Genomic DNA, 57671 nt, shown 5'->3' with positions numbered 1-57671 from the left:
GTTAGCTAGAATGGGAGCAGATGTAACAGGTGTAGATCTGTCCGATAAAGCTGTAGAAAAAGGGAGTGAATTAGCTCAGCAATTAGGGCTAGATGTACGTTTTATTTGCAGTGATGTGTATCAACTTCCAGAGGTGTTAGAGGAGCAGTTTGATATCGTATATACCAGTTATGGAGTGATAGGTTGGTTACCAGATATGAATAAATGGGCTGAAGTAGTATCTAAGTTTGTCAAACCAGGAGGTAAATTTGTATTCGTAGAGTTTCATCCTTTTATTTGGATGTATGACTACGATTTTACTAAGATTGAGTACTCTTATTTTAATATAGAGTCTATTGTAGAGACAGAGACAGGTACCTACGCAGATAAGACTGCTGATGCCGAGTTTGGTAGTGTAAGTTGGAATCACAGTATTGCTGATGTTGTGCAGGGATTGGTTAATAATCAATTGCAAATAAAGGCCTTCGAAGAACATAACTATTCTCCTTACCCTTGTTTTAATCAGGTGGTAGAGATAGCACCTAAGAAGTATCAGATTAAACCTTTTGGAGATAAAGCTCCTTTAGTATATGCTATCGTAGCAGTAAAGTAAGCATGACTCGGCTTATATATATATGAGATAACAGAGTATAATCCGTGCCTATAGTTGAGTCTATATATAGCGTATATTATAGTATAGAGTGAATAGAATATGAGGTGTATATCTATATCCATAGTGAGGCGGTAATGCGTTTGTTTTTTGGGATTAGGATATTTTGAGTAAATTTGCCTTACTACATTAAGTTTATCTTCTATCTTAATGACTTCATTTTTAGAAAAGTGTGTAGGTACTACTACAGTGATTGCTTTTCGTTTTTCCTAAGAATACAAGTATCAGTAACAACAGTTTTGCTCTTGTTGAGATTATCAATAAGAGTGAGTAATACCATATTTTATACATGAACATACCACCATTCTATATATTTACAGGAGGCCCAGGTAGCGGAAAAACGACGTTACTTCATGCCTTAGAAGCTCAAGGATATACCGTAATGCCTGAAGTGGGGAGGGCTATTATCCAGCGCGAACAAGCTTTGGGGAGTGATGTACTGCCTTGGGAGAATAAACAATTATTTTATGAAGCGATGCTATCTCAGTCTGTTTATGATTACGAACATTGTATAACGGATGAGGTTATATTATGGGACAGAGGGATACTCGATAGCATAGGCTATGCCGTATTAGAAGGATTAGATATAAGTGAGGCACAGCATAATATCGCCTCCAGTCTTCCCTATATGCCAACTGTCTTTATCTTACCTCCGTGGGGAGAAATCTATACGCAAGACAAAGAGCGCAAACAGGATATGGAGGTAGCTAGGGCAACTTATGAGACAATGAAAACAACGTATCAACGATATGGTTATACTCTAATAGAGGTGCCTAAAGGGACAGTAGATGAACGCGTAACCTTCGTAATGAATCAATTAAAGAAAGAAGAAAATGAAAGAAATAATAGAGACTGATAGAGTAATAATTCGCCCTTTAGAAGAAGGAGATGTAGAGGGGATATTGGCTTTAGACGGAGATATCCGAGTGTTAGAGTTCTTAGGTAAGAAACCGATAGGGAGTAAAGAAGAGGCGCTCGGCGTAATCAGATTTATTCGTCAACAGTACGAAGACTTTGGCATCGGAAGATGGGCTGTGATAGAGAAAGAAACGAATACTTTTATCGGGTGGACAGGCTTTAAGTATTTAAAAGACGGACCTAGTGGAGTCGCAGAATACTTAGATTTAGGATACCGCTTTATCTACGAGGCATGGGGTAAGGGATATGCTACTGAGACTGCGAAAGCATGCTTAGTATATGCAGACAAACATTTGACAACGTTACCGATACATGCTAGTTCTGAAGTAGGTAATGATGGCTCTAGACATGTGTTAGAAAAAGTAGGTTTTAAAGTAGTCGATACATTTTTAGATGAAGGTGTGCCAAATTTTTGGTATATTAGACTTAAGAAATAAAAGGCTATAACGAAGAAACGCTATGAATATGTTAATTAGATTATTCGAGCAATACGGGTATTTATCACCAATGTGTAAAGAGGCTTTGGAGAAAAATACTCAGATATTTTATAAGAGAAAAGGGGAGTACCTACTAAAAAAAGGACAACTGTCAGGTAGTCTTTATGTTTTAGAAGAAGGCTTTGTGCGTGGATTCTATATGCATAATGATCAAGAGATAGATGTATGGTTTGCTTTTGAACAAACCATCATGGGGTCTACTTATCAGATGTATAAGAGCAAAGCTTCTCTTGAGTTTATACAATGTATGGAAGACTGTGTGGTACATGCGATTCCAAACCAAGTTATATTTCGTTTTTTTAAAGAATATCCTGAGTTAAACTTGATTTTAAGACGCTCTACAGAAGACTATTGTTTACAGTTAGAAGATAGAGCTTTTCAACTACAGACCATGTCTGCTACAGAGCGATACCACAGATTATTAAAAGATCTAGGGAGTGATGTGAATAGAATCCCTTTAGGAAATATCGCATCTTATCTAGGGATCTCCCAAGAAACACTGAGTAGAATCAGAAGAATTTGACATATATCAAAAAAGTAGCCCTCTGTTGAGGGCTATTTTTGTGGCGTAAATAAATGATATATGAAGAATTTTATCTTTTTAGCAGTAGCTATTGTGTGTGAAGTAATAGGTACAAGTGCTTTAAAAGCATCAGAACAATTTTCTAAATTAGGAGCTAGTGTATTGACTGTATTGATGTATGCGGCTGCATTTTATTGTTTAAGTCAGACTCTTCGCACTATTCCTGTTGGGATAGCGTATGCGATATGGTCAGGAGTAGGTATCGTTTTAGTAACTTTGATAGCGATAGTACTGTATAACCAAAAACCAGATGTACCTGCTGTATTAGGGCTGGGATTGATTATAGCGGGGGTAGTTGTAATCAACGTATTCTCTAAAATGAGTGCACATTAAATAACAGATAGAAGAATGAGTGATATTAATTTTAAAGAGCTGAGTTATCTACGAGAAGGAAACAAGGTACAACAGCGAATAGCTGAGGTACTAGAACAAGGATTAGTAATGGATAAGTTACGTAAGTTTGATCCAGTATTAATCGGTACTTTTCCGATAGATATTGCCGTTGAAGGGAGTGATTTAGATATTGCTTGTTGTTATCAGAATAAAGAGGAGTTTATACAAACCGTACAACTTTTGTTTTTGTTTATAGAAGACTATACTTTGACAGAAGTAGAGATAGGAGGTCTACCTACTGTAGTAGTCAACTTTACGTTAGAAGAATTTCCTGTAGAGTTATTCGCTCAACCTAGACCTGTAGAAGAACAAAATGGTTATCGACATATGCTCATTGAATATGCCATCTTAAAGGAGAAAGGTGATAGCTTCAAGCAAGAAGTAATAAAGCTGAAAAAAGCAGGGATAAAAACAGAGCCTGCTTTTGCCCAGTTATTAGGGTTAACTGGCAATCCTTATGATAGCTTATTACTTTATGGTAATAAGGAGTTAGATAGATATGAATAAAGGAATTGTGGGGTTGATTTATTAGTATATAGTACCTTTTTAAACATAAAATTACCCACTATAGGTACTAACACTTATAGTGGGTAATCGTTAACAAACATCTCATGTAAACATCTTAGACAACTAATAATAAAGATGTTCTAGTAACTAAACAATACTTGAGAAAGTAATAAGAATGTGTTAGAAAGCGTATTGTTTAGAGAAGTCTTTACCATCTCCTGATAAAGTTAGTTCTTCATTAACCAATACTTTTCCTCCTTTTTCTATTTTATAATTGATTGGTAAACTCTCTCCATAGTTAATAATTTGTACACTATTAGCAAAAGCGTTGATAGGCTCAGTAGTTTCGATTACATACGTTTTAGTACCAGCACCGAAGTCGTTCTTCGCTAGACTAATAGCAGACTCACCTGTTCTAACTTTACCGTTTACTTTCCATACATCTGTCTTTCCGCTAAGTGTTCCTCCAGCATAAGTTAGAGAAACGAAATCATTCTCACCAACATTAGTTAAGGATACTGTGACTTTGTAAGTATTCTTTTCTAAAGCTGGGCTGTCAGTGCTATTATCATCACTACTACAAGCTGTAGTAGCTAAGCCTAATGTTAAAACGGCTAATACACTTAAAAAAGCAGTTCTTAATTTTGAGTTTTTCATGTTTTTTGTTTTGTTTTATATGTGAGTTACAAATATCAGTAGATTGGCTTTTTATGACAATCACAGAATACCATGAATCTGTTTCTAATGGTTTACCATTAATTTTAGAATAGTAAATGATGAATGTGTTTTTATTGTGATATTTGTACTTTAATACATGATTCTATGTTGAAAAAACTTTATCTACTTGTTTCCTTTACTTTATTCATTTCTTTTAGTTATGGTCAGCAGCTATTACCTTTAGATGAAGAAGGTTACTTCAGAGAAATAAATGAACAAATCAAGACTAGTAAGAGTGAAAAAAATCGTTTAGAGCATTATTTGCTTTTAGCAGAGTTTTATGCTCCTACAGATAGTGTGAACAGTAAGGAAGCGCTGACTAAGGTATTGTCTTCGCCTAATAAGCATTTGTTATCTAAAGGGGTGATAGCGTATTATCAAGGGATTTATGAGACTAATCAAGGGAGTAAAAGCAAAGCGAAACAATATTATGAAGAGGCGATTAAAGAGCTGAAGGAGGATAAGGAAAATGTAGATGTTTTAATTCGAAGTTGGTATAACTACGCATATGTGCAAGTAGAAGATAAGGGGTATGAAGTCTTACTAAAAATGCTGACAGAGAAGTGTATTCCATTAAGTGAAAAGGCAGGAAATAAGTTATATCTAGCTTATGCTAATACGCAAGTAGGGTTGACCTTTATGTCAGTGGGACAATTTGATAAAGCAGAAGAGTACCACTTTAAAGCTTTAGAGGTATTAAAAGAATTGCCGGAAGAGGGAACTATTCACTTGATTACTTATTTTAATTTAGTGAGTAATTATTGTTATCAGGCTAATAGCACTGCAGCTAAGATCTATTTAGATAAAGCGACTCAACTGTTAGAACAGTACCCTAATTCGAGACAGTATCCCAATTATTATTATCAATTAGCAATGTATCACACCACTAGACAGGAGTATAAACCTGCTCTAGTGAGTTTAAATAAAGGAATAGAACTCTCTAAGCAAATGAAGCAACCTAAGCTTACTCAAATGCTTTATTTCCGCGTTTATAATGTTTATTTGATGCAGAGTGATTACGAGGGAGCTAAACTTATCTTAGAGCAGATCTTAAAGGATAATATCTTGAGTAAAGAAGCTGTTAATCGCAAAATAACTTTTACACAGTTAGCAGCTGTTAATGAGGTGTTAGGCGATTATAAAGAAGCTTATCAATGGATGAAAAAATCAAGTGTATTAGGAGATAGCCTCCAACAACAAAAGCTGTTGGAAAAGATGAACGAATTAGAGATTATACACGATACTCATGATAAGGAGCAGACAATTAACCAATTAATACAAGAAAAGAAGGAAGATGCTTTGATTGCTAAAAATAGAAATATGCGTATGCTGTTTTTAGTAATAGGGCTAGTACTAAGTGTAATCATAGCCATATTAGCTTTTCGAAATTATAAAAATCAACAAAAGCTAAATCAACAGATTAGCATAAGCCATCAACAAGATTTGATAAACTTAGAGAATAAGCGAAAATATGAAGCTTCTCAGGATGTATTAAAAGGGGAAGAACAAGAAAGACAACGCATTGCTCAAGATCTGCACGACAGCATGGGAGGAATGTTAGCGAATATAAGGATGTCTATTTCTTCTACAGAGACGAGTGAGTCTAGTGGGCTATTAGCTAAAATAGATAAGTCTATCATAGAAATGAGGAGGATATCTAGAAACCTAATGCCTGAGACACTAAAGAATTTAGGATTAGAAATTGCTCTAAAAGAATTGTGTGAATCTATGACGTATGAAAAAATGAGTATTCAGTTCGAAGCATTTACTATAAGTACGACTATTCCTTTTCAGACACAATTAGCTTTGTATCGCATAGCACAGGAAGGATTGAGTAATATAATTAAATATGCTCAAGCAGATAATGTGATTGTACAGATTAGTCAAAATGAAGACTTGTTGACTCTGACAATAGAGGATGATGGAGTAGGATTTGACACTACTAAGGTAGTATATGGATTAGGGATTAAAAATATGGAAAGTAGAGTACAGTTAATCAATGGAACATTAAGTATAGACTCTCAAAAAGGACAAGGAACAACGATAAATGTAGAGTGTAATGTGTAATAAGGATATAATCACGTTAGCGATAGTAGATGATCATCCAATGATATTAGAAGGCTTAAAATCATTGTTTCAAGTAGATGCGAAATATCAATTATTCTTTTTCAGTAGTGGAGAGGCAATAGTAGATTTTATACAGAAGAATAAAGTAGATGTGGTATTACTAGATATAGTACTCAATGATGGCAGTGGATTAGATTTCTGTAAGATGATTAAACAGAAATCCCCTAATATTGTTGTGATAGGGATAAGTAATCAGGAAGAGAGAAGTATTATCTTTCGATTTTTAGAGAATGGAGGGAATGGATATATTCTGAAGAATGCTGACGCTAAAGAAATAGTCGAATGTGTAGAAAGAGCTATTAATGGAGAGTTAGCATTGAGTAAGAAAGTACAAGAGATTATGTTAACTCAATTATCTAATCCTGTAGAATTGCCTCGACTGACTAAAAGAGAGCAGCAGGTGCTACAAGCTATATCTAATGGATTGACTTCTGCAGAAATAGCGGATAAACTATTCATATCAGTAATTACAGTGGAGACTCATAGGCGAAATCTGTTACAGAAATTTAAAGCAAAGAATATGTTTGAACTTGTAAAAATAGCTACGGAGAATAAGTTAATCTGATTTATTCTCCGTAGCAGTTGTTTATTGAGTTAGTTAGATTTGTCATTTTATAAGCCTATTTTTCCTTCTACCCAGAAAGGCTGCGTAATGATATTGTTAGAAGAGACTCCTTTTGCTCGTAGTGCCTTTCTAAACTTCTGAATACTCTTTCCATTACCCATTAGGTAGAATTGACCATGAACTAGTTTATTCCAACGGTAAGTATCTATAGATTCTAAATAATCTACTGCAGGGTATACTTCTTTATCATCTGATTTTTCAATATACTCCATATGAGGTAGATGGTCATTGGCATAAGGGATAGAATGATCACTTAACTCAAGTAGACCTTCTAGTTTATGGTTATTCTTTTTCATTTCTTCTTGTAATGCCTGACAGAATCCTATACAAGTATCATCACCATAGAAGAAATGGTAATAGGTGTTCTCATCATAGATATTTAGACCTCTAGGTAAACTAGAAGTGAGTTCAGTACCTATTGTTATATTCTTGAAAAAAGTAGTGCCAGGACCTTTCGCTTTTTGATGAAATATTACATCAAAGTACCCTTCTTCTTTATTAAAAATGCTAGGAGTGTAATTGCGATATTCTGTGTCTGATATTTGCATTAATATGGCTTGTCCTATTTCGTATTTAGCATTAGAAAGGTCAGCTTCAAAACGTATTCTCAATAAGCCATTAGCTAGCTGTTCTTTTTGTGTAACTACTACAGTAACAAACATCTTACTCCATGCAGTCTTTACTATTGTACCTATTAGTTTTGGAATCTTTGGCATTTTCTTCTCTTTTAGTTTTAAGCAAAATTCATTAAAAAGAAGGAATAGGATGTAAAACTAAAATAGGAGAAGATTGGATAAAAGAGGGGAAAGTGTAGAATTAAGAATTAGGAGTTATGTACATCTCTAAATTTAGTTGACTGCTTCCTGTTTTCTATTCTCTTTTTCCTTATAAAAAAGAGCTTAATTCACAGTATAGAATTAAGCTCTTACAGTATCTCTAAATTGTAGAGGAGTCTGATAGGTTAGTTTTTTAAACATACGAGAAAAATACGTATGGTCTTCAAAGCCTAGGTTAAAGGCAATTTCTTTAACAGGTTTGTTGGTGTAATACAGTAAGCGTTTCGCTTCATCTAGTATTGATTTCTTTAACCAATAACTAACTGTTTGTCCTGTGGTTTTCTTTACACAGTCATTCAGATGTGCTGTGGTAATGCTTAATTCATTAGCAAAGTATGACGGCAGATTCAGATGTGTCTGGTGTGTGATTAGGCGTTTAAAGTTGCTTGTAATCACTGTTGGTTGTGACTGAGTCCCTAACTCTTTGTTTTGTAAGTTATGCGTTGTTTGAGAACAAATGCTATATAATGCAGTAGAGAATAGCCCATTAATGATCTGCATCTTATGTTGGCTATTGGTAGCAGTGTGCTTCTTCATTAACTCAAAAGTAGTAGCGAGCATTTGCATCTCTTCTTCTTTTATGTTTAGAAGTTGTTGGCTCTCTGGTAGAGTGTATAACAAGTCATTGATGTCATTAGGTATCCTATACTCTTGTATGCCTAAAAGATAACCCGTGAAGTCATCACTAATGTGTCTAACGTTGTGTATTTGGTAAGGTTTGACAATAAGTATGTTATTGCGTAAGGCAGTGAATGTTTCCATTTCACAGTCCATTCTCATCTCTCCATTAGTTACAATAGAAATTACATAGTAATCATCTCTATGTGTGTGGTTAATGATAGACTTTTTTTGTTCTATATGTGTATGATCCTTTATATAAATACCTCCTAACGCTTTAGGAGACTGGCTGTAAGTGATAATATCATTAGTATGAGTCATTATATTGTTATTTAATAGACTACAAATATACTGTAATTATTTAGAATCTATTTAAATAGAGGGTAAATACTTTCGTAAAGAGGTGTGAAATAAGGCAATATGTACAGGTTATGATATACAAAAAGGGCATAAACTGTCAAAAGTTTATGCCCTTTAATATTATGAAATACTATTAATTAGCAGCATTTACGATAGCGACAAAGTCATCAGCTACAAGAGCAGCTCCACCGATAAGACCACCGTCTACATCAGGTTTAGAGAAGATTTCTTGAGCATTGCTAGGTTTAACACTTCCTCCATAAAGGATAGAAGTATTCTCAGCAACAGATTTATCATACTTTCTATCAATTTCTTGACGGATAAAAGCATGTATTTCTTGAGCTTGTTCTGGAGTAGCTGTCATTCCTGTACCAATAGCCCAAACAGGTTCGTAAGCAATAACGATATTGCTCCATTGCTCTTTAGTAAGGTGGAATAACCCATCTCTTAATTGGTTAAAGATAACGTTTAAGAACTGTTTATTCTCTCTATCTTTTAGCTCTTCTCCTATACAGTAGATAACACGCATATTATGGCGTAATGCAGTATTTACTTTATCAGCTAGTACAGCATCAGTTTCATTAAAGTAATGTCTTCTTTCAGAGTGTCCAATGATCACAGTCTCTACACCAATGCTTGTAAGCATTTGAGCAGATATTTCACCTGTGAATGCTCCACCTTCAGCTTGATGCATATTTTGTGCAGCTACTTGTACATTAGTTCCTTCTAAATGTGCTACAGCACTAGCAAGGTTTACAAAAGTAGGAGCTACAATTACTTCAACTTCTTTCCCTGAAGGTAATTTTTCAATTAACTCGTCTAATAGAGTATGCGTTTCAGAATATGTCTTATGCATCTTCCAGTTACCAGCAACGATTGAATGTCTCATATTATTGAATTTTTTTAAGTAAGTCTTTTATTTGATCGAAGTTCTTTTCAGTAGCATTGTATAGTGCTATTTTTCCTTCTTTATCTACTACGATATAACGAGGGATCCAGTTTAAATCTAGTGATTTACCAAAGTCTCCTTTCATTCCTTTTCCTTCTTTAGAGTAGTAGTGAAGTCCTTCAATACCATATTTTTCAATTGCTTCTTTCCAAGATTCTTCTGTTTTATCAAGAGAAAGATTAACGAATGCTACATTTGTAAATTCTGCTTTAATCTCTTTCATAGTAGGAACCGCTTTGATACAATCAGGACACCAAGCAGCCCATACATCTATAAGGATAGCTTTTCCTTTTTGTTGATCAAGGATTTGTTGAAGTGTAATTGACTTCCCATCTAATTCAGCAAAGTCTTGTTCTAATGCTCTAGAAGCAAATGCAGTTGTATCTTTTACTTGTTCTACTTCTGGAGTTGCAGAAGTCTCCTCTTGTAATGTAGTTGAGATCTCTTCTGTAGTTGTTTCTGCTTTTTCTTTACAAGAAGTAAATACTGCAGTAGCTAGTGCTAATGTTATGAATATTTTTTTCATTGATTCTATTTCTGTTTTATTGTTTTAATTTAACTTGATTCTAGGGTCTAAATAAGCATATATCAAATCTACTAAAATAGTAATGATTACGAAAGAAGAAGAGATAATAAGTACTGCGCCCATAATGACAGGTAAGTCTAGTGTATTCAGTGCATCTACTATTTCTTTACCTAGGCCATTCCACCCAAAGATATATTCTACAAAGACTGCTCCTGCCAGCATTGAGGCAAACCATCCTGATAATGCTGTAACTACAGGATTCAGGGAGTTCTTTAAAGCGTGTTTATAGATAATCTGTGTAGTGCTTAATCCCTTAGCCTTGGCTGTGCGTATATAATCTTGATTAAGTACTTCTAATAGGGTATTTCTCATTAACTGAATTACAACAGCTAAAGGTCTAATACCAAGTACAACAGAAGGTAATATAGCATTCTTTAGCACTAAATGTCTTCCTTCTCCAAAGTCATCAACCTCATAGAGACTTCCAGTCATCGGTAGTCCTGTATAACTATGCAGTACGTACCCGAATATCCAAGCAAATAAAATAGCACTGAAGAACGAGGGGATACTCATCCCAAAAGTACTTATAATGGCTATTGTTTTGTCTAGCCATGTGTTTTTAAATAGAGCTGAAACAACACCTAGTAGTACACCAATACCAAGCGCGATACTAATAGCTAATGTTGCTAATAGAATAGTGTTTGGCAAGGTTTCTCCAAGTATAGTACTTACTTTCTTACCACTTTTTTGGAAGCTTTCTCTTAAGTATGGTGTCTTCAGCATCAAGTTGTATTGCCCTGTGCTAAATAGGACTGTTCCATTGTACTTTTGATCGGTATTAAAACTGTAATCTCCTTCTGTTTCACTATGTACAGAGATAGGAGATAAGTCATTTAAGTAAAGCAGATATTGCTTTCCTTTAGGTTGATCAAAACCATACTTTTTTTTGATAGCTAATAGTTGTTCTGAGTTTTCATTCTGGTCAAGCATCATCCTAGCTGGATCTCCAGGAAGAATATTAAATAGAAAGAAGACAACAGTAACTACACCAAACAAGGTGAAGAATGCGTATAATAATTTCTTTAAAAAATAACTTAACAAGGTCGTGTAGGCTTATTTTAAGTTTACAGATTCTCTGTCATTCCAATGTTTCTTCTCTACAATAACACCATTTTCTATTACTACTATACTTGGGTTACCACGCTCTATTGTTTTTAGTGTAGTCCCATCACATGTATAGTAGTCAAAAGGAAGTTTGTATTTACTAACTACAGATTCTATTAAGTCTTGATTCGAAGCAGTCATACCAGCTACTACATATCCTTTAACAATAGCTTTATTAGCAAAGTCTTTCATTGCTTCTAGGCCTTTTTCATCAGCTCTAGTTAGGTCATAAGAGATAAGCATTACTAATTTCGGTTCTGCCATCATCATAGATAGGTGGTCAATACCGTCTTTATCCATAGTCAAATCATGAATAGGAGGTTGGTATCCTTCAGAGATAAGTTTCTCTTCTCTTCTTAGGTATTTAGCACCTTCAGGTAATTTAGTTAACTCTTTATCAGAGAACTTGCGCTCTTCACCATTTACATCATAGTAGAACGTAATCTCATAAACTGCTTTTGGAGCGTCTTCAGGAATCTCCATTCCTTTTACGATATCAGTACCTACTTTATAAACTCTGAAGTCTTTTAAAGGTAAATGGTTTAATACCCAGTACCCCATAAAACTACATAGTACTAAAGACAGAATCATTATAATATTGTTAATCTTACCAGAGAAGATAGGTTTTATTACTTGATTATATTTCATGATAATAAGAATCAAGATAAGTAATACAATATCCTTTGTGAAAGATCCCCAAGGTGTTAGTGGAACAGCATCCCCAAAACAACCACAATCTGTTACTTTGTTAAAGAATGCAGAGTAGAAGGTAAGGAATGTGAAGAATACAATCATTAAGAACAGTAAAGTAATTGTCAATTTTCGCATATACCCTATTAATAGAGCAACTCCTAATAGTACCTCAGCAATCACAAGAGTCACTGCTAATCCTACGGCATAGGGAGCTAGGAAAGGAATATTTAATACAGCTTCAGAGAAGTATTCTTCTAGCTTATATGAAAACCCCATAGGGTCATTTAGTTTCACTAATCCAGAAAGGATAAATAGTATTCCTACAAATATTCGAGATAATTGAGCAATTATTTTCATAGTTATTTGATTGTATTAGAACAGTGATTTATTGGTTTGGTAAATCTAAGTGTATCAATGCGAATACAGAATAGTTTAGCATATCTTGATAGTTAGCAGCTATTCCTTCTGATACAATAGTTTTTCCTTTGTTATCTTCAATTTGCTTTACACGCAATAGTTTTTGTAAGATAAGGTCTGTTAATGAACTAACTCTTAAATCACGCCAAGCTTCTCCATAGTCATGGTTTTTATCTTCCATTAATTGCTTTGTTTCAGCTACTTTTTGATCGTATAAAGCAATTGCTTCTTCAGTAGATAAGTCAGGTTGATTCGCAACTCCTATCTCTAAATTGATAAGTGCCATCACACAATAATTGATAATACCAATGAACTCAGGGATTTCTCCTTCATCTATCTTTCTAACCTCATTCTCTTGAATACTTCTAAGGCGTTGTGCTTTTATAAAAATTTGATCAGTCAACGAAGGCATTCTAAGGATTCTCCATGCACATCCATAGTCTTTCATTTTCTTGGTATATAAATCTCTGCATATCGCAATTACTTGATCAAATTGAGTAGAAGTCGTATTCATTTGGATTATATTTGTGTAATATTTTTTCAAAAATACTAATAATACTAACCCTTTGAAAGAGGTAGAAGTATTTTAGCTGTTTTTAATTATATAAAACTACATAAAAAAGTAACGCATTACACACAATGACAATAAATTGTAAAGGAGAATTGATTGATTTAAGTTCTCCAAAAATAATGGGAATATTAAATATCACTCCTAATTCTTTTTTTGATGGAGGAAAGTATAAGACTGATCTAGCTTTTTTAAACCATGCAGAACAGATGATAAATCAGGGGGCTGACTTTATCGATGTAGGAGCGTATTCTAGTAAACCAAGTGCAGAGTTTGTCAGTGAAGAAGAGGAGATAGAACGTATCGTACCTATTATAGAGTTACTTCAAAAAGAGTTCCCGACTATGCACCTTTCTATTGATACCTTTAGAGCAGGTGTGGCTAGAGCTACAGTAGCTGCAGGAGCTTCTATTATAAATGATATTGCTGCAGGACATTTAGACGAACAGATGTTGGCTACTGTAGGGGAGTTACAAGTGCCTTATATTATGATGCACATGAGAGGAACTCCTCAGACGATGCAGACAATGACTACATATAATGACTTAGTAAAAGAAGTGAAAATATACTTCTCAGAACGAGTAGCAAAAGCAAGAGAATATAAGATTAATGATATTATACTAGATCCAGGCTTTGGCTTTGCTAAAACATTGGAACAAAATTATGAGCTGATGAGTAAAATGGAGTTGTTATCTTCTTTTGAATTGCCTATTTTAGTAGGTATATCTAGGAAGTCTATGATCTATAAGTTATTTGATATTACTCCTCAAGAGGCATTAAACGGAACGACAGTATTAAATACAGTAGCTTTACAAAAAGGAGCTCATATCTTAAGAGTTCACGATGTGAAAGAGGCTGTACAAACAAGAGAAATAATAAAACAATTGAGTATATGAAAAAAGTGCTACTATTAATACCTGCTTTACTATTATTAGTGAGCTGTAATAAGAAAGAAATGCAATTAAGTAGAGCTTCTTTTATTGTTGAAGAAGGAATAGACGATCATTCACCTATATACTTTGAAACAGGAGAAGAAGGAAAGAGCTTTAATTTAAATGATGCCAACAGAATTGCTGGTACGAACTATATTGTTTCTGTTCAACGTGATTTGAATGCTAAAGAAGTATTACAAGAGATAAAGAGAATTAAAGATCACAAATATGCAGAAGACAATATGCATAGAGATGAGAAGGGAGTATATCTAAGTTATGCTGATACACTACACAAGCATCTTTCTCTTTTTCCAATTAAAGACTTAGACTTTGGTTTCGTAGGACCTACTTCTCTAGATAAAGTAGTATATCTAAAAGATGCTAATAACTTCTTAGTAGAAGGTAAGTCAGTGACTAAAGACCAATTAATAGAGGCTATAAAAGATAAAGATAGTCTACAACTAGGAGTGAATAAAGACGTCACATACGAAACTTATTTACAGACCCGTATTTTCTTTGTAGAAAAAGAAGTGGTAGACCAGTTTTTAAAGACAGATTTGATTTATTAGTCGAATCGTGAAACTGTGAAATCGTTAGTTTGTGAAACCGTGAAACCGTTTTTTTGTGAAACTGTCCACTGTAAACCAATTAACTGAAAATGTTAACCGTAAACCGTAAACCGTCCACTGTAAACTGTCCACCGTTCACCGTTCACCGTTAACTAAAAACCTATTCGTGATGATAAGGTTCATTGCGCAGGATAGTGAATCCTCTATAAATCTGTTCGATAATAAATAAACGAATCATCTGATGGGAAAATGTCATTCTAGAAAGTGATATTTTCCCTTTTGCATTTTTATACACGTCCTCTGAGAAACCATAAGGTCCTCCGATAACAAATACTAAGGTCTTGATACCAGAGTTCATCTTCTTTTGTAGCTCATCAGCGAAGCTAATACTCGTAAACTCCTTTCCTTTGTCATCTAGTAAGATTAGCTGATCAGTAGGGCCTATCTTAGATAAGATTAGTTCCCCTTCTTTTTGTTTCTGTTGATCTTCAGACATATTCTTCGCATTCTTGATATCAGGAATTACCTCTAGGTCAAACTTTACATAAAAAGACAATCTCTTCATATATTCATCCATTAACGTTTGTAATGGTTTACTGTCTGTCTTTCCTATTGCAAGTAATTTGATATTCATCTGTCTGATTTATTTTTTGCAAAAGTAGTTTTTTTATAGAAAATAGCACACTGTCTAAGGTGTATTTATAGCCAATGTAATACTAGGTTGCAGATATACAACGCAATTTTAGTGATTAATGCGATCATAGTAAGGTGTGTTTAAGTTAGTTGGTGTCGTTGAATAGAATGGTGTATCTCTTTGCGCATAAAGGGTATAAATACAAAAAGAGATATATAAACCCACAGTATTAATAAGGTTATCAAAAAGGAGGTTAGAATGAGAAAGCTAATCGATGAAATATAGTTTTGTAATAGATTAATCGAGTTAAAAGAAGGAGCTATAACTAGTATTACAGGGCCTCCGAGAGCCATAGTAGCCACTCTAGTTAAATACCATTTCTTATTACTTTTTTTATTGATCTGTTTGAGTTCTATCTGCCATCTGATCCCCATACCGATAAAGCCTAAAAGAAGTATAAAAGAGGTAATTATAAATATCTCTAAATAGTAATTAGGCAGAGCTAAACCAATAGCGAAACTCAATAAAAATATAGCTAGTGAAACAATTATTTTAGGAATAGTGAAGAAACTTAATAAGACCTTATACATCTGTTTTAAGTAACTATTCGTTGTCATTATTATTTTAGAGTCCACTACGTCACTAAACCCAAATACCCCAAACTTCTTAAACTCTCTGTCTAGTGCTGTTTCAAAAGGAAGTGAACCATCCTCTCTCCATTGAGACTCTATTCCATTAGCTAAGTGATCGACTAGCTCCAGCTCGATATCATAATATTCTACATAGTGCTTCTTTACGAAAGTGTGTAGAGCTTGTATTTGGTCAGTAGTTAGAGTTTTCATAATAGTAGTTATAGGGTGTTAAACTTCTTTATAGTAGCTTCTTTTTCTAGTTTGAGCTTAGGAGATATAACATTGTATGTAATGTATATCCAGAGTCCTACGAATAAGATAAGTACACTTGATAACACAATAGACTTATTAGCTATAAACCTTCCGAAATAATACGTGATGTATAGAGCAGATAAAGGAAATGCTATTACAGATAACCTTATCCTATCCATAAACCACTTCTTTTGAGTCGCTTTATGAAGTTTTTTAATTTGAGTCGCCTCTATGATATAATAAATAAAAACAAGAGGCATTAGACTCCATATAATAACAGAGACTATATCTCTATTCTCAAATATCGTTGATAGATAATTAAGTGATGTATATATGATATAAAAGAGTGCACTCGTTAAGAGTAATTTAGGCCAATGCAGGAAGCGCAGAACTTCTTTTAGAATAATGCCAAGATAAAAATACGTAAGACTATTCTCCTTCTTCTCAATGATTGTACTAAACCCAAATACCCCAAACTTCTTAAACTCTCTGTCTAATACTGTTTCAAAAGTAAGTGAACCATCCTCTCTCCATTGAGATTCTATTCCATTGGCTAAGTGATCGACTAGCTCCAGTTCGATATCATAGTATTCTACATAGTGCTTCTTTACAAAAGTGTGTAGAGCTTGTATTTGGTCAGTAGTAAGTGTTTTCATCATGATTTTACGCTTATTTAAAGGCTTCAGTAGCTTTCACTATTAATCTGAAATCAGTCCCTTCTATAGGAGTATCAGTTTCATATGTGTATTCTAGGTTATTGTATTTAAAACGAATAGTTTTCGGAACTTCATTCTTGTTGACTATAAATTGAAAATAACCTGTATTATCAGTAGTAGTGACTATTGTATTGTTATTTAGAACCTGTATGCCAGCCACACCTTTGTTATCTTGTTTATCTATAACTGCTCCTAAAAAAACAAAGTCATTTTCTTTAAGTGCTACAATAGGATATTGCTGACCCATATCTTCTTTTTTCTTTTTGTTTAGATTAGTGCTGTATCTCATAGAGCCATTAATCATTGAGAAATTAAGAATATTCATGTCTATACTGTTAAAAGCCTTCGCTCTAGTATCATAAGAAGCATATGGATATACTAATAATTTGTCATTAGGGAGTTCTATTACTTGACTACCGAAAGTCTGTGATCTATTAGTGTTTACATTTATCCTATCTATAAATATAAGATATTCGTAGTTCTTTATTTTACCTGCTTTATAGTAATGTAACACAAAGTCTTTATACTTTAATTGAGTTTCTAAATCAGCGTGTTGTAATACTAAGAAACAAGTATGCCAACTAGCCTCATCTAATTTTAAATCTTCTCCATTAATTAATCTTTCTATTATAGGAAGTACTATCTCTTGGTTCTCCTTATCATAAGAGTAGATAGTAGAGTTTAACTCATTTTTAGCAATGCTATTTTGTTCTTTATCATACAGAGTTCTATAGTGTTGGTCTTTGTATAATACATCTACCAGTATCTTATTTATATCTTCTGATACTTGACAGTAAGATATACCAGTGAATAATAATAGGATTATAAGGTTAATTGTTTTTTTCATCACACTTCAGTTTTGCTTAGTTGTTGTTTGTAAGATTTATAAGTAATTAGTGTCCAGGTTAATGAAAAAGGAATAAATAAAGCCCCTCCAATTATAAAACCTTGAGTGAAGCCTAGTAAATCTCCTTTTTTAAGTAAATGTTGAAAGAGTAGGATACTTATGAATAACGCTACTATTAATGCATTATAAGAAGTTATCTTCTTAATTCTCTTCTTTAGATAAACAGCGTGTTCACTTACTATCGTTTTGATATAGTGTCTAAGTATAAATACTATATTCAATGAAACTAGAGCTAATAATATTGAAACTATAAAGTATAAACTATCTGAAAACACTAGAACTGTCATTTGACAAACAGCAATAATTATCCCCAATAAGATAGAGTTATTCTTTATTCTACTATCTTTTTCAATCCAGTTTTTAGAGATAAAGTAGGGTGTGTTTTTATAGAAATGATTAGGATCTGTTTTTAATAAATCCTTCCAGTTTATAAAAGTCTGTCTAAAAGCGTCTTCATATTCACTCCCCTCATTCATTAGCTCTTCTATCTCACAAGAAATATGATCCAATACTTCATCACGAGTATTTTGATACTTGATATTGTATTGAGTGATTAAGGTCTCTTCTATATGTTTTATTTGATCAATAGTAAGTGTTTTCATAATTACAATATTTTAGATGAAACACTGTTGTATTCTTGGTTATGTTTTAAGGTCAAATACATAGCTATACTTGATAAGAAAATAGCTAGTAGTAAAAATGTTAGGTTTAAGTAAACTATCGAAAAAGTACTCGTGAAACTGTAATATAAAGCTACCATACCATCTAAAACAAATAAACTAAACCAAGCAACGCCTTTGATATGTTCAGTGTAATAATCTAGTTTAAAATTCGCGTAACGATTCTTTTTATACTTGAGGTACCCCATTACTAACATAGGAAAAGCTGTTATAGCTAAAGCAAGCCCTAAGATGAATAATTGATCTTTGATAAAAAAATGAAATATAAAGGTAGTGAATACAGCCAAAACAAATAGTAGCCCAATGCTCTGCATATCTTTTACAATTAGTGAATTGACTATAAATCTAGGCGTTTTGTTGATCACCCAATTAGAAGGCTTTAGTTGACTATGCCATTTAGCTATTGTTATTTTACTCGCTTCGTGAAAATAAGCACCTTCATTCATCAGTTCTTCTATCTCACAGGCAATATGATCTAGTACCTCATCACGAGTATCTTGATACTTGATATTGTATTTAGAGATTAGAGTATCCTCTATCTGTTTTATTTGGTTAGTAGATAGTGTTGTCATGGTTTAGATAATTAATTATATTACTTTAGATTGTGATAGTTCATTCTTTTTTTTAAGTACCATAGGTCTCAGTTTATTGAGAATGATGAAAGGGATAATCAGCAAGAGTGTAAATAGAATACTTTTAGGTACCCAGATAAAAGCGCTGTTTGAATAGATAAACTGTTGAGAAGTTTTACTAAAACAAAGAATTATCATAGGTATTAAAGAGAAATAGGTTAGCTGCTTTACTAGTAAATAGTACGCATTAGAAATATATCTTTTTGTATTTCCTAGATAAGGTAATTTACAACTACTATCACTTTCTATCATGATAACTAGATTAAAAGTTACAATCGTAGCTAAATAACCAACATTAAATATTCTGTCTATAAAATACCATGTACTTGAAATATTAAATAGTAGAAGTGTACCAATAAAAATAGCTAGTAGATAGGACACTTTAGAAGTTACAAAGTACTCTTTTATACCTAAACCGATGATACGCAAGTACTCATATATTTGGGCTTTATTCATCTGAGTTTGCACTTTGCTTAATCCTTTAACCCCGAATTTATTAATCTCTATAGTCAAGGCCTCTTCAAAAGATATTTGAGTATTAGATTCACTCCATTGTTGCTCAATACCATTAGCGATATGGTCTGTCAGTTCTTCTATTACCTCTATGTATTCAACCTTGTGGTTGATTAGTTCTTGTCTAATTTTATCTAGTTCTAGTGGTTGTAGTGTTTTCATAGCATTTTCTTTTTTTAAGCAATCTGTGTACGTTGTTGTTTACTATTCTCCATAGATAACAGTATAATATTGATACAGTGGTATAGAACAATTAATGAGAGTAAGTTAAAATTCTCTACATGAAAGTCATTAACCCTAAAAGACTCAATTTTTATTCTTAATAAAAAAGTGGATACTAGTAGTATTCCTCCAGATACCATCGCTTTTAGAATCAAATAAGAAGCTCTATAGTGCTGTCTCTTTCTATTCTTAATAAGTAGAAAAACAGATAATACAAGACCTATCAAACTAATTGTAAAAAAGCTAGTAGTGTATGTAATATTATCCAATTTTAGAATGAATAGGTTTATTACAGCAAATAGAGAAGTGATAACACCTGCTATTCTCCATCTGTTATCATCTCTGCGATACCACGTATTAGAGATAAAAGAAGGGACATGTCTATACTTAAAGTCTTTTCTAGGAGTCAGCATAGGATGCCATTTATCAAATACTTGTATAAAAGCTTGTTCAAACTCGTATCCTGTATGATATAGCTCTTCTATTTCACAGAAGATATGGTCTGTCAATTCTTCTTTAAGATTGGCATAGCGCACATTATATCTTGCTATCTCAGCGATAATTAGTTGTTGTTGGTTTATAGTAAGTTTTTTCATTGTGTTTTGTCTTTGGTGGTTGCCAATTATGTCAATTTTAGATTGACAATGTTCTGCATATTGCGGATAAAGCTTTCTAGCTCTTCCATTTTAGAAGTAGTTTCTTTTACTCCAGATTCTGTGAGCTTATAGTACTTACGTACTCGTCCATCTACACGCTCTAGTTCTACATCTAAGTATCCATCAGCTTCTAGCTTGTGAAGGGCAGGATAGAGAGCACCTTCTGTCAAGCTCATTTCTCCTTCAGTTACTTCTTTTACCTTTTGCGTGATTTCATACCCATACATTCGCCCATTCTGATCGAGTAGTTTCATGATGATGGCATTGAGACTTCCTTTATAAAGTTGTTGTTGCTTTTTCATACTTAAGATTCTTATGTATAGCAAAAGTATAAAAATATCTGATACCTCCAAATCTTAGGTATATACTTTTTAGATACTTTTCATGTTTTGATGTATAAATGTTTGTTTAGTGTAAGTAATTAGCGTAAAATAGGTGTAAAGTGTTAATAGTTGAGACTGTCAGAGAATTGCCTTTTTGAGGTGGAAGGCTGCAGGAATGTTAAATAAAAGGCTTCTTTGAGTACAGTAACCTAAGTTACAGTTAACCTACAAGGGAAGTCATACCTTTACTCTTTTAAACAACAATGGACTATGTTTGGTTTTATAAATAAGTTATTAGGATTAGATAAGGGAGAGTTACTATTCGCTTATATTCAGGAAGGAGCTATGCTGGTAGATGTACGTACAGTAGGAGAGTTTAAAAGTGGTTCTGTACCTGGCGCTCTGAATATCCCATTAGATACATTAGAATCACAGTTGCATAAACTACCTAAAGAAAATAAGATTGTCGTATTCTGTAGAAGTGGAATGCGCAGTGGTCAGGCGAAGCGTATGTTAGAGCAGAAAGGATATACACAAGTGATAAATGGTGGAACGTGGACTAAAGTCGCTAATGTAAAAGGAAGATAAGCATGAAAGAGTTTTGGAATGAGCGATATAAAGAACAAGAATATGCTTATGGGATAGCGCCTAATGCCTATCTAGAAGAAGTACTCAAGCCTAGTCGTGACAAGGAGGTTATATTAATGGCAGCTGAGGGAGAGGGGAGAAATGCGGTATATGCAGCGCAAAAAGGATGGAGTGTAAAAGCCTTTGATCAAAGTATAGAAGCTAGGAATAAAGCACTTCAATTAGCTAAACAACACCATGTAGAGATTGACTATCTTGTCAGTGATGTTGAATCGCTATCTTACGAATTAGCATCAGTGGATGCAGTAGCGTTGATTTATGCTCATTTTCCAGAGGGTGTAAGGAGGGCCTATCACAGACAGTTAGGAAGTTATGTCAAAGCAGGTGGAACATTGATACTAGAAGCTTTTGCTAAAGAGCATATCTATAAACAAAAAGAGAATCCCGATGTAGGAGGACCTAGTAACCCTACGATGCTGTATAGCGTAGAAGAATTAAAAGAGGATTTCTGCGATTTCGAATTTATCAATCTAGAAGAGGTAGATATAGAGCTGTCAGAAGGTCTATATCACAGAGGAATAGCAAAAGTAATCAGAGGGATAGCGAAGAAGAAATAAGACATAAAAGAATATATATAAGCCTTGAAGCACTAGCTTCAAGGCTTTTTTTGTTGCAACAGGATAGCGAATATAGATAAGGAGAAACAGAGATAAACGAAAAATAAAAAGTGTTTTTTCAATCTCTAATCAGCAAAATAGCAATAGTATGATGATCTAATGATTATGAAGTATGAGTCTTTCATCAAAGGAGAATACATGGAGTATAAAAGGAGCATTATTGGACAAAGCTTGCCTTAGCTCCACTATTCTCGGGTTATTGTCCATGTATTGTCGAAGGATTTGCATTGAAGCCCTTATTTTACTGGGGTTATAGCATGATTGTATTTTTATGTTTGTACTAATTGTTTTAGTAACATATTGTTATTAAGTGTGTTGTGTTTTTTGGGGAATAAAAAAAAGAGTTTATGTTTTTTATTTTTGTGCTCAAAAAACGGATAATTGCTGTTTTTAGAGAAAAAAAGTTGAGTAGAAGTTTAAAATAATAACTTTATCAATTGAATAATTATTGAAATAGTAAAAAAGTAACACTGTTTTTTTGTATAAAAGAACATCAAATTGTTGTTAAAAAGACTTTACAATTGAATTAATTAGCCACCTTTGTATACTATTAAAAAGAATAAAATAAGATGAGAAGAATAAGTATTGTTGCAGTATTATTAGTTGGAATAGCATTTGTCTCTTGTAAGAAAGAGAAGAAAGTAGAGGCTATAGAACCTTTAGAAGAGGTAATAGAATTTCAGGAGCCTAAAGCTGATGCTGTAGGATCAGATATTGTATTAGGAGTAAGTAACTTTTTGAAGAATGAGTTTCTGACAGAAGCAGACTTGAAGGTGATGACAGATACAGACCGTCAGTTTAAGCTGTATGCTATTGATCTAAATGGAGATGGGAAGAAAGAAATCTTTGTAAGTCTTACAGGTACTTATTTCTGTGGATCAGGTGGGTGTACTACTTTGTTGCTTGGGTCTGATTATAAGTTAATCACGAAGTTTACAGTGATGCAAGGAGCTATTTTTGTAGAACCTACCGTAGAGAATGATTGGAAAGTCTTAACTGTAAAATCAGATGGAGAATGGAAATCGCTAGTATATGCTAATGGTACATATCCTTCTAATCCTTCTATAGTAGAGAAAGCGAAGTATGATGCACCGAGTGGACATGCTGAGGTAGTCTTCGATCAAGAGCAGAAGTTAGATGTATATGAGTTTTAGTCATTAAAATAATTTATAACCGCGGATGGATTAATTCTATTCGCGGTTTATTTTTTTATTGCTGTTAGGGATATTGATAAATAGACCAATAGCAACTATGACATCCACTATATTCCAAATACTACGTCCAAGAGCGACTTTTAAAAAAGGCTGAAACAGTAGCGCTAGTACAATAAAGATAAACATCTCCGTTTTTTCTTCTCTATAATAAGATTTGTACGCAAAGTAACTAAATCCTATACAGGCCACAAAGCGAACGAATTGATAGAACCCATAAGGCAACTTTAAAAGACACATTAAGAGTAAAACTGCAATAGTGATTTTGATAGCTTTTTCCATGAGAATAACAGGTGTGAAATATAGTATTAAGATACGAAATAACTAGATTAAATGCGATGTCGCTAATTACTATTTCTAGAGAATAGGTTATTCGTATTTATCTTTTATAACTATCGGCAAGTTTTGAAATAAATTATCTGCTTATATGAGTTTTTTGCCGATATCGGCAAGTTTTTAAAATAATTTATCTGTTTAGATGGTTTTTTTGCCGATAACGGCAAGTTGAAGAACGCTGTGTAAGTATTATTGAGGTGTTAAGATGTTTGATTTGCTATAGAATATAGCTAGTTATAGCTACTTACCTTTTTGTTAAAAGTCTTATCTTTCCTCTTTGAAAAAGAAAGTGATTATGACTGTAAAGCGAGTGAATATACAGATTAAACAATTGAATAGATTAAGTGCTGAGGTAAAGGGACTGACGATAGCGATAGTAGTATCTACAGATGCAATCACAGTAAGAGAGTTCCTTGGAGCTGTAGTGACACAGCAGGTAGAACAACATATACAGAAGTTCAAACAGCGCAATACCATAGAGCAGTTAACCATTACACAAGAAGCTTTAGATAACATTCTATTCACTAGTAAACTCCGTTTTACCTCTCCTGAGAAGTATAGAGATATCAATATAGCAGAAGAGGTACAGCGTGTGATACAGGCGTATGAAGATCAGTTGTTCTTATTGTTTTATGGAGAGCGAGAGTTGCTGTCATTAGAAGAGGTCATTGTGTTGAATGATGCAGATGCCTTTGTATTTATTCCCCTTAATTTTTTAAAAGCTAGTTTTTAAACAGATCCCAATGAATAATAATATTGTAACTATACTAAGAGACTATCAAGTGGAGAACCGTACTTATGCAGAGATACATGGGGAGCTTTATGCGATGGTGTATAATGAAGAGTATGTAGGTGTAAAGTTAGAACCACATATCGCTATGTTAGGACTACATTTTACTGGCAATAGTAGTGATCCAGAAGATTCTATTTATAGCCCTAAGGTATTTACGCGTTATGATGAGACTTTTGTAGAGATGTTAGCAAGTAATTCTGTTGGGATGTGGAGAGAAGTGGAGTATTATGCTTTATTGGTGTACTTTTTTGGAGAGAAGTTAGCGCCTTGGGTACATGAATTATTAGATCGAGTGGATGAATATATCTTAGGAGGACAATATGATATAAAAGAAGCGACGTGGCACAATGCAGAACATACATTCTTAAAACAGTGTAATGTTATTTCAGGACTGTTATATGGTATATCGTTCTATGATAATCATAACTATGATTCCTATAGCATAGAGTTGCCACTTCATAAGCAGGTAGAGTATAGTATGCACCTCTCGCTACCTAATTATCTTCCTTATGTATGGGCAGTAGCTTTAGATAGTGGAGAAGAGCAGTTAATCGAGGTAGTCGATACTATCTGTGATGGGGATAATGAGCATGGACGATGGACACCTTCTTTTTTATTGATGCTAATGGCTTCAAAGCAATCAAAGTATTGGGAGAAAGTAAAAGATATATTGGTAAACGCTGGTCGTGAAGAGGGAATTAGACAAGATATTACGAGGTTATTATCACATGTACAGGTAGCTAACTTAAAGTATTTTTTAGAAGTTATTCTCTCTCATAATTTAGTGCGTTATGAAGCAGTGCGTACAGAGTTAGCATACCACTTTAGAAGTCATGTAGAAGATGACAAACAAGATAATGTAAAGCGACTATGTGAGATGATGCTCTACGCTTTAAATCACTATGAGTATTTTGACGAGAAAGAATTATCTGCGTTTAATGAAAAAGAGTTTTACGCATTGATGCACTGTTATCTATGGATACACAGAGAGATGGCGTTTGACTTTGTTGAGAGTGCATTTGAGGAAGTAGAGCGCAAGTTTCAGCTTGTAATATTAGAGTTCTTACCAAACTTTAATGAATATACGGTTGAGTCTGTTCTATTTAACAAAGTATTAGAAAGTAGAGATCAAGAGTTTATCGCTATGCTGCTAAATCGAATAAACCAATATTTGGAAGGCAGTAGAGCTTCAAGGTATTTTATCCAACAAGAAAATTATGAAGAGGTATATCTGGTGTTTTATGATTTATATGAACAGTATAAAAGTGGAAAGACACTAATCTTGAAGAGTAGTGTAATACCAGATTATTACAGAAGCTTTGAGTTAAATAAAGAAGAGTTATTGACTTCACTGTTGTATTTGACAGAGGAGTCATCAGAGAAGGCGAGACTGTTTATAGACAAGCGAAATACCTTTACTACAGAGTTTAAAGAAGAGTTATTAAATGTCTTGTTGTTTGGAGGTAAAGAGTATGGGCTTCAGGGGTATGGATATAGTTTTACTGGAGAGGTACAACCTACCTATGAGGTGCAAAATGAGTTAGCTTTCGCTTATCTGAAAGAGCGCAAAGAGACAATCGCTTTTGGCTGTATGCGTTTTTTAACAATCGCTACCTTATCAAGTAAAGACGAAGAAGAAATAGTAGCATACTTTAAAGGGAAGTTTAAAAAGACACAACAACACTTTATCCGTCTATTGATCTCTAGACAAGATGATTTTAAGGATAGACTATTAGAACAATTAATATTAAGTGAGAATGTGAATCAGCGCTTAGCAGCAATGGAAGGGTTAGTAGTACTAGCTCAGAGAGGTGACATACACCATCAACTAGGTACTTGGTTAACACAGTTAGATGATCTAGGTATTCAGTATGCGAAAGAGGAAGAAGAATACTTAGTACTCTTGCGTGACTTTGGGCGTCAAGGAAAAGAAGGACAAGACACAGATATGGCATTATACGATGCTACCGTGGTGAGTGCTGTCGTATTGCCTTCAGTGGAAGATAATACTTTATTTAGTCAGCGCATTGCACATAATTGGGGACTTTCTAAGAAATGGGAAGAGGTAGTACGAGAGTTAGATAGTCTAGAGCATCTGATGAAACAATATGCTGCGTATGAATATGAACATTTTAATTATGGAAAAGCAGAGAAGGTACTCTTAGGAACACATTTCACGAAGATGCATGGTTATTCAGGTGATGATGAATGGACAGCGGAACAACACTTCCAAGATTACCCACTGTATGAAGTATGGAATCAGTGGTTTATGGATAGTAAGTTGGATACATTAGACTTATTCTTACTGCATTGTGCTACTTCAGAAACAGAGGTTCCTGAATTGATAAAACCATTATTAGATGGGAAGTTGCCTTATTTCTATAATGAACTCTCAGCTAAATATGATAACTACTGGTATGCGATGGGAACAGTCTTTTCTTGTTTAACCTATCAATATCCATTTAAAGAAAAAACGACCTATTGCTTAGATGGTTTAAAAACAATATACAACAGTATTCCTCAAGAAGTTTTAGATTTAGAAATACGCACTTCTGTTTATGGAGAAGAGTATAGCTATACCTGGGTAGATTATACAGATTTATCTTGGTATGCTGAGTTTATACCTATAGAGGACTTAACAGAAGAACAGTGTTTAGCATATTTCAGACTATTGCGTTGGCGTCAAGTGAATTGTAATAAAGTAGATGATAGTTATTATCTGTTACCTTTTGAATTGATGGCTTTTGCCTATGATAAGAGTGAAATTACGCGAGACGAGTTTATACAGTATCTAGTTGCCATAGATAATAGAAAGTCTTATTTCAGTTCAATGTTATCTCCTTTCACAAAGCGATTTATAACCGATAAAGTACAGCAAGTCTTAATCGAGTTTAAAGCGTATTATTTACAACAGGTTATGGATAGGGATAACCCTACGACTAAGGTATTTGATATTGTCTTTGACTTTCAGGAGATAGAAGGAATGCAGTATTTCTTTGGATTATTGCATAAAATCAAGCACACAGGGATATCTAAAGAAAATATTTACTATTATGCAGAGATGCAAATCACGATTAAGGAATTAGGACAAATCTATAGTAAACTTATTCGTAGAACAACACCTCTAAGTACTGATACTCAAGAGATGTTTAATGCTCAAGTAGCAGAGATAAACTTCAGTGCAGTACAATGGATCGAAGTGGCTGTAGCATGTCCGCAGTGGATAAAGTACATCACAACTTACTTAGACTGGCAAGGATTAGAGTCTGCAATATGGTGGCTGTTCGCCCATCTACTGGATAATCAACAGGAAGAGGAGCAAAACAAGATACAAAAACAGATACAGCGCTACTCTGCTATAGCGTTAGAGGAGTTTGAAGGAGGGGTAGTAGATATAGATTGGTTCTTTAGTTTTTATCACGTACTAGGAGAAGAGCGTTGGCAGATGCTTTATGATTCAACTAAGTTAATGGCAGTAGAGGGACATACTCGTGTGAAGCTATATGCAGATGTGCTGTTAGGCAAAGTCTCTATGAAAGACTTGAAAACGAGGATTATCTCTAAACGCGATAGAAACTATGTACGTGCCTGTGGGTTATTCCCCTTATCTGAGACAGATAGAGAAGGAGATTTGATGGATCGATATGAGCTATTAGAACAGTTTAAGAAAGGTTCTAAGAAGTATGGAGCTATGCGCCAAGAGAATGACTTAAAGATATATAATGTAGCGATGCAGAACATCGCTAGAGCGGCAGGGTATACTGATGCAGTGCGTTTTCAATGGTCTATGGAGAGTGTACAAGTGCAGTCTATTCTAGAGAACTATAAGGAATTGGTATTGGATGAGTATACATTCTCTTTGACTGTATCTGATGAAGGAAAAGTAGAGTTGACAGTGAAGAGTAAAGGGGATAAGCCCTTAAAAGCGATACCTGCTAAACTAAAGAAAAATGAGCAAATCATAGATCTAGTAGAACGTCAGAAGGCACTGAAAGAACAGTATAGTCGCTCTCGTCTGAATTTAGAGCAGGCAATGCTTAGACAAGATGCGTTCTCTTATGCAGAGATGCAGAAGTTGTTACTGCATCCGATTATCAAGCATCACTTGGCTAAGTTGGTTTTTAAATGTGGTGAGGTTTACGGTTTGTTTGTAGAGGGAGTATTTACTGCTATTTGGGGAGAGGTAATGAATATACATGGCACAGAAGAGTTCGTGATAGCACACTGTTATGGTTTATATCAAAGTGGACAATGGGTCAATATACAAGCTTATTTGTTTGACAAACAGATAGAACAACCCTTTAAACAAGTGTTTAGAGAGTTGTATTTACACAACGAAGCAGAGGAAACAAATATCGGTAGCTCTAATCGCTATACGGGATATCAGGTTAAAGACAAACAGACTTTAGGACTGTTTAAGACAAGAAACTGGCAGTATGAATACTATGCGAATTACAGCAAACTGTATTTTGAAGAGGATATTCGAGTTGAGGTCTATATTGACTATTCAGGAGGAAGCAATACAGAGTACGGAGACTATGTGAGCTTAGAGCATATCTTGTTCACTAAAGCTTCTACGGATGACGTGATTGCCCTAACAGAGGTTAATCCTATTGTCTTCAGTGAGGTGATGAGAGACCTTGACTTAGTGGTAAGTGTTGCTTATGTTGGAGGAGTAGATCCTGAGACAAGTCTATCTACGGTACAGATGCGTATGGCTGTTGTGAGAGAAACAGCACGATTATTGAAGTTAACAAATATCGAGTACAAAGAACGCCACCTTGTGATCACAGGGACTAAGGGAACCTATAGCTTACATGTCGGTAGTGGTGTGATTCACTTGATACCTGGTACGCATCTCTATATCGAGCCTGTACATACACAGGATAGAGGGAAGTTGTTTTTACCCTTTGTAGATGATGACCCTAAGACCACAGAGATCGTGTCTAAGGCTTTGATTTTAGCTAGGGATGGGAGTATTAGAGATACGGGTATATTAAGTCAGATAGAGTAGAAAACATTAAGGCTGAGTGTACATTCACTCAGCCTTAGTTTATTAATATTGTTTTTGAGATATAGTATTACTCAACAATATTAAGTTGATATCTCATGAATATGTTTTTTTGTTCATCAAACTCATTAACAGCCGCATTAAATGAGTAATCATCAGGGTGTTTATGAAGGTATTCAGACTTTAAGTCTCTTAGTTTGGATCCCATAAGAACTTCTTTAAACCCATCAGTAGATTTACTTCCTTTGGCATCTAACCATTGGTTAAATTCTTTTACACATTCTTCTAATGCTTTTCTATATTGAGGGTCAGCGATGTCGTTTAGCAAGGTTAGATTTATTTTTGCTTTTGGCAATGAAGCATAAGGTGTTTTCTCCACTAAGAATTCTATTGTAGCATCATTCACAGATTTTAGGTAGTCTTTAAATTCTCGTTCTCTGTATACTTTATAGGCAGTCTCTTGGAATTTCCCTGCCTGATAGTTTGGGTCATTTACTAGATTGCGGTTACCTCTAGTGATAATTGGGTTGGTTAAAGTTAAACCTTCAGGCATAGGCTCATCTAAATTATACTTCCAATCAAAGTCATGTTTGTCAATAATTAACTTGTTACAAGGTTTAAAAGGAATAAATACAGTTGCAATAGAATCGTTTATTTTTAAACGAACAGAGTCACTTTGTGTTCCTATAGCCCACTCAATAAATTCTTCTGTTGTTCTTTCATCATTAAAATTGAAGAAATTCTGTTTAAAGAATACGTAAGTACTCTGTGTAGGATTGATAATAGCTTGTCCTTTATTGACACGACCACCATTGTGAATAGTGATTTCTTGATTGTTGTATTTAAGTTGGTGTTTACCATATTCTAAGGTAATTTGTATCATAGTTACAGGAGGAATATCATAAGCTGTATCATCAATATAAACTGTGATAGGTTCTTCTGTTGGATTGTCTATCCAGTAATCGTTTGAACTACTATTACAAGAGGCGAATAGTGTGCTTATACACACTAAGCACAGTAGGATTAGTTTTTTCATTTAGCATAATTATTTATACAAATATACTTAATATGTTAAAAATAGTATTTTAATTGTGTTGATTATCAGTGATGTATTTGTTGAAAGTAGTTTGTTTTTAAGAATGAATAGAGCTGTATTTTGAATATATTTGAAAGGATTTAATGTAATATGAAACAAATATATATTTCGTGTAGTTTCTCTATGCAAAATGAGCTTAGAGAAGCGACTGATAGAATGAAACAAGAGATAAGTACAATGGGGTACCAACCTTTTGTGTTTATTGAACAGTACGCTTTTGATATAACACAAGAGAAAGAGATGATGATACAGGCGATGAAAGACATTGATGAGAGTTGTTGTTTGTTTGCAGAGACTACAGATAAGGGAATAGGCATAGGTATAGAAGCAGGATATGCTAAAGCACAAGGCAAACCTGTAGTCTATCTACGTCAGGCTGACGCATCACATTCTACGACAATGTCGGGTATGGCTGATTATCACATTCTTTACGATGATATAGAAGATTTAGGTAAACAAGTAAAGGAAGTGTTACTTCAAATACAGTTAGAGGTAGAGTTAAGAAAGTATATCTTAGATCTAGTAAGTGAAGAAAAACAGATTTTTACAAAAGAAGTACTGGCTTACTTAAAAGAGTACAAGTTAAGAGGTGGAGGACAAGAAAGAACGATAGAGGTATTAACGGCTCTAGGTAATACATATGATATAGTACCTCAGTGGAGAGATAAGATAGACGATGTATTAGATATGGTGACAGGGTATTGTTCTCCTGAGTGGAGAGTGTGGGGAGAGTAAGTATATTTGTAGATAGAAAAAAGTAAAAGATGACAATAGCACAGTTATTAAGATTTGTAGAAAGAGCTACTGTAAGAAAAGCAGCCGAATTATCTATACGTGAAGTAGAGGAGGAGAGTAAAGGACACTGGATAGCGTTCGTAGATGATAAAGAGGAAAGTTACGATGTACAGATTGTAATTGACGGGAAACAAGTCCTTAGTAGAAGTTGTGAATGTGAGATTGACAATATAGTCATGTGTTCACATCAGACTAAGCTACTCATGGCAATAAATGATGCCTTAAAGGGGAAGAAAATTGCTACGAAACCCGTTGTAAAAAAAGCTTTGAGTAAAAAGAAAGTAAGCGAAAGTGTAGCATTACTTCAAGATGTTAATCAAGAGGAGGTATATACATGGCTGACTGAATTGTTTAAGAAAAATAAGGAGGTAGAGCAGGAGTTTATATTAACTTTTAAAAAACAAGATAGTGCCGAATATAGTGTAGATATCGTTGATAAAATATTGAAAGATATTTATACTTCTGTTTTTGGAAAAAGAAAGAATGCTGATGCTAAAGATATTAAGAAGCTGGTAGATTTGGTTTCACTTGCATTAGAGCCAGTGGATAAATATATCGTAGTTAATATTACAAAACCTATTGCTTTAGAACTTTATTTAAAGATAATGTCTTCTCTATTTACGTTAAAGTATAGTGTGAATTATACTAGTAAACGAGTTGATACGTATATGAATAAGTTTGTTGAAAGATACGTATTAGCATTATTAAATGTCAAAGATCAAGATATTGTAAAGAAAACGATAAAAAACTTATTGAAACAACTGTATGAGCCTAAGAATAGTTTACAATACAGTCTAGTTTCAGCTTTAGTTATAGAGTTATACGAAAGTAAGGATGAGAGATATACTTCTCTTTTTGGGGATGAGGTAGTGAAAATAATGAAGCATTATCAAGATAATAATTATGTTGTTGAGATAGAGATGTATTTGTTCTTTTTGATAATAGCTGTTGAACAACGAGTTTTAAAAGATTGTTATAAATTATTTAAACCCGTTAGGTTTCAGAATGAATACAATTTGCTATTACTAAAAGGGTTAATGGATATAGATCTTAAACTAGTAGAGGAGTATTGTTTAAAAATAATAGAGAGTAATATTCAGACAGAGTATAACGAACCTTATCTAGAGATACTAGAAGAGATTTATGAGAATAATGGGGATAAAAGAGGTTTAGCAAATATAAAAAAGCAACTTTTCTTTGAGACCTATGACCTTGAAGATTATAGTTATGTAATTAAGTATTTAGAGGATCCAGAAGAGGTTAAGAAATTTAGAACTAAAGTTTTAAGTAGTTTAAGAAATAACTTTCATCATGCAAAATCAGCCTCTATGTTGTATTTTGCTATTCTGGAAACAGAGCATAATTATAAGAAAATGCTAGAAGTACTGAGCCGAGATATTCCCCAAGATGTAATGTGGGCTTATGGTGAACAGATGTGTAAGTTTAATGCCGCATCGTACTTAGACAAGGTTATGAGTATTGGACAAACTCCTGTTTATCCTAGATATACTGATGAAAGATTGGCTGAGTTTATTGTAGAGAAATTCTCTGCGAAAGATATCGTACAGAAATTGATGAAGTATAGGTATACAGATGGAAGTTTGAATAAAAAAATCAAGACACTTGTCGAGAAAAAACAAAAGTAGATAGTAATGAAACAAACAATTTTAGATAGAATACAAGTTCTAGGAGGAGATATTAGTCAAGTAAAAGGGAAGTCATTAGCAGAGGATATCATGTCCATCACTTTTGAAACGGTATTATATCCGAAGCCAGAGGATACACCTTGGGCAGATGAAGAGGATCAAGAGCCTATCTATGGTTTAGGAGAGTATATAGATGAGCATCAAGAGTTGATTCAGTCAGATAGACAGGCATTTATGGATAAGATGATAGCTCATTACTATGTACATACAGAAGAAGGGAGAGGGCAGGTGTTTTGGACAGCAACTCCTTTTACACCTTATAAAGAGGGAACTGATGATTATGAAGAGTGGAATACTGATTTTATGGATGAGGACTTTGTTAATCTGAGTGAGATAGAGAGAGTAGTAGGAATAAAATATCCAAGCATGATACAGCTATTCTATAGTTATGGTTTTCCTGATCATTATTATATTTGTATAGACGATCCTAATCAAGAGAATCCTACATTATTTGGTACTGATCATGAGGTTTTCTTTAGTGAAGTGACTAATGAAGGAAGTTTAGAGGCATTTATGAATACGTTTATGACTCCACAGGAATTGATTAGTATAGTAGATAAAGCATTAAACAAACAATAGATATGATATTAACAGCACAAGATTTTAAAACATCAGAATATGATGAAGAAACATTAGAGATGGATTATACTTTAGGAGAAGAAGTAATTAATCTTTCTATTTATAATGGCGATGATGAGTTAGAAGAGATTCTAAAAGATGTCAATAAGGTAGTAGCTCAGTTAGAGAAATACAATGCTGAAGGAAAAGATATTATTGTAGATGAGCTGTATGATGTGTATAGCGAAAAGAACGAAGGATTGTCTGAAGAGCAGTTTAGAGATGAGTTAGGACTGTTATCGTTATATTTTACTGGAGATGGTGAAGTAGAGTTTAATTATGAAGGCGGAGCATATTTCGGAGATCATATTCTATCTATTGAGATGGTTGATGGAGAGTTTGAATCTCATGTAGCGATGAATGGATAAGTATTAATACAAAATACTATGAAGTTAGCTATCGATGTATTCTATTATGAACAAAAGGCAAAAATAGTAGGAGTGTTATTCGAAAGGAGTACAGATATAATGCCTATGGATATTATCACTAAGGTAATACCATGTACAGCAGAGTATGAACCCGGAGCTTTTTATAAAAGGGAATTGCCTTGTATTCTAAGTTTGTTAGAAGAAGTTGATTTAAAGACATTGGACTGTATTATTATAGACGGTTATGTGTATTTAGATAGTAATAGGAAGAAAGGTTTAGGAGGATATCTATATGAAGTATTAGTGAATAAACTGCCTATCATAGGGATAGCGAAGAGTTACTTCTTTAGAGATGATTCTTTAGTCAGTGAGGTATTAAGAGGAGATAGCCTAAAACCGCTATATGTGACAGCTATTGGCATGGAACTTAAAGATGCTTCAGTTTTTGTACAGAGTATGAATGGTAAGTATAGAATGCCTACACTACTTCAGATAATGGATACAGAAACAAAGAAAATATAAAATGATATGTAAGGCTTGAGAATTAATTCCCAAGCCTTTTTTATATCGTAGTGTCCCACTTTATACAACCATAAGTGAGTATATAAGTTCAACTGAGGTCATTATAATCACAATTAAAATAAGATGGATAGAAGTATACTAGATTTGTTCATGAGTAGAAAAAGAGTATATGCTCAAAACGATTTTTGAAATAGTGTTATAGTGGGGATAAATATGTTACTTTGTGTTCTGACAATAAAAGTATTATGAAAGTAGCAGAAGTAATCAAATCAATAACTACAAAAGATAAAAATAGAGCAATGCAATTGCCTGTTCGTGAGCTAGAACAAGAGAGTAAAGGGCACTATGTAGCTTTTGTAGATGATGGAGAACAGAGTTATGATGTACAGTTGTTTATTCAGGCTGCTAAGATTACTGCGCTTACTTGTGATTGTCCGAATGGAGAAACACTTTGCCTCCATAAAGTAGCGGTATTGCTAGCTATGGAAGATAGTAAGGGAGGAACGAAAAAGAAATCCACTACTACAGGAGCGAAGACTAAAAAGAAAAAGTTAACTGAGACAGAAGAAGTAATGCTTCGTGTAGACAAGGAAGCTATCACAGGATGGTTGTCAGGAGTCTTTAAAAAGAATAAACCTTTAGAACAGCTCTTTTTACTTACTTTTTCGACTGATGAAACACAGTATACCACAGATCAAGTAAGAGAGATTATGGAACAGACGATAAAGTCGGTTGCGGGACGTCGAAAAACATTAGAAGGAGCGAATGTAAAGAAGCTGATGGACTTGATGAATATTGCTTTAGAACCTGTGAATCACTATGTGACTGTCAGTATTAATAAGCCAATCACATTGGATATCTTTTCGACTGTGATTGAAACCATGACTGACTTTCAGAATCGTATCAGAACGTATAGTAAGAAGATTGATTTGTTCTATGATGAGTATATACATTGGCTGGCATTGACCATTAATAATGTACAAGTTAAATCAGTGTGGGAAGAGGTGATTAAGAACATTGTTTATAAGACCTTCGAACAGTTTGTAAACAAGAAAATAGAAGGTAAGACCTATTATAATTTCTTAGTAAAAGAGGTCTATCACTCTGCTAACAAAGAACAACAAAAGTATATTGCAGATGAGCTAGTAGTACACATACTTTCTATGCCTGTCAAACGTCAATTGATGGACTTTGAATATGTACTTTTCTTAAAAGAAGTAGCACTAGACCAAGATGTATATGATAAAGTACAACAGTTCTTTTCAATAGATATTTATAAGAATTAGCACCTGCTCTAACAACTAGATAAAAACTACTCAATTTGTGAGTATATATCAGACAAAGTTGTTACCTTGGGAGGATCAAACCAACAATACCATGTTTAATACAGAAACTTATAAGAGAAGAAGAGAAGTTCTTCAACAAAATATTCAAGCAAAGGGAATCTTATTGTTTTTAGGAAATATAGAGAATCCAATCAACTTTGCTGACAATGCTTCACATTTCAGACAGGATAGTACGTTTTTGTACTACTTTGGTATCCAACAACCACACTTAGCTGCTATCATTGATTTAGATGAGCATAAGACAATCGTATTTGGAGATGAGATGTCTATGGATGCTATTGTATGGATGGGACGTCAAGAGACTTTAAAAGAAAAATGTGAGAAAGCAGGTGTAGTAGAGACAAGACCTTATGCTGATTTAGCTATTTATTTAGCGACTGCTATGAGTGTGAAAAGAAATATTCACTACTTACCTCCTTACCAATCATTCAACAAGATTTTATTAAGTGAGTTACTACATATTTCTATAGTGGACTTTAAACCATCTGTGCCGATGATTCAAGCTATCGTAGCACAACGAGAAATCAAAGAAGCTCAAGAAATAGCACAGATAGAAGAAGCACTAAAAGTATCTAATCAGATGCACTTACTAGCGATGCGCATGGCTAAGCCTGGTGTGAAGGAGTATGAAATCGTGAGTGCTATTCAGAATGTGGCAGGGAGTCATAACTGTGAGTTAGCTTATAACTCTATTGTGACAATCAACGGAGGGATCTTACACAATCATTATAAAATGAATACGTTACAATCAGGTAAGTTATTGTTAAATGACTCTGGTTGCGAGACGCCAATGGGGTACGCATCTGACTTGACGCGTACATATCCTGTAGATAAGACTTTTACACCAGAACAACGCGATCTTTATAATGTAGTTCTTAACTCATTTGAAGGAGCTAAGGCAGAGCTTAAAGCTGGAGTGAAGTATAAAAATGTACACCTAAAAGCATGTGAGATATTAGCAGAAGGATTAATCGACTTAGGCTTTATGAAAGGAAATGCACAAGATGCTGTAGCTAATCATGCACATACGATGTTCTTCCAATGTGGATTAGGACATATGATGGGACTTGATGTACACGATATGGAAGATTTAGGAGAACAGTATGTAGGATATACAACAGAAGACCCTAAAGATACGAAGCAGTTTGGTATTAAATCATTGCGTTTAGGAAAAGAGCTAAAAGCAGGACATGTGCTAACTGTAGAGCCAGGTATTTACTTTATTCCAGAGTTAATCGAGATGTGGGAGGCTGAGAAGAAATATGCAGAGTTTATAAACTATGACAAGGTAAAACAGTTTGCTCACTTTGGAGGTATCCGTATTGAGGACAACTTCTTGATTAAAGACAATGGTTATCAGTATTTAGGACCAGAGTTAATCAGAACTGTTGCGGAGATAGAAGATTATAAATCTAATTACTAAGAAGCTATTTTTATATTTAATATGAAGTCGATAAGTACTAATGAACTTATCGGCTTTTTATATAGAAGTATAAATGTTTAATAAGTGTACACATGGGGATTTTAGATAAAACAAATGGTAGTATAGTTTTAGAAGAATTTAATTGTAGATTGTATAAGGGAATGCAGTTAGAAGAATTAAAACAAACGGATTATTACAAGGCTAAATATGATAGCTTTAGAGATGTTAATACAGGATATTTCTGGTATGGTTTTAATCATTGTGATTGGGAAGGGTATCAAGTTCGGATTAGTATTTGCTTCTTTGGAGATAGCTTAGAGAGTATGTATATATACACTAGCGATGACAGAGATGCTAAGACTTGGGATGATTGGTCAGAAAAGAAGGAAATGGAAGTCTTCGAACGCAATAATTCTTTTATGCGTAAACTGTCAGGAGAGAAAGGAAAGAAAAAGAACTCACCTTATCCTCAGTGGAGTATAGCTTTTGAGTGGGGGACTTTATGGTCTGTGTATGATCCTAGAAGTGCAAGTAGTATATCAGGACTGTCTTATAAAAAGTAGATTATATTTTTTATAATTAATTGAAATAGTGTTTAGTGATATAATAAATACAAGGAGTAGTTCAAAATAAATATATATTAATAATGTCTGATTTGTGTAATAATGTCAATGGTTATTGCGTTAATACTATGCATACATAGTATTTTAAATCAACCTAATCCTAACGCCATGCATTACTACCAATTACACGATCAACTCAAAAAGCTTTTTAATACAGAAGATGACTATATAAAAAGTGAAGAACTAGGTATTGAATTCTTTAAATACGATTTTGAATCTACACAAGCAGCTAATGTACTATGTGGTTCAGATAAATTGTATTGTGATGAACATCACGAGAGTTTTGAAGATACTTTTTGTAAGCTGATTACAGACAAAGATCATCTATTAGATATTTCTGATTATAGTGTAGAGGAGAATAAGAAGTTTAAGATTATTGTTTTAAAGACATTAGAGCACGAGGTTTCAGAAGAGACTATAGTCATGTTTCACGGCTTAAATGAGAAGAAGTGGGATAAGTATCTACCTTGGGCATATGAGTTAGCAAAACGTACTAAAAAAGCCGTAGTCTTGTTTCCTATAAGCTTTCACATGGATAGAGCACCTCTTGAATGGTCTGATCGAAAACTGATGTTTGAGGTGGCTCAGAAGAGAGCGATGCATTGGCAAGAGAATTCAGATACGAGTTATGTCAATGCAGCATTGAGTACACGTATGGAAGCTAATCCACAGCGTATGTTTTGGTCTGGATTACAGACATATTACGATTTTATACAGTGGGAGACTCAACTAAGAGAAGGTAAGTTCTCGAGCCTTTCTAAAACAGCTTCTATTGATTTGTTTGGGTATTCTATAGGCTCGTTTTTATCTATAATTATTCTGATGGCGAATCCTAATGGCATATTGAATAATGCTAAGTTAGTTTGCTTCTGCGGAGGAATGACTATTGATCGTATGTTCCCAGTATCGAAGTATATTATGGATGGAAAAGCAACTATTATGATGCAAAAAGTCTTTGCTCAATTACTGACAACTAAGTTTATAGCAGAACCTCGTCTAAATCACTATCAATCTAAAGAATTACACCCAGGGGAGAGTTGGTTTAAAACAATGCTTCGTTACAATCATCACCAAGAAGAAAGAGAAGAACGCTTAAAAGAATTAGAGAATCAAATCTACTCTGTCAACCTTAAAAATGATGAGGTAGCTCCTGCTGTAGAAGCTTTAAATATGCTAAAAGGACCGTATAGAGATGTGCCTATTGGAGTGGATATTTTAGACTATCCTTTCTCCTATAGTCATATGGTTCCTTTCCCTTTAACAATCAAGAATGCAGAAGAAGTGGATACTCATTTTAATCTAACAATGGCTAAAATGGCTAATTTTTATCTGTAGTTATTAATAGGTTAAAAGGCTTGCTCTCATTGAGTTTGAAAGCTGTTTTAAATAGGCGATATTTGAAAAGTATAAGAAATAAATAAAAATAATTAACCAAGTGTATTAAAATTATATATACATTTGACCTATCAAATAAACAAAAAAGACATGTATCCAAGTCAATTACATCATCATCATCATTCTACTTGTACTCTTACGAGCTGGTAATGATATGGTGTATTTGAATCCAAAATATCTAATTATCCCGTTTGAGTAAATCAGACGGGATTTTTTGTTTTTAAGCGTATTGCTATTTGATACTTCCTATCGGTTTACTCGAACATTTTAATCAAAAAATAATATGAGTAAATTAAAAATTGCAATCCAAAAAAGTGGACGTCTTAGTGAGAAATCCCTAGAATTATTAAAAGAATGTGGCATTAAGTTTCCTAATGGTGGTGGTAAACTAATTGCCGAAAGTAAGAACTTCCCTATCGAAGTACTGTTCTTGCGTGATGATGATGTAACGAAATATGTAGAACAACAAGTAGCTGATATCGGTATTGTAGGAGAGAATGTGTACTTAGAGGCTAATCTACCTGTTAAGGTATTAGAATACCTAGGCTTTGGTAGTTGTAGATTGAGTTTAGCTGTATCTAAAGAAGTTGACTATACTGGTATTACTTACTTTGAAGGCAAAAAGATTGCAACTTCTTATCCCTTTATCCTAGAAAAATACTTAAAACAACAAGGCGTGAATGCTTCTATAGAGTTTATCTCAGGAAGTGTGGAAATAGCACCTAGCATAGGGCTAGCTAATGGGGTATGCGATATCGTGAGTAGTGGATCTACGCTAATGTCTAATGGACTTAAAGAAGTAGACAAGGTGCTAGACAGCCAAGCAGTCTTAATTAGCAACCAAGCTTTAGGAGAGGAGAAACAAGTCTTATTAGACAAACTCTTGTTTAGAATTAAGTCTGTTTTAAATGCTAAGGAACGCAAGTATATTTTATTAAATGCTCCTAATGATAAGTTAGAACAGATCATCTCTATACTACCAGGGATGAAGAGTCCTACTGTTTTACCCTTAGCAGATGAAGGTTGGAGTAGTCTACACTCTGTTATCCAAGAAGACCAATTCTGGGATATCATCGACGAGTTAAAAGCCTTAGGAGCAGAGGGAATTCTAGTAGCTCCGATAGAAAAAATGATTTACTAAAATAAGAAGCTATGATAACAGTATATAAACCTGCAAGAGAAGAATGGATAGGGTTAACAAAGCGTCCTATTATCACAACAGAAAGTCTAAATGAGAGTATCAGTACAGTACTCAAACAAGTTAAAGAAAGAGGAGATCAGGCTATTCAGAATTATACTTCATTATTTGATGGAGTACAGTTAACAGACTTCAGAGTAAGTAGACAGGAGATAGAAGAAGCCGCTACTTTAGTTAATCAGGATATCAAAGATGCTATAGCTATAGCTGCATCGAATATCAGAACGTTTCACCAGTCTCAGTTATCTAAAGAAGATAAAGTAGAGACGACAGAAGGAGTGACTTGCTGGAGAAAGAGTGTAGGAATAGAGAAGGTAGGGCTTTATATACCGGGTGGTACAGCTCCGTTATTCTCCACATTATTAATGTTAACTATTCCTGCTCAACTAGCAGGTTGTAAAGAATTAGTATTGTGTACACCGTGTAATAAACAAGGCAAAGTAAATGAGGTAGTTCTTTATGCTGCGCAATACCTAGGGATAGAGACTATATTTAAGATTGGTGGAGCACAAGCTATAGCGGCAATGGCGTATGGTACAGAGACAGTGCCTCAAGTATATAAGATATTCGGGCCAGGTAATCAGTATGTGACCAAGGCAAAAGAGTTAGTACAGGCACAAGGTATAGCTATCGATATGCCAGCAGGGCCTAGTGAAGTCTTAGTTATCGCAGATCAAGAGGCTGATGCAGATTATATAGCAGCTGATTTATTGTCACAGGCAGAGCACGGAACAGATAGCCAAGTAGTCTTTGTGACTACAACGAAGCAGAAGATAAGTGAAGTAGCTGAGGCATTGGAGAAACAATTAGAGGAACTACCTCGTAAAGACTTAGCAAAACAGACACTGAATAATAGCTTGATGATAGAGCTCTCTACTATAGAAGAATGTATTGCTTTTAGTAATGCTTATGCACCTGAACACTTAATCTTAAATATAGAGAATGCTGAGAAGTATATAGACTTAGTGATCAATGCAGGTTCTGTATTCTTAGGTGCTTATTCTTGTGAGAGTGCTGGTGATTATGCGAGTGGTACGAATCACACCCTACCTACTAATGGCTATGCGAAGAGCTATAGTGGAGTATCAGTAGACAGCTTTGTTAAGAAGATTACTTTTCAAAAGTTAACGAAACAAGGACTAAAGAACATAGGTAAAACAATTGAAGTAATGGCAGAGGCTGAAGAGTTAATCGCCCATAAAAATGCTGTGAGTATGCGCCTTAAAAAATTGAGTAATGAGTAATACTAAAGTAAATATAAACGAATTAGTTCGTCCAAATATTAAGGCTTTATCCCCTTATACAAGTGCACGGGATGAGTACAAAGGTGATATAGGAATATTCTTAGATGCAAATGAGAATCCGTATGGTATAGTGAATCGCTATCCTGATCCATATCAAGTAGAGTTAAAGAAAACCATTAGTCAGATAAAAGGAGGAAACCCAGACCAATTATTTTTAGGTAACGGAAGTGATGAAGCGATTGATTTAGCCTATCGAATATTCTGTGAACCTAGTAAGGATAAAGCTATCGTATTTACCCCTACTTATGGGATGTATGAAGTATATGCTAATATTAACGCTGTTGAGTTAATCACACTTCCTCTAGATGATGTGTTTCAGATAGAACAAGGATTGGTAGAACCTTATTTAAAAGATCCTACTGTGAAGTTAATGTTTATTTGTTCACCTAATAACCCTACTGGTAATTTGATTGAGAAAGAGACGATAATTTCATTGTTAAAAAGGTTTAAAGGAATAGTCATTATAGATGAAGCCTATATAGACTTTAGCAAAGAAGCTTCGTGGCTAGAAGAACTATCTCAGTATGGTAACTTGATTATCTTACAGACCTTGTCTAAGGGATGGGGAATGGCAGGACTTCGCATCGGTATGGCATGGATGAGTGAGGAGGTACTTTACTATTTTAATAAAGTGAAGTCTCCTTATAACTTAAGCATTAGTAACCAACAGCAAGCTATCGAACTACTAAGTGATACAGTAGGTTTTAAAGAGAGAATAACACTTCTTTTAAACGAGAAAGAAAGGCTAATTAGAGAGTTAAACACACTCTCAATGACACAGTTTATTTATCCTTCAGAAGCTAATTATCTCTTAGTCAAATTTGATAAGGCTGATAGCTTGTATCAAGAGTTAATAGATAGACAAATCGTTGTGAGAAATAGAAGTAAGGTCGTAGAGAATACTTTGCGTATCTCGATAGGTACACCAGAGGAAAACAACCAATTAATAACTGCATTAAAAACAATAGATTGTGAGTAAGAAAGTATTATTTATAGATAGAGACGGAACTATTATTAAAGAACCTGAAGACTTTCAGATTGATAGTTTTGAGAAGTTGGTATTCTTGCCTAAGGCTATTTCTAGTTTGTCTAAGATAGCGAGAGAGTTAGATTACACTTTAGTTTTAGTTAGTAATCAAGATGGGCTAGGAACTGCTTCATTTCCAGAAGATACCTTTTGGCCTGTGCAGAACTTTATATTGGATACACTAGCAGGAGAGGGAGTGACATTTACAGATATTTACGTAGATGACTCTTTTGACTATGAAAATAAACCTACGCGTAAACCAGGATTAGGAATGTTAGGTAAGTATGTCTATGGAGATTATGATTTAACGAACTCTTATGTCTTAGGCGATAGGATAACGGATATACAGTTAGCAGAGAACTTAGGAAGTAAAGTTATTTATATCAATGAAGTTGCAGATGAGCGTGCCACATTGAGCACAATGGATTGGGAGGAAATCTATCAGTTCTTAAAGCAACAACCTCGTATAGGTAAAGAATACAGAAAGACGAATGAGACTACGATTGATATAGAAGTGAATCTAGACAGCGCTAAAGACTGTGTTATCGAGACAGGTTTAGGATTCTTTGATCATATGTTAGAACAAGTCAATAGACATGGTAATATAGGTCTAAAGATAAAAGTCAAAGGTGACTTACAAGTAGATGAGCACCACACAATAGAAGATACAGCTATTGCATTAGGAACAGCGTTTAAGCGTGCCTTAGGAAATAAAAAGGGAATAGAGAGATATGGCTTCTTACTGCCGATGGATGAGTGTCTCGCTCAGGTAGCTATAGACTTCGGAGGGAGAGCATGGCTGATGTGGGACGCAGAGTTTAAGAGAGAGAAAGTAGGAGATATGCCAACAGAGATGTTCTATCACTTCTTCAAATCTTTTGCTGATGCAGCGAGTTGCAATCTGAATATAAAGGTTGAAGGTGATAATGAGCACCACAAGATAGAGTCGATCTTTAAAGCTTTTGCTAAAGCAATAAAGATGGCAGTAAGTAAAACGGAGAACTATAATATACCAAGTACTAAAGGCATACTATGATCGCAATCTTAAAATACAATGCAGGTAATGTACAGTCTGTACAGAATGCTATAGAACGACTAGGGTATCAGACCATAGTCACAGATGATGTAGCGATACTTACCTCTGCGGATAAAGTGATTTTTCCAGGAGTAGGAGAAGCTTCTTCTGCGATGAGGTATTTAGTAGATAAAGGATTGGATAAGGTTATTATAGGGTTAAAACAGCCTGTACTAGGGATATGTTTAGGGATGCAGCTACTGTGTCATTCTAGTGAAGAAGGGAATGTAGCAGGATTAGGTGTCTTTGACAATGAAGTAAAGCTTTTTCCTGCCACAGATATTGTTCCTCATATGGGGTGGAATAATTGTGATATGATAGAAGAAGAGACCTTGTTTAAAGAGATTGAAGAGCTAGATGATTTCTACTTTGTACACAGTTATTACGCTACCTTATCTAAGGAAACTATTGCTGTTAATAATTATATCGTGCCCTTTTCGGCTGCTTTAGCTAAAGGTAATTTTTATGCAGTACAGTTTCACCCAGAGAAGTCAGGTAAAGTAGGAGAGCTATTATTAAAGAATTTTTTAGAATTATGAGAATCATACCAGCTATAGATATCATCGGAGGACAGTGTGTTCGACTATCAAAAGGAGATTATAATACCTCTAAAGTGTATAATACAAGTCCAGTAGAAGTAGCGAAGCAGTTTGAAGATGCAGGAATTAAGTATCTACACGTAGTGGATTTAGACGGTGCTAAGTCAAGTCAAATAATGAATGCCAAGGTATTAGAAGAGATAGCTACTCAGACTGATCTACAGATAGATTTTGGTGGAGGTATTAAGAATGACTCGGATATCATCACGGCTTTTAACAGTGGAGCTAGGCAAGTAACTGTAGGAAGTATAGCGGCGACTAAGCCTGAGCTATTCTTAACATGGTTAAAGCGATACGGAAGTGAGCAGATTATATTAGGAGCAGATTGTAAACAGCGCAAGATTATGACCCAAGGGTGGTTAGACTCTGCTGATACAGATGTGCTAGAGTTTATCCAATCGTATGAACAGAGAGGAGTATCCTATACCATAGTCACTGATATAGAGAAAGATGGAATGCTAAATGGACCTGCTATTGAGTTGTATAAAGAGATTATAACGAATACTGAGGTAAAACTGATTGCTAGTGGAGGGTTAACTACGGTAACAGAATTATACAAGCTAAAAGAGATAGGTTGTGAAGGAGTGATCATCGGAAAAGCGATCTATGAAGGAAGAATAACATTAAAAGAGTTGAGTGAATTATGCTAAAGAAGAGAGTAATAGCATGTATGGATATTCAGAATGGTGAGGTAGTCAAAGGGGTTAACTTCGTAGATATACAGCGAGCTGGTGATCCTATAGAGCTAGCAAAACGCTATGTAGAAGAAGGGGCAGACGAATTAGTCTTTCTGGATATTACAGCTACCATAGAGAATAGGAAGACATTGATTGGTTTAGTCAATGAGATTGCGAGTCAGATTAATATTCCTTTTACCGTAGGTGGTGGGATTAGTACTAGAGAACAAGCAATAGATTTAGTGAGAGCAGGCGCAGATAAAGTAAGTGTTAATTCAGCTGCTATCAAGAGACCTGAACTAATACAGGAGATTGCTCAGGCATTGGGGAGTCAATGTGCAGTGGTAGCCATAGATACAAAGTACGAAGAGGGTGAATGGTGGGTATACAGTGCAGGTGGACGTATCAAGACCGAGCTAAAGACTATAGACTGGGCTAAGCAAGTAGCTAGTTTAGGAGCAGGTGAGATACTGTTGACCTCAATGAATAATGACGGTACGAAAGCGGGCTTTGCACTCGATATTACAGCTGAGGTAGCTAAAACGGTAAATATACCCGTGATAGCATCTGGTGGTGCTGGGAGTATAGATCACTTTGCACAAGTGTTTACTCAGACGCAAGCGACAGGTGCGTTAGCGGCTAGTATATTTCACTATGGAGAAGTAAGTATACCAGAGTTAAAGCAAATATTAAAAACAAATAATTTAAGTGTAAGATGAAACTAGATATAGATTTTAATAAAGGCAACGGGTTAGTACCTGTGATTATTCAAAATAAGGATTCCATGCAGGTATTGATGCAAGGCTATATGAATGAAGAAGCCTACCAACAGACGATTACTGAAGGTAAAGTAACGTTCTATAGTCGTACTAAAAACAGGCTCTGGACCAAAGGAGAAACTTCAGGTAATTATTTACTAGTAAAAGAGATTTTGACTGACTGTGATAGAGACTGTCTATTGATAAAAGTAGAAGCTATTGGAGCTACATGCCATACAGGAAGTACTTCTTGTTTTGGAGAGATTGGTGATAAAGGTTTTGTTTATACTTTAGAGAATATCATCAGTGAGCGTATTGATAACAATGTGGAATCATCATATACCAATCAATTATTCAAGAGAGGAATCAATAAAGTTGCTCAAAAAGTAGGAGAAGAAGCAGTGGAGTTAGTTATCGAAGCCAAAGATGATAACGATACTCTTTTTAAGAATGAAGCAGCAGACTTATTATATCACTACCTTATTTTATTAAAAGCAAAAGGATTTACTCTAAGTGATATAGAATCTGTTTTAAAAGAAAGACACCTTAAATAACTATCCCTATATGTAGTGATATATAGTCTTGTTTTAAAATTCTAATATTTCGGTTTAGAAAAAAATATTTTCTAAATATGCGAATTTTGATAAGCTATATGTCAAAACAAAACAGACTTGTCATTTATGATCAAGTCTGTTTTTGTTTAATTTATATTGACTAGCTGTTTCCTTTTGGATGATAACTTAGTAAGAGGTCAATAAGTTCGTGTTCAGTCCGTTATTTTGTATGAATTAACGGAGTCAGTACGGACTCATAACGGATTCGCTACGGACTCATCCCAACTTTAAGTGCTACATTAGTAATAGAAAAGTAACTGAAGTACGCTACCAATCTTTTAATGCAAATACTTGTGAACGTGAGTTTACATTTAGTTTTAGATATATATTACTAATATGATATTTAGTCGTACTTATCGTTATACTCAATTCATGTGCTATCTCTTTATTAGTCAGTCCATCCCAGATGAGGTAGAGTACATCTACTTCTCTCTCCGTTAGTTTATAATTGTTCTTTAAATGATAAGACAAGTCTCCTTGATGATCCTTAAGTGTAATAATATCAGGCTGTTTTAGAGTTTGTGCATTTTTCTCATGAACTAGTAGCTTATGATAATTCTTCAACATTAATACATACTGAAACATAAAAACACGGTTGCGTACATTGTGTTTTTGGTTTTTTCTGACTAGCACATAATTATTGATAATACTCAATACGATAATAACCGAAATATATAGTTTAAGGCTTGGCATAGCGTGATTCTGCATCGTGACAGGATCATCTAATTCTAAATTTATAAAGCTTAATCCCAATAGAATACATAAAGATATTAAAAAGGCTACATAGAGATAGTACTGCTTTTTGTGTTTTAAACTTCTTTTAGTTAGTTGAACAAAAATAAAGAATACAAGTACTGTGATATCTAGTAATAGGGAGTGTTTCCCTCCGTATAAGTAGCTAGAGAAATATAATACAATGGCTATGATGGAGGTAAGAGAATATAATTTTAATTCATTCTTATACATGAATCTCTTCGTTCCGAATGGGTAGTATGTAGATAGTAACATACCTGTAAAAATGATAGAGGAAGAAAGAATAGTTGCTTTTAAAAAAGATTCAACTGACTGTAAATGAATGTGAAACAAATTTAGAATATCTCCTGTTATAAAACAGATTGTGATGAGTATCTGTATAGATAAATAACTAATCCATTTTCTTTCTTTAAAGATTTGATAGATTATAAAACTAGCTATTAGGCCTAAGAAAGCCATACCATAGAATATACCTGATACAAAATAGTTGATAGGTAGATCTATATAGGCAGTCATGTCATGATGCAGTTGAGCACCATGAAGATGAGTAAGAGTTACATTATCCTGATAAAGAGAGAGTTTACTTGCTACTATACTTTGAAGTATTTTTGGCAATGTATCGTATAAAGTATATGAAGTAAAGGTGAGTACTGTACCCTTTATATTGATAATTAAAGTAACTAACCAAGCCAAAAGGACATAGCTTAGTATTACCGATATAGGCACTAATCCTATATGGGTATATTGTTGTTTTTTTTTCGAATCCATTTTAATTTTTTAACAATAAATAATTAATACCATAGATTAGAGTACGAGGGGAGAGCTGCTGTCTTAGCCCAAAACAGTAGACATCTGTACTTTTCTATAATAGCAATTTTTGACTTTGATAGTGAGAAAGTCTATATAGTTAGTGTACTGTTAGTATTAGTTAAGGATAGAGTGGCGAATAATACTAGCGTAAAACAAACTATATGTCATATACTAAGTGTTTTTTAGTACTTAAAAGACATATTGATCTCTAAATCTTCTTTTCTATAATTGTTAAATATTTTAGAAGTATAGCTTCTAAAGGGTGGTGCGATGTACTTGATTTTGAATACATCTGAGAGAATTGGTTTTAGTGTAACCCATTTGTTCTTAGGTGGTTGTTGTTCTTTTCTCATGTTTATTGTTGTTTTGTTTTGACTAAGCAATATAGAGTGAAAAGCTGTAATATGTACTATAATAAAGTATAGTTCTTTGTTAAATAATTAGTCTACTTATCACTTTAAGACATTTGTGAATTAGTCCATTATGCGAACAGAAGTGGGTTTTATTAAAGCATTGACATTTATTAACAGTTAGACTAAGGCTGTTGTTAAAAGTGAGCTTTAGTTATGATATCTTAAATATAGACTAGGCTAGGAAAGTATTAATTTTTCAGCGTGTTTTTATCATGTAGTTTCATCTGATTTTATAACATATTATTCTGTAAAATATATTAAAGTAATAGTCAACTTCTAACTACAGTGGGGACGTTGATTGCACTATTTATCTAGATTATTATAAAAATCATATATCGTATTATCGATTCTATTTTATGACTTTTTAGGTTTTAAGAATCTTTTATAGATGGAGTAACCTATACTATTTTGACACTATTTTACATTTTTTAAAATCACATTGTATCATTCGCATTATTGATGTTTCACATTTTGTAGTGTAGCAAATGATGGGTAAATACTGTTTTTTTAGAATGCTTAAAATTAATAGAGTACTAGTACTAATTTAAGTTTTTAAAGTTTTGGTTATTAAGTGTTTGTTGTTTTTGAAACCTGTTTTTGAAACTTTTTGAAAGTGTCGATTTAAGATTATTAACAACCGTATTGGGCTTCTATTTATGATAAAAACCATGCTTAAGTATAGGCACAACCTCTCGTGCAGTGACTAATTTTGTTTTTGAATTTGGGAAGAGATATAGTTCCAGTGAATCTAGATAATATTAGCAGTTTTGATTTTGTGGGGACAATGGAGAACTGTTACACTCCCTCAATATGTTTTAATAGTACATTCAGTTGAGGGAGTTTTTTTAGAGGAGTGGAGATAGTGCTAGATTTCTAAACAAATTCCCTTACTAACGAATTATTATAAATCTGATTCCTTAGGTTTTCCTATGGATGACAGAAGAAGTTTATTAGCAAAAACGATTTGAATACTTGGTATTGGTTGATAAAAATAGATAGCATAAGTAGCATTGGTTATTTCGCTCTAATTAAGAACTCACATTTAGTACTGCGAAAGTAGTAGAGAGCGAGATAGTGATTTACTAGTTGTAAATTTTATTAACTGTAGCCTAATATCTAGTCTAGTTAGTCGTTTTGTGCCTGTGAATGCAACGAGCATAGAACTGTGTTTCGATGTAGTACATAGGAATTAGTAATTATCGAGTAGATAAGTTCTAAGTTTCACTGTGGAGTGGAAGTGGAGCTTAATAAATTAATCTTTATCATTTATGGAAAAAGTAAGTATGGGAATAAGAAAGAAGTAAGTATAAAAGGTTTTGAAACTAGGTTTTGAAAACTTCGCCACGAAGTGGTGTTAAGATGAGACTTATAGAGTAAGTAAATCTTTTATTCGATAGTAATTGTTCTTCGCGAATTCAGTTCTTCGTTTAATTGTTATTCCACAACTCACAATAGCTGGAATACATTACATGACAATTCACAATAGTCATGTATGATGTTTTTTTACTCCCGTAATTTTAATCTTACATCCTCGTCAATGTAATGATTATGATCTGTGCTCTAAACTCACAATAAGAGTCTGGTCATAATAATATTTTATAAAACACAATTAACAAACAACAAATGAAACAAAAAACTACTTTTTCTCTATGGAAGAGGTTACTGCTTTTGCTCGTCCTGTTCGTTCCTTTAGTACAGTCCTTGGGGCAGACTAAGGTGTATGCTACAGATCTTATCAGTTATAAGAATGTAGATTATCCTAAGTATGCTACAGATGGAAATTTAGCTAGTAAAGGTACATTACATGCACATCCAGGTGCATTAATGCTAGGTAAGAAGAGCGGCTTTTTAGAGTATAAATTCCCTAATGCAGTACCAAAAGGAAAACAAACCTATATAAAAATAGGGATGGAAAACAATGAATTACTTAATGGCTTATTAGGCGGTTCAGTAGGTAAATTGTTATCAGGTCTTTTGAATGAACTATTGTTAGGAAGTCATAGATTTGATGTTAATGCTTATAATGGTAATAATAAGGTTCTCGAGGTGAAATCAGTAGATGGTTTTGGAACTAAGCAGGCTAAGTTAATCCAAGATAAGGATGGAGAGTACATGATTGCATTTCAGTTAGATCAATCCTTTGATCGAATGACTGTTGGAAATAGTAGTACAGCACTATTAGGTTTAACAGGTGATAAATTATTAGATGTTTATGATACTTATTACGTTAAAGAAGATGGAGAAAGCTGTGGTAGACCTATAGGAACTTCATTTGATTCTGCTGGTATTGAAATAGATCTTTTAGGAGGTTTACTACAGAATAAATTCTATGAAGCTATAGACGGAAAAGAAAATACATTTTCATTATTAAAAAGAGATGGCGCTGTAAATGTAGGAGTTGGGGGATACATTTCTCAGTTTTTTTATTTTCCAACTACCTCTGATGCTACAACTACTGTTAACTTAACGATAGAGTCTCCAAAGGGGCTACTTAGTTTAGACCTGTTAAATGCAATTGAAATAAGAGCGTATAATGGTGATAAAGAAGTTTATACTAAGTCTTTAGAAGGAGGGTTGCTTAATGGTGTAAATCTTTTAGGATTATTAAAAACACCTGGGAAAAAGACTTTAACATTTGCACCTGGGAAAGAGTTTGACAGAATCGAATTAAGAGCAAACAACACACTAAATGTTGGAGTGTTAAGTGATGGATTACGTATTTATGATATTGAGCGTTTTGATACAGCTAAATGTCCTAATCCTAATATTATAGTTCCTGCTCCGACAGAATCTCCTTTTGATATAGCAGCTTGTGCTACAGTTGTAAAGGATTTTAAAAATGTTGATTTTGTTACAAATGCTATAGATGGTAATAATGAAACATTTGCTACTTTATACGCCAATAATGGTTCTTTATTATCTGCTTTGCCTTCTTTAGGGATGATAGAATTAGCATATAATCAAAAAGTAGCTGCGCATACAACTTCCTATATTCGAATTGATTCTGATAAAGATGTATTAGAAGCTTTATTAGGAGGAACTTTAGGTAAGCTAGTTAATGGTGTTGCTGGTCTATTGTTAGGAGATCACTATTTTGAAGTAGAAGCCTTTAGTAATGGTGTATCTGTATCTAAAAGCTCTAGTATAAGTGGTTTTGAAGGAACTACTAATGGAGTAGTATCACTAGTACAAGATAAGATAGGTCGCTATTATTTAGCAGTTACACCAACAACTGAATATAATAGTATACGTATAACCAATAAAGTAACAGGATTACCAACAGGAGAACAACGTATGTTAAAGGTATATAATATGTGTCGTGAGATTGGTTCAGATCCATGTTATCCTGCTCAGTTTACTTCGTATAATCAAGCAGGTTTAAATTTAAGTATTGCTAATTTAAATGAAGCAGGTGTTAAGAACCCTTACCATGCTATAAGTGGTAATTCATCTAATTATTCAGAGATTAGTTCTGGTACTCTAGCTGTAGGTACAGGAGTAAAACAAGTTATTTACTTTCCTAAACCATCTTCTAATGGTGATAAATTAGAAGTGAGAGTACAGTTTAATCCTAAGAGTGTACTTTCATTAGATTTATTAGGTTCTTATAAAGTGACTACTTACTTAGGTAGTAGTAAGAAACAAGAGTTTACTTTAAAACAGGGATTATTAAATAATCTAGATTTATTAGGTCTATTGCAGTCTGGTGGAGTTCAGTCTTTAGTTTTTGATACAAGTGTAGAAGCTTTTGATAGAGTTGAGATTTCTACAGTAACGTTAGTAAATGTAGGTGTTACACCAGCTATTCGTTTGTATAATGTAAAACGTATTAATGATGTATGTATTGATCCAATGACCGAAAGCCCTTTTGTATCTTCTGTATGTGCTACTGAGTTGTTAGGAAGTAAGTATGTGGATGATATTTCTAATATTTTTAATGGGAATTTTGATTCATTTGCAACGATTAACTCTGATGCAGGAATTTTATTAGGAGGAAACAAAAGAGCTGGTTTTGTTGAAGTTGGTTATGACCACATTGTGAAGGCTGGTACGACATCTTATATTCGTTTTGACTATGATAAGGGGATATTAAAAGGTTTATTAGGAGGTAGTTTAGGTAACATTGTAAGTGGACTATTAAATAATATTGTTTTAGGTGATCATTTTTTCGAAATAGAAGTGAAAGATGAGAATGGTGTTGTGTTAGAAGGTAACAGTAGAGGTATTGCAACAACATTTAAAAATGGAGAAATAAGAGTGGTAAGTGATAAGCTAGGACGCACTTATTTAGCTATAACACCGACTAAAAATTATAAATCAGTTAAGATCACAGATAGAAACGAGAGCGTATTGGGCATATTAGCTCCTGCTACTTCGATGAATGTGTATAATATGTGTTATGAAGGTAGTGCTGATTCTTGTGTTGATGCTTTTGCGACATCATTTGACTTTACTGGATTAGCCTTAACAGTTAATGATTTGTCTGGAGCAGGAGTTGAGTATCCAGAGCGCGCTATAGACTCTAATACAACTAACTATTCACGTATTAGTTTAGGAACGCTTAATGTTGCAGGAAGTGTAAAACAGTGGGTATTCTTTAACTCAGTATCTGATAAAGATGATGTTACTAATATCAAATTTAGAACAGAGTCAGGAGGGGTCGATCTTAATGTATTAGGTAGATTAGAGATTAAAGCATATTTAGGAGATAAAGTAGTTAATACGCTTGATTTATCTAGTGGTTTAATTAACGGTATTAATGTTTTAGACTTAATTAATAAAGGAGATATAGTTAATTTACCATACACACCTGGTGTTGAGTATGACCGTATATCTATCGGACTTAAAAGTTTATTAAATGTGTCTGTATTTCCTCCAATTAATTTATACAGCGTAGAAAGAAGTTGTCAATCTTTAAATCAAGATCTTGTTAGTTGGAAGTCTTATAAAGTGAATGGTGATTCAACAGTTCAAAAAGTTACTGGTGGAGAAGAAGTAGAGTATACTATTCATGTTAAAAATGTAGGTGCTACTGATGTGCCAACTTTATTAATAGAAGACAGACTACCTGCTGGGTTAACATGGACTTCTGGTGGAACTCACAGTAATGGTGTAGTTACATTCAAAAAAGAAGATGTTTTAATAGTAGATGGTGTAGTTACATTTAGTTTTAAAGCTAGAGTAAGTGCAGATTTAGAAGGAATTTCTCAAATTAGAAATATCGCCACAGTAAAAGTTGATGAGACAGATAAAGGAGTAAATACTTATCCATCTATTGACAATAAAGACCCTAAATCCCCAAATACAAGTGAAAAACCGGGTACTGTATTAGTGGTTGACCCTCTTTATGATATCGAATTATCTAAAGTAGGATCAAGTAATGGAAAGATTAGTAATCAAGCACAGGTAGGTGATGAGATAACATATACTATCTCAGTAGAGAATAAAGGGAATAAAGCATTAAGAAATGTTTTACTTAACGATGTTCTTGGTAATGCGATTGGTTCAGAAATAGAGATTGTAGCGGTAGGATCAGGTGTGATTCAGAACAATACTATTAGTTATGTTATTGCTCAACTAAATGTAGGTCAAAAAGAAACTTTCGTAGTTAGAACTAAAGTAATCGGATTACCTACAACGAATAAGATCTCTAATAAGGTCATTTCTATATATACATTACCAGATAATACGACGGAAACAAAAGAAGTTGTATTTGAGTTAGCTAGTAATTGTAATGATATTTTTGAAAATAGCATTGATATAGAACAAGTAGCAGATATATGCGCTAATACAGAATTTGTATTAAAAGCGACATTAACTAATCTTGCTCCTAAAGATTTAAAGAACCCAATATTTAAATGGTATAAGAATGCTGATTTATCAGACATACCATTAGTAGGTCAGGAAGTTAGAACAACTATAGCGAGTAATACTAAATTTTATGTGACTGTAGAGGGACTTGGTTATTGCTTTAATGGAATGCCAGCTGAAGTAGAAGTTAAAACTTTAGTAAGTCCAGCGAAACCTGTTCTATCAAGTACTCAAGCTGATATTTGTGAAGGTACATTAACAACATTATCAACTATCGAAGGGGCAATGGAATATCAATGGTTCCTGAATGGTGTATTGATTGAAGCTCATGATGAAAATGGACAACCGGTTCGTTTTGGTCATTCAATAGAAGTTAATACTGGAGGGGATTATACAGTTATAGTTTCTAATGGAATTTGTTATTCTCAAGAGTCAGATGTTTTAACTGTTAATGTAAAAGAAGTAGCTGAATTATCTATTGAGGGTGATTTAAGAATAATTACTAAAGTAGGAACTAGTACTCAATTACCTAAAGCTACAAGTAGTAATGGTAATTTAGTTTGGTATGATGATAAAGGGCAAATCTTTAATGGAACTACTGTGACTTTTGATACTCCAGGTATTTATATGTTTACAATCGTGTCAGAGCTTAATGGATGTTCTACGGTTGAGAATATTTCGATTACTGTTTATGATGAATCAAATTGTCCACCACAAATTGAGCGTGTTTATGCAAAAGGAAAAACTTCTAGAGGTTTTATTTTAACAGGAGGTGTATCTAATATAAATAATGCTATAGATGGTAATCCTAAAACATATTCTACAATTACTACTGGTTTAGGTTTATTAGGTATAGGTACTACATGGCAAAACATATATTTTGATGAGATAGTACCAGCTGGTACACCTGTGTCTGTCAAGTTAGGAAAAGAATTTAGTGGGGTTACTGTAGCAGGAGGATTGTCAGTTGTTGGGTTAGATGAAAATGGCAATGATATTGGAACAATTAAACCAGTTAAAGGAGGTCTAATAGATTTGTTGTCAGCTGATAGTGTTACAGAGTTTACATTTGTGCCTTCTAACTCGAAAGGGCCACAAGCTTATAAGGGTGTCCGTGTTGTACAAGGTGCTTTATTGAGCGTAGGACAAAATGCTAAGGTTTATAGTGTTTATTATTCAAAAGCAGGGGCAATTAAATGTGAACCTGTTGCAGAAAATGTAAAATCATCTGTATTAGATGTATTACACGGAGTAGATGATTTAGGCTTAGGAGTATTGAGCGCTACAGCACCTATAGTTAATCCATGGAATGCGGTAGATAATGATCCTAACACTTATGCTGAGATTGTTAGAGGAGTTGCAGTGTTGAATGCTGCTACTTTAACAGTAATATTCAAGCAGCAAGCTATGCCTGGTGATGAATTACATATTATTACAGAAACACCTGGTAATCCAGTGCTAAGTTTAGAGTTAATTAAAGGGTACTCTATTCAACGTTATTTAGGAGATAAGAAAGTAGGTCCTAAATTAGAAGGAGGAGTGGATGTTCTTGATCTAAAAATTTTAGGTTTAGGTTATAAGAATAAACATAAACTTATTGTAGCTCCGTTTGACGAACCTTTTGATAGAGTGAAAATTTCTTATGGTAATGTTGTAGGTGTATTTGGAGACTTTACACGTATTTATGATGTGAATATTGTACCTACGATTGGTACCGGAGTAAAAGATGATGAAGTCATAGATGTATGTAATTATGGAATGCTGAAGTTATCTATGATAGATGCATGTACTACATACGAGATATATACTTCAGAGACTGGATCAGACAAATTAATAGAAGTAACTCCGTTTGAATTCTACTTAAAAGGATTGGAGCAAGGTGAACAAACCATCTGGATTCAGAATGTTCGAAGCGGTTGTCCATTAGGGCCACGTATCCCAGTTAAAGTGAATGTGAAAAACTGTTCAGTTAAATCAAACCTGAACATCACACACAAAATAAAATAATTAGAAACAACAATATTTATATATAAAAAGACATGAAAAAAATCACATTATTAGCGGTATTATTAGGAACAACATATTTCGCAAACGCACAAGTAGGGATCGGTACGCCGGACCCTGCTACTTCTGCAGAATTAGACATCGTAGCTAAGGCAGGAAATAAAGGTATCTTGATTCCTCGTGTTGCATTAAAGAATACAACAGAATTCCAAATGGCTGGTAAGAGTGCTGAGAGCACTAGCTTATTAGTGTTTAATAAAACAGAAGTAAAGGATTTAGTACCTACAGGTTTTTACTACTGGGATGGTGCTAAATGGAATAGAATAGTTGGTAAAGAAGAGTTAGATACTGTAATTAAGAATTTAGGTGATAATATTACGAATATCACTACTAAATTAGAAGGTGACGTTAAGAATCTTCAAGCAGTAGTGAATTACATATTACCGTCTAACCCTGATAATAAGGATGATAAAGGAAATCCAGTAGTTACTGAAAAGCATACTACGATTGTTTATAATCCTGAGACGAAAGAAATGTTCTATGTGACTTATGATAATGGAAAGTATACGACTAAGCAGATTGACATCACTAAGATGGTACAAGGAGTAGAAACAAATACTTTCTTTAAAGACATCATAGACGCAAATGGTAAAACAACTGGTTATGTATATTTCAACGAGAAAACGATTGTTGATTGGTTAGCTAAAGATAAAGCAAACACAATTGATAATATCCCTAACGATGCACCAGGAGCTATTGAAATTGACGTTAAAGGAACTGTAGTAAACAACATTCAAGAGATCTTAAAATCTAAAACTTCTATTACAGAAGGAGGAAAAACTTTCACAACTGTAGAAGAGTATTTACAGTATATCTCTCAGTCTGCTGATGGTAATGTAATCTATAAAAATATTGGTACTGATGTAGCTCCTAACTGGGTATTCCAATACTATGATAAAGCTACAGAAGAGTATAAGACGATCAGTTTACGTGATCTAGTAGCAGGTACAGAGACGAAGACTTTTGTAAGAAAAACTGAAGAAAATGGTAAAGTAACAGGATTTGTTTATTTCTCAGAACAAACAATCATTGATTGGTTAGCTAAAGATAAAGCAAACACAATTGACAATATTCCTAACAATGCTGAAGGGGCTGTAACTGTTGATGTTAAAGGAACTATCGTTAATAACATCCAAGAGATCTTAAAATCTAAAACAGAAGTTAAAGAAGGGAACAAAACTTTCACAACAGTAGAAGAGTATTTACAGTATATCTCTCAGTCTGCTGATGGTAATGTAATCTATA

54 protein-coding genes and 1 pseudogene (1 of these 55 running past the window's edge) are annotated in these 57671 nt (G+C 34.0%); 34 read left to right on the top strand and 21 right to left on the bottom strand.

The window, feature by feature from the left end:
• The 6 genes from AABL87_RS10370 to AABL87_RS10345 form a co-directional block, all read left to right on the top strand.
• Positions 1–592 carry the 3' portion of a class I SAM-dependent methyltransferase gene (locus AABL87_RS10370; RefSeq protein WP_341277311.1) on the top strand. Its footprint begins 206 nt before the window's first position, so the window shows 592 of its 798 coding nt (coding positions 207–798); the start codon falls outside the window, past its left edge; it ends in the stop codon at positions 590–592.
• 346 nt (positions 593–938) lie between these two features.
• Complete coding sequence (locus AABL87_RS10365) at positions 939–1505, top strand: AAA family ATPase (RefSeq protein WP_006265832.1); 567 nt, start codon at positions 939–941, stop codon at positions 1503–1505.
• The gene (locus AABL87_RS10360) at positions 1483–2004 is read left to right on the top strand and encodes a GNAT family N-acetyltransferase (protein ID WP_006258566.1); all 522 of its coding nucleotides are present in this window, start codon (positions 1483–1485) and stop codon (positions 2002–2004) included. Before AABL87_RS10365 ends, AABL87_RS10360 begins: the two co-directional genes overlap by 23 nt.
• 22 nt (positions 2005–2026) lie before the next feature.
• Positions 2027–2587: a Crp/Fnr family transcriptional regulator gene (locus AABL87_RS10355; RefSeq protein WP_006258565.1), complete on the top strand. Its 561-nt coding sequence runs from the start codon at positions 2027–2029 to the stop codon at positions 2585–2587.
• A 60-nt stretch (positions 2588–2647) separates the two neighbouring features.
• Positions 2648–2980: a DMT family transporter gene (locus tag AABL87_RS10350; RefSeq protein WP_006258563.1), complete on the top strand. Its 333-nt coding sequence runs from the start codon at positions 2648–2650 to the stop codon at positions 2978–2980.
• A 15-nt stretch (positions 2981–2995) separates the two neighbouring features.
• Entirely contained in the window at positions 2996–3547 is a 552-nt protein-coding gene (locus tag AABL87_RS10345) for a DUF4269 domain-containing protein (RefSeq protein WP_341277310.1), read from the top strand.
• A 180-nt stretch (positions 3548–3727) separates the two neighbouring features.
• Here the strand turns inward: AABL87_RS10345 and AABL87_RS10340 are convergent, their stop codons facing one another.
• Positions 3728–4204 (bottom strand): hypothetical protein, encoded by a 477-nt coding sequence (locus tag AABL87_RS10340; RefSeq protein ID WP_006258559.1) that lies wholly within the window; start codon positions 4202–4204, stop codon positions 3728–3730.
• A gap of 165 nt (positions 4205–4369) precedes the next feature.
• On the opposite strand from AABL87_RS10340, the gene AABL87_RS10335 reads away from it, so the two are divergent.
• Together AABL87_RS10335 and AABL87_RS10330 are read left to right on the top strand one after the other, a co-directional pair.
• Positions 4370–6331 (top strand): tetratricopeptide repeat-containing sensor histidine kinase, encoded by a 1962-nt coding sequence (locus AABL87_RS10335; protein WP_341277309.1) that lies wholly within the window; start codon positions 4370–4372, stop codon positions 6329–6331.
• Entirely contained in the window at positions 6324–6956 is a 633-nt protein-coding gene (locus AABL87_RS10330) for a response regulator (RefSeq protein WP_006264238.1), read from the top strand. Before AABL87_RS10335 ends, AABL87_RS10330 begins: the two co-directional genes overlap by 8 nt.
• A 47-nt stretch (positions 6957–7003) precedes the next feature.
• On the opposite strand, the gene AABL87_RS10325 is transcribed toward AABL87_RS10330, so the two are convergent.
• From AABL87_RS10325 to AABL87_RS10295, 7 genes are all read right to left on the bottom strand, one after another.
• A complete protein-coding gene (locus tag AABL87_RS10325) occupies positions 7004–7732 on the bottom strand; it encodes an FAD-binding oxidoreductase (RefSeq protein ID WP_006261760.1) in 729 nt (242 codons plus the stop codon).
• Positions 7733–7933: 201 nt separating this feature from the next.
• Positions 7934–8791, bottom strand: coding sequence for an AraC family transcriptional regulator (locus AABL87_RS10320; RefSeq protein ID WP_016648944.1), 858 nt, complete (start codon positions 8789–8791; stop codon positions 7934–7936).
• A 172-nt stretch (positions 8792–8963) separates the two neighbouring features.
• Complete coding sequence (tpiA, locus tag AABL87_RS10315) at positions 8964–9719, bottom strand: triose-phosphate isomerase (RefSeq protein WP_006258553.1); 756 nt, start codon at positions 9717–9719, stop codon at positions 8964–8966.
• 1 nt (position 9720) lies between these two features.
• A complete protein-coding gene (locus AABL87_RS10310) occupies positions 9721–10305 on the bottom strand; it encodes a TlpA family protein disulfide reductase (protein WP_341277308.1) in 585 nt (194 codons plus the stop codon).
• A 24-nt stretch (positions 10306–10329) separates the two neighbouring features.
• On the bottom strand, positions 10330–11406 hold the full coding sequence (locus AABL87_RS10305; RefSeq protein ID WP_341277307.1) for an ABC transporter permease: 1077 nt from the start codon (positions 11404–11406) through the stop codon (positions 10330–10332).
• A 12-nt stretch (positions 11407–11418) separates the two neighbouring features.
• On the bottom strand, positions 11419–12519 hold the full coding sequence (locus tag AABL87_RS10300) for a BT_3928 family protein (RefSeq protein WP_006261755.1): 1101 nt from the start codon (positions 12517–12519) through the stop codon (positions 11419–11421).
• 28 nt (positions 12520–12547) lie between these two features.
• Positions 12548–13093 carry a DUF1599 domain-containing protein gene (locus AABL87_RS10295; protein ID WP_025124728.1) on the bottom strand — a complete coding sequence of 182 codons (546 nt, stop codon included), beginning with the start codon at positions 13091–13093 and terminating at the stop codon, positions 12548–12550.
• 125 nt (positions 13094–13218) lie between these two features.
• On the opposite strand from AABL87_RS10295, the gene folP reads away from it, so the two are divergent.
• Both folP and AABL87_RS10285 read left to right on the top strand, forming a co-directional pair.
• Complete coding sequence (gene folP, locus AABL87_RS10290) at positions 13219–14043, top strand: dihydropteroate synthase (protein ID WP_006264235.1); 825 nt, start codon at positions 13219–13221, stop codon at positions 14041–14043.
• Positions 14040–14648, top strand: a complete 609-nt coding sequence (locus tag AABL87_RS10285; protein WP_006258547.1) for a hypothetical protein — start codon at positions 14040–14042, stop codon at positions 14646–14648. Before folP ends, AABL87_RS10285 begins: the two co-directional genes overlap by 4 nt.
• 160 nt (positions 14649–14808) lie before the next feature.
• Here the strand turns inward: AABL87_RS10285 and rlmH are convergent, their stop codons facing one another.
• From rlmH to AABL87_RS10240, 9 genes are all read right to left on the bottom strand, one after another.
• Positions 14809–15282: a 23S rRNA (pseudouridine(1915)-N(3))-methyltransferase RlmH gene (rlmH, locus tag AABL87_RS10280; protein ID WP_006258546.1), complete on the bottom strand. Its 474-nt coding sequence runs from the start codon at positions 15280–15282 to the stop codon at positions 14809–14811.
• A gap of 140 nt (positions 15283–15422) precedes the next feature.
• Positions 15423–16124, bottom strand: a complete 702-nt coding sequence (locus tag AABL87_RS10275) for a hypothetical protein (protein WP_006258545.1) — start codon at positions 16122–16124, stop codon at positions 15423–15425.
• Positions 16125–16132: 8 nt separating this feature from the next.
• Positions 16133–16825, bottom strand: a complete 693-nt coding sequence (locus tag AABL87_RS10270; protein WP_341277306.1) for a hypothetical protein — start codon at positions 16823–16825, stop codon at positions 16133–16135.
• A gap of 10 nt (positions 16826–16835) precedes the next feature.
• Positions 16836–17729 carry a hypothetical protein gene (locus tag AABL87_RS10265; RefSeq protein WP_006265822.1) on the bottom strand — a complete coding sequence of 298 codons (894 nt, stop codon included), beginning with the start codon at positions 17727–17729 and terminating at the stop codon, positions 16836–16838.
• Entirely contained in the window at positions 17729–18391 is a 663-nt protein-coding gene (locus AABL87_RS10260) for a hypothetical protein (RefSeq protein WP_286385335.1), read from the bottom strand. The genes AABL87_RS10265 and AABL87_RS10260 overlap by 1 nt, the downstream gene beginning before the upstream one ends.
• A gap of 2 nt (positions 18392–18393) precedes the next feature.
• On the bottom strand, positions 18394–19041 hold the full coding sequence (locus AABL87_RS10255) for a hypothetical protein (RefSeq protein WP_341277305.1): 648 nt from the start codon (positions 19039–19041) through the stop codon (positions 18394–18396).
• Positions 19042–19056: 15 nt separating this feature from the next.
• Complete coding sequence (locus tag AABL87_RS10250) at positions 19057–19776, bottom strand: hypothetical protein (RefSeq protein WP_341277304.1); 720 nt, start codon at positions 19774–19776, stop codon at positions 19057–19059.
• Between the two features lie 14 nt (positions 19777–19790).
• Positions 19791–20432 (bottom strand): hypothetical protein, encoded by a 642-nt coding sequence (locus tag AABL87_RS10245; protein ID WP_286393848.1) that lies wholly within the window; start codon positions 20430–20432, stop codon positions 19791–19793.
• Between the two features lie 26 nt (positions 20433–20458).
• Positions 20459–20794 (bottom strand): PadR family transcriptional regulator, encoded by a 336-nt coding sequence (locus AABL87_RS10240; protein WP_006258534.1) that lies wholly within the window; start codon positions 20792–20794, stop codon positions 20459–20461.
• 291 nt (positions 20795–21085) lie between these two features.
• Here AABL87_RS10240 and AABL87_RS10235 point away from each other — a divergent pair, with 291 nt between their 5' ends.
• The 3 genes from AABL87_RS10235 to AABL87_RS10225 all read left to right on the top strand — a co-directional run bounded on the left by AABL87_RS10235 (position 21086) and on the right by AABL87_RS10225 (position 23234).
• Entirely contained in the window at positions 21086–21403 is a 318-nt protein-coding gene (locus AABL87_RS10235) for a rhodanese-like domain-containing protein (protein ID WP_006261744.1), read from the top strand.
• A 2-nt stretch (positions 21404–21405) separates the two neighbouring features.
• The gene (locus tag AABL87_RS10230; RefSeq protein ID WP_341277303.1) at positions 21406–22020 is read left to right on the top strand and encodes a class I SAM-dependent methyltransferase; all 615 of its coding nucleotides are present in this window, start codon (positions 21406–21408) and stop codon (positions 22018–22020) included.
• A 629-nt stretch (positions 22021–22649) separates the two neighbouring features.
• Complete coding sequence (locus AABL87_RS10225; RefSeq protein WP_006261742.1) at positions 22650–23234, top strand: hypothetical protein; 585 nt, start codon at positions 22650–22652, stop codon at positions 23232–23234.
• 36 nt (positions 23235–23270) lie between these two features.
• Here the strand turns inward: AABL87_RS10225 and AABL87_RS10220 are convergent, their stop codons facing one another.
• The gene (locus tag AABL87_RS10220) at positions 23271–23573 is read right to left on the bottom strand and encodes a DUF6804 family protein (RefSeq protein WP_041893156.1); all 303 of its coding nucleotides are present in this window, start codon (positions 23571–23573) and stop codon (positions 23271–23273) included.
• A gap of 349 nt (positions 23574–23922) precedes the next feature.
• On the opposite strand from AABL87_RS10220, the gene AABL87_RS10215 reads away from it, so the two are divergent.
• Positions 23923–24360 carry a hypothetical protein gene (locus tag AABL87_RS10215; RefSeq protein WP_341277302.1) on the top strand — a complete coding sequence of 146 codons (438 nt, stop codon included), beginning with the start codon at positions 23923–23925 and terminating at the stop codon, positions 24358–24360.
• 10 nt (positions 24361–24370) lie between these two features.
• On the top strand, positions 24371–29434 hold the full coding sequence (locus tag AABL87_RS10210) for a DUF4132 domain-containing protein (RefSeq protein WP_341277301.1): 5064 nt from the start codon (positions 24371–24373) through the stop codon (positions 29432–29434).
• 67 nt (positions 29435–29501) lie between these two features.
• On the opposite strand, the gene AABL87_RS10205 is transcribed toward AABL87_RS10210, so the two are convergent.
• Positions 29502–30467: a hypothetical protein gene (locus AABL87_RS10205; protein WP_006264217.1), complete on the bottom strand. Its 966-nt coding sequence runs from the start codon at positions 30465–30467 to the stop codon at positions 29502–29504.
• Between the two features lie 150 nt (positions 30468–30617).
• Here AABL87_RS10205 and AABL87_RS10200 point away from each other — a divergent pair, with 150 nt between their 5' ends.
• From AABL87_RS10200 to hisIE, 17 genes are all read left to right on the top strand, one after another.
• A complete protein-coding gene (locus AABL87_RS10200; protein ID WP_006264216.1) occupies positions 30618–31262 on the top strand; it encodes a hypothetical protein in 645 nt (214 codons plus the stop codon).
• A gap of 29 nt (positions 31263–31291) precedes the next feature.
• Complete coding sequence (locus AABL87_RS10195) at positions 31292–32968, top strand: hypothetical protein (RefSeq protein WP_341277300.1); 1677 nt, start codon at positions 31292–31294, stop codon at positions 32966–32968.
• Positions 32969–32974: 6 nt separating this feature from the next.
• Positions 32975–33607 carry a hypothetical protein gene (locus tag AABL87_RS10190; RefSeq protein ID WP_341277299.1) on the top strand — a complete coding sequence of 211 codons (633 nt, stop codon included), beginning with the start codon at positions 32975–32977 and terminating at the stop codon, positions 33605–33607.
• A gap of 2 nt (positions 33608–33609) precedes the next feature.
• Positions 33610–34014, top strand: a complete 405-nt coding sequence (locus tag AABL87_RS10185) for a DUF2262 domain-containing protein (RefSeq protein WP_073144481.1) — start codon at positions 33610–33612, stop codon at positions 34012–34014.
• 18 nt (positions 34015–34032) lie between these two features.
• A complete protein-coding gene (locus AABL87_RS10180) occupies positions 34033–34536 on the top strand; it encodes an endonuclease V (RefSeq protein ID WP_341277298.1) in 504 nt (167 codons plus the stop codon).
• Between the two features lie 245 nt (positions 34537–34781).
• Positions 34782–35822 (top strand): hypothetical protein, encoded by a 1041-nt coding sequence (locus AABL87_RS10175; protein ID WP_006264212.1) that lies wholly within the window; start codon positions 34782–34784, stop codon positions 35820–35822.
• Positions 35823–35859: 37 nt separating this feature from the next.
• Positions 35860–37305: an aminopeptidase P family protein gene (locus AABL87_RS10170; protein ID WP_341277297.1), complete on the top strand. Its 1446-nt coding sequence runs from the start codon at positions 35860–35862 to the stop codon at positions 37303–37305.
• A gap of 92 nt (positions 37306–37397) precedes the next feature.
• Complete coding sequence (locus AABL87_RS10165) at positions 37398–37868, top strand: hypothetical protein (RefSeq protein ID WP_341277296.1); 471 nt, start codon at positions 37398–37400, stop codon at positions 37866–37868.
• A 108-nt stretch (positions 37869–37976) separates the two neighbouring features.
• Positions 37977–39263 carry a DUF6051 family protein gene (locus tag AABL87_RS10160; protein ID WP_341277295.1) on the top strand — a complete coding sequence of 429 codons (1287 nt, stop codon included), beginning with the start codon at positions 37977–37979 and terminating at the stop codon, positions 39261–39263.
• Positions 39264–39606: 343 nt separating this feature from the next.
• Entirely contained in the window at positions 39607–40464 is an 858-nt protein-coding gene (hisG, locus tag AABL87_RS10155; protein WP_006258520.1) for an ATP phosphoribosyltransferase, read from the top strand.
• Positions 40465–40475: 11 nt separating this feature from the next.
• Complete coding sequence (gene hisD, locus AABL87_RS10150) at positions 40476–41765, top strand: histidinol dehydrogenase (protein ID WP_341277294.1); 1290 nt, start codon at positions 40476–40478, stop codon at positions 41763–41765.
• A complete protein-coding gene (hisC, locus tag AABL87_RS10145) occupies positions 41758–42804 on the top strand; it encodes a histidinol-phosphate transaminase (RefSeq protein WP_326368042.1) in 1047 nt (348 codons plus the stop codon). Before hisD ends, hisC begins: the two co-directional genes overlap by 8 nt.
• Positions 42797–43888, top strand: coding sequence for a bifunctional histidinol-phosphatase/imidazoleglycerol-phosphate dehydratase HisB (gene hisB, locus AABL87_RS10140; protein WP_341277293.1), 1092 nt, complete (start codon positions 42797–42799; stop codon positions 43886–43888). Before hisC ends, hisB begins: the two co-directional genes overlap by 8 nt.
• Entirely contained in the window at positions 43885–44466 is a 582-nt protein-coding gene (hisH, locus tag AABL87_RS10135; protein WP_341277292.1) for an imidazole glycerol phosphate synthase subunit HisH, read from the top strand. The genes hisB and hisH overlap by 4 nt, the downstream gene beginning before the upstream one ends.
• Positions 44463–45176: a 1-(5-phosphoribosyl)-5-[(5-phosphoribosylamino)methylideneamino]imidazole-4-carboxamide isomerase gene (hisA, locus tag AABL87_RS10130; RefSeq protein WP_225581776.1), complete on the top strand. Its 714-nt coding sequence runs from the start codon at positions 44463–44465 to the stop codon at positions 45174–45176. The genes hisH and hisA overlap by 4 nt, the downstream gene beginning before the upstream one ends.
• A complete protein-coding gene (gene hisF, locus AABL87_RS10125; protein ID WP_341277291.1) occupies positions 45170–45922 on the top strand; it encodes an imidazole glycerol phosphate synthase subunit HisF in 753 nt (250 codons plus the stop codon). The genes hisA and hisF overlap by 7 nt, the downstream gene beginning before the upstream one ends.
• A complete protein-coding gene (gene hisIE, locus AABL87_RS10120) occupies positions 45919–46515 on the top strand; it encodes a bifunctional phosphoribosyl-AMP cyclohydrolase/phosphoribosyl-ATP diphosphatase HisIE (protein ID WP_006264200.1) in 597 nt (198 codons plus the stop codon). The genes hisF and hisIE overlap by 4 nt, the downstream gene beginning before the upstream one ends.
• Before the next feature lie 327 nt (positions 46516–46842).
• Here the strand turns inward: hisIE and AABL87_RS10115 are convergent, their stop codons facing one another.
• Entirely contained in the window at positions 46843–48096 is a 1254-nt protein-coding gene (locus AABL87_RS10115) for a helix-turn-helix domain-containing protein (protein WP_341277290.1), read from the bottom strand.
• A gap of 224 nt (positions 48097–48320) precedes the next feature.
• On the bottom strand, positions 48321–48491 hold the full coding sequence (locus AABL87_RS10110; protein WP_341277289.1) for a hypothetical protein: 171 nt from the start codon (positions 48489–48491) through the stop codon (positions 48321–48323).
• Positions 48492–50174: 1683 nt separating this feature from the next.
• Here AABL87_RS10110 and AABL87_RS10105 point away from each other — a divergent pair.
• Both AABL87_RS10105 and AABL87_RS10100 read left to right on the top strand, forming a co-directional pair.
• Positions 50175–56369: a DUF11 domain-containing protein gene (locus tag AABL87_RS10105; RefSeq protein WP_341277288.1), complete on the top strand. Its 6195-nt coding sequence runs from the start codon at positions 50175–50177 to the stop codon at positions 56367–56369.
• 32 nt (positions 56370–56401) lie between these two features.
• A pseudogene (locus AABL87_RS10100) lies at positions 56402–57671 on the top strand (hypothetical protein); the annotation flags it as partial.

The sequence above is a fragment of the Myroides sp. C4067 genome, from assembly GCF_038039665.1.
In the GTDB taxonomy this organism is placed as follows: Bacteria; Bacteroidota; Bacteroidia; order Flavobacteriales; family Flavobacteriaceae; genus Flavobacterium; species Flavobacterium odoratimimum.
The sequence above is the reverse complement of the archived record's forward strand: the minus strand, read 5'-3'. Positions and strand labels throughout refer to the sequence as shown.

Excerpts from the sequence above, each read along its gene's own strand:
- AABL87_RS10365 (WP_006265832.1), top strand. The coding sequence starts at position 939 with ATGAACATACCACCATTCTATATATTTACAGGAGGCCCAGGTAGCGGA.
- AABL87_RS10360 (WP_006258566.1), top strand. The coding sequence starts at position 1,483 with ATGAAAGAAATAATAGAGACTGATAGAGTAATAATTCGCCCTTTAGAA.
- AABL87_RS10355 (WP_006258565.1), top strand. The coding sequence starts at position 2,027 with ATGAATATGTTAATTAGATTATTCGAGCAATACGGGTATTTATCACCA.
- AABL87_RS10350 (WP_006258563.1), top strand. The coding sequence starts at position 2,648 with ATGAAGAATTTTATCTTTTTAGCAGTAGCTATTGTGTGTGAAGTAATA.
- AABL87_RS10345 (WP_341277310.1), top strand. The coding sequence starts at position 2,996 with ATGAGTGATATTAATTTTAAAGAGCTGAGTTATCTACGAGAAGGAAAC.
- AABL87_RS10340 (WP_006258559.1), bottom strand. The coding sequence starts at position 4,204 with ATGAAAAACTCAAAATTAAGAACTGCTTTTTTAAGTGTATTAGCCGTT.
- AABL87_RS10335 (WP_341277309.1), top strand. The coding sequence starts at position 4,370 with ATGTTGAAAAAACTTTATCTACTTGTTTCCTTTACTTTATTCATTTCT.
- AABL87_RS10330 (WP_006264238.1), top strand. The coding sequence starts at position 6,324 with ATGTGTAATAAGGATATAATCACGTTAGCGATAGTAGATGATCATCCA.
- AABL87_RS10325 (WP_006261760.1), bottom strand. The coding sequence starts at position 7,732 with ATGCCAAAGATTCCAAAACTAATAGGTACAATAGTAAAGACTGCATGG.
- AABL87_RS10320 (WP_016648944.1), bottom strand. The coding sequence starts at position 8,791 with ATGACTCATACTAATGATATTATCACTTACAGCCAGTCTCCTAAAGCG.
- tpiA (WP_006258553.1), bottom strand. The coding sequence starts at position 9,719 with ATGAGACATTCAATCGTTGCTGGTAACTGGAAGATGCATAAGACATAT.
- AABL87_RS10310 (WP_341277308.1), bottom strand. The coding sequence starts at position 10,305 with ATGAAAAAAATATTCATAACATTAGCACTAGCTACTGCAGTATTTACT.
- AABL87_RS10300 (WP_006261755.1), bottom strand. The coding sequence starts at position 12,519 with ATGAAAATAATTGCTCAATTATCTCGAATATTTGTAGGAATACTATTT.
- AABL87_RS10295 (WP_025124728.1), bottom strand. The coding sequence starts at position 13,093 with ATGAATACGACTTCTACTCAATTTGATCAAGTAATTGCGATATGCAGA.
- folP (WP_006264235.1), top strand. The coding sequence starts at position 13,219 with ATGACAATAAATTGTAAAGGAGAATTGATTGATTTAAGTTCTCCAAAA.
- AABL87_RS10285 (WP_006258547.1), top strand. The coding sequence starts at position 14,040 with ATGAAAAAAGTGCTACTATTAATACCTGCTTTACTATTATTAGTGAGC.
- rlmH (WP_006258546.1), bottom strand. The coding sequence starts at position 15,282 with ATGAATATCAAATTACTTGCAATAGGAAAGACAGACAGTAAACCATTA.
- AABL87_RS10275 (WP_006258545.1), bottom strand. The coding sequence starts at position 16,124 with ATGAAAACTCTAACTACTGACCAAATACAAGCTCTACACACTTTCGTA.
- AABL87_RS10270 (WP_341277306.1), bottom strand. The coding sequence starts at position 16,825 with ATGATGAAAACACTTACTACTGACCAAATACAAGCTCTACACACTTTT.
- AABL87_RS10265 (WP_006265822.1), bottom strand. The coding sequence starts at position 17,729 with ATGAAAAAAACAATTAACCTTATAATCCTATTATTATTCACTGGTATA.
- AABL87_RS10260 (WP_286385335.1), bottom strand. The coding sequence starts at position 18,391 with ATGAAAACACTTACTATTGATCAAATAAAACATATAGAAGAGACCTTA.
- AABL87_RS10255 (WP_341277305.1), bottom strand. The coding sequence starts at position 19,041 with ATGACAACACTATCTACTAACCAAATAAAACAGATAGAGGATACTCTA.
- AABL87_RS10250 (WP_341277304.1), bottom strand. The coding sequence starts at position 19,776 with ATGAAAACACTACAACCACTAGAACTAGATAAAATTAGACAAGAACTA.
- AABL87_RS10245 (WP_286393848.1), bottom strand. The coding sequence starts at position 20,432 with ATGAAAAAACTTACTATAAACCAACAACAACTAATTATCGCTGAGATA.
- AABL87_RS10240 (WP_006258534.1), bottom strand. The coding sequence starts at position 20,794 with ATGAAAAAGCAACAACAACTTTATAAAGGAAGTCTCAATGCCATCATC.
- AABL87_RS10235 (WP_006261744.1), top strand. The coding sequence starts at position 21,086 with ATGTTTGGTTTTATAAATAAGTTATTAGGATTAGATAAGGGAGAGTTA.
- AABL87_RS10230 (WP_341277303.1), top strand. The coding sequence starts at position 21,406 with ATGAAAGAGTTTTGGAATGAGCGATATAAAGAACAAGAATATGCTTAT.
- AABL87_RS10225 (WP_006261742.1), top strand. The coding sequence starts at position 22,650 with ATGAGAAGAATAAGTATTGTTGCAGTATTATTAGTTGGAATAGCATTT.
- AABL87_RS10220 (WP_041893156.1), bottom strand. The coding sequence starts at position 23,573 with ATGGAAAAAGCTATCAAAATCACTATTGCAGTTTTACTCTTAATGTGT.
- AABL87_RS10215 (WP_341277302.1), top strand. The coding sequence starts at position 23,923 with ATGACTGTAAAGCGAGTGAATATACAGATTAAACAATTGAATAGATTA.
- AABL87_RS10210 (WP_341277301.1), top strand. The coding sequence starts at position 24,371 with ATGAATAATAATATTGTAACTATACTAAGAGACTATCAAGTGGAGAAC.
- AABL87_RS10205 (WP_006264217.1), bottom strand. The coding sequence starts at position 30,467 with ATGAAAAAACTAATCCTACTGTGCTTAGTGTGTATAAGCACACTATTC.
- AABL87_RS10200 (WP_006264216.1), top strand. The coding sequence starts at position 30,618 with ATGAAACAAATATATATTTCGTGTAGTTTCTCTATGCAAAATGAGCTT.
- AABL87_RS10195 (WP_341277300.1), top strand. The coding sequence starts at position 31,292 with ATGACAATAGCACAGTTATTAAGATTTGTAGAAAGAGCTACTGTAAGA.
- AABL87_RS10190 (WP_341277299.1), top strand. The coding sequence starts at position 32,975 with ATGAAACAAACAATTTTAGATAGAATACAAGTTCTAGGAGGAGATATT.
- AABL87_RS10185 (WP_073144481.1), top strand. The coding sequence starts at position 33,610 with ATGATATTAACAGCACAAGATTTTAAAACATCAGAATATGATGAAGAA.
- AABL87_RS10180 (WP_341277298.1), top strand. The coding sequence starts at position 34,033 with ATGAAGTTAGCTATCGATGTATTCTATTATGAACAAAAGGCAAAAATA.
- AABL87_RS10175 (WP_006264212.1), top strand. The coding sequence starts at position 34,782 with ATGAAAGTAGCAGAAGTAATCAAATCAATAACTACAAAAGATAAAAAT.
- AABL87_RS10165 (WP_341277296.1), top strand. The coding sequence starts at position 37,398 with ATGGGGATTTTAGATAAAACAAATGGTAGTATAGTTTTAGAAGAATTT.
- AABL87_RS10160 (WP_341277295.1), top strand. The coding sequence starts at position 37,977 with ATGGTTATTGCGTTAATACTATGCATACATAGTATTTTAAATCAACCT.
- hisG (WP_006258520.1), top strand. The coding sequence starts at position 39,607 with ATGAGTAAATTAAAAATTGCAATCCAAAAAAGTGGACGTCTTAGTGAG.
- hisD (WP_341277294.1), top strand. The coding sequence starts at position 40,476 with ATGATAACAGTATATAAACCTGCAAGAGAAGAATGGATAGGGTTAACA.
- hisC (WP_326368042.1), top strand. The coding sequence starts at position 41,758 with ATGAGTAATACTAAAGTAAATATAAACGAATTAGTTCGTCCAAATATT.
- hisH (WP_341277292.1), top strand. The coding sequence starts at position 43,885 with ATGATCGCAATCTTAAAATACAATGCAGGTAATGTACAGTCTGTACAG.
- hisA (WP_225581776.1), top strand. The coding sequence starts at position 44,463 with ATGAGAATCATACCAGCTATAGATATCATCGGAGGACAGTGTGTTCGA.
- hisF (WP_341277291.1), top strand. The coding sequence starts at position 45,170 with ATGCTAAAGAAGAGAGTAATAGCATGTATGGATATTCAGAATGGTGAG.
- hisIE (WP_006264200.1), top strand. The coding sequence starts at position 45,919 with ATGAAACTAGATATAGATTTTAATAAAGGCAACGGGTTAGTACCTGTG.
- AABL87_RS10115 (WP_341277290.1), bottom strand. The coding sequence starts at position 48,096 with ATGGATTCGAAAAAAAAACAACAATATACCCATATAGGATTAGTGCCT.
- AABL87_RS10110 (WP_341277289.1), bottom strand. The coding sequence starts at position 48,491 with ATGAGAAAAGAACAACAACCACCTAAGAACAAATGGGTTACACTAAAA.
- AABL87_RS10105 (WP_341277288.1), top strand. The coding sequence starts at position 50,175 with ATGAAACAAAAAACTACTTTTTCTCTATGGAAGAGGTTACTGCTTTTG.